Below are 57,000 nucleotides of genomic sequence, written 5' to 3'. Positions count from 1 at the left end.
GGTTCTGCACGGTCCGGTGGGACAGGCTCAGCCGGTCGGCGATCTGCTTGTAGGACAGCCCCTTGGCGACCAGACGCAGCACCTCGGTCTCCCGTTCGGTGAGCCGGGGTGCGTCGTCGTGCGGGGCGGGCGGCTCCGCGGCCAGCCGCCGGTACTCCCCCAGCACCAGCCCGGCCAGGCCGGGCGTGAACACCGGCTCACCGGCCGCCGTGCGGCGCACCGCGTCCAGGAACTCCGCCGGTGCGGCCGACTTGATCAGGTAGCCGGTGGCGCCGGCCTTGACCGCGTCCAGCACGCCCTGCGGCTCGCCGCTGGCCGAGAGCATGAGCACCCGCACGTCGGGCAGCGCGGCGCGCAGGCCCCGGATCACCTCGACGCCGGAGATGTCCGGCAGCTGGAGGTCGAGCACGACCAGGTCGGGACGGGCCGCGGCGGCCACCCGTACCGCCTGCCGCCCCTCACCGCTGGTCGCCACCACCTGGTGGCCCGCCTCGGTGAGGTCACGTGCCACACCCTCGCGCCACATCGGGTGGTCGTCGACCACCATCACCCGGATGCTCACCCGCGGCTCCTCGGCACGACCAGCTCGATCTCGGTGCCGGCGCCGGGCGCGGAGACGATCCGCACCTCGCCGCCCAGGTCGGCCACCCGGCCCCGGATGGACTGCGCCACCCCGAGCCGCCCCTGCGCGGCGGCCTCCGCCAGCCGCCCCTCCGGGATGCCCGGTCCCTCGTCGCGTACCGAGACGGTCACCGTCTCCTCCTCGTCCTCGATCAGCACCCAGGCCCGCCCGCCGGCGTGCCGGGCCACGTTGTCGAGCGCCGCGCCGACCGCGGCGCCCAGCTCACCGGCGGCCCGCGCCGGCAACGGCACCGGTGTGGCGGGCGCGGACACCACGACGGTGGCCGAGGCGTACCTGTCGATCAGGTCGCGCAGATCCTGCTCGTCCCCGCCCGGGTCCGGCGGCGCGCCCGCCCGGCCGATCAGCGCCCGCAGCGCCGCCTCCTGCTCGCCGGCCAGCCGGGCCAGCTCGGCCGCCTCGCCGTCCAGGTCCGCGCCGCGCCGCCGGACCAGCGCGAGCACCTGGAGCACCGAGTCGTGGATGTCGCGGGCCAGCCGTTCCCGCTCGCGGGTGGCCGCCTCCAGCTCCACCGCCCGCTGCAACCGCTCCTCCGCCTGCACCGCCAGCCGGGCCACGTGCCCGACCACCACGCCGGCGAGCAGCATGAGGATCGCCCCGGTCAGCGCGGACGGGCTGATCCGGTCGCGGGTGGCGAGGTCGGCGCCGCCGAGCACGATCGCGGCCACCGCGCCGCGCCGCCGCCCGCCGGAGACCGCCCAGGCGAGCACCGGCCCGGCCAGCCAGGCGGCGGTCAGCATCGGCACCCCGGCGGCGAGCGCCGCGCGGCCCACCACCCAGGGCGTGACCAGGATGATCGCCAGCACCACGCCGAGGTCGGCCAGGAGCAGCGGCCAGCGCCGCCCGGCCGGACGGCCGTAACCGGCCGCCGTCACGCCGCTCCACGCCAGCATCGCCAGCAGGACGCCACCCGCGGCGACCGGGTGCGCGTAGCGGTCCGCGTCGCGCAGCACGACCAGTCCGACGTACGCGAGCGCGGCGAAGCGGAACACCGCTATCGATCGCCAGAAGGGGCCCTCGAGGCCGGAGGACGACGGCATGTGCGACACCCTGTCACAGCCGGTCCAGGGCACCCCGGGCGGTGCGGCCTGAGAAACCCTGACGTACGGTGGAAATGCCGCGAAAGTCGTCGAGAACCATCGTCGGGACGGGGTCATGACAGACGCAGAACTCCCCGCACCGCGTACGGTTGTGCCCATCGAACCTTCCCTGCTTCTCGCCACGGCCTTCGACCAGGCGCAGGTGACCGGGCTGCGGCACTCGGTCACCTCCTGTGCGCACGGCTCGGGCCTGTCCGGCCAGCGGCTGGACGACTTCGTGCTGGCGGTCAACGAGCTGATCACCAACGCGGTCCGGCACGGCGGCGGGCAGGGCTGGCTGCGGCTCTGGGAGCGGAACGGCGAACTGGTCTGCGAGGTCGCCGACCACGGGCCCGGGATCAGCGAACGGCGGCTGCGCGACCGCGAGCGGCCCGCGCCGGACACCGCCGGCGGCTGGGGCCTCTGGCTGGCCCGGGAGCTGAGCGACGCGATGGAGGTGGAGACCGGCGACGCCGGCACCGTCGTCCGGATCACCGCCGCGCTCGCCACCCGCCAGCCCGCCACCGGCCCGCTGGACGGCTGACCCCGCCGCCGGCGTCAGGCGAACAGGGCGCTCACCGACTCCCCGTTGTGGATCCGCCGCATCGCCTCGGCCAGCGCCGGCGCCACCGACAGCACCTCCAGCTTCGGCACCCGCTTCTCGGCCGGGATCGGCACCGTGTTGGTGCAGACGATCTCCAGGACGCCCTCCTGCCCGCCCAGCCGCTCCAGCGCCCCGCTGGAGAACAGGCCGTGCGTACAGGCCAGCCGGATCGAGCGGACCCGCCGCTCCCGCAGATGCGAGATCAGCTCGATCACCGTGCTGCCCTTGGCGATCTCGTCGTCCAGCACGATCACGTCCCGGTCCGCCACGTCACCGATGATCGTGCTGATCTGCACCCGGTCGTCGCTGAAACGCTGCTTCGCGCCGGCCGCCACGGGCGTACCCAGCATCCGGGCGAACGCCGCGGCCTCCTTGGCGTTGCCCAGGTCCGGCGAGACCACCACCGCGTTGCTCAGGTCGTACCCCTTGAAGTGGGCGGCCAGTTCGCGCAGCGCGTGCAGGTGGTCCACCGGGACGCTGAAGAAGCCGTGCACCTGCGGCGAGTGCAGCGTCATGGCCAGCACCCGGTCCGCGCCCGCGGAGGTGAGCAGGTCGGCGACGAGCCGGCCACCGATGGAGATGCGCGGCGCGTCCTTCTTGTCCGAACGCGCGTACGCGTAGTGCGGCAGCACCACTGTGATCCGCGCGGCCGACGCGCCGCGGGCCGCGTCGATCATGAGCAGCAGCTCGACCAGGTGCTCCTGCACCGGCGGCACCAGCGGCTGGATGAGGAAGACGTCGCGCTCCCGGCAGTTCGCCTGCAACTGCACCTCCAGGCAGTCGTTGGCGAACCGGGACACCCGTACCGGGTGCAGCGGGACGTGGAGGTGGGCGCAGATCTCGGCGGCGAGGTCGGGATGGGCTGATCCGCTGAACACGGCAATGTCACGCACGTCTGATGATCGTACGGGCCGCCGGAGGGAGACGGTGGACGCTCGCGGCGGGTACGGTGCTGCCGTGACCGCAGAGTTCGTCGCCGCCATCGACCAGGGCACCACGTCCTCGCGCTGCATCGTCTTCGACCGGGCCGGCGAGATCGTCGCCGTGGCCCAGCGCGAGCACCGGCAGATCTTCCCCCGGCCCGGCTGGGTGGAGCACGACGCCGAGGAGATCTGGACGAACGTCGAGCACGTGGTGCGCGAGGCGCTGGCCAGCGCCGACATCGGCACCGAGTCGCTGGCCGCGGTGGGCATCACCAACCAGCGCGAGACCACTGTGGTGTGGGACCGGGAGACCGGCCGTCCGGTGGCGAACGCCATCGTCTGGCAGGACACCCGCACCGGCCCGCTGCTGCGGGAGCTGACCGAGGCGTACGACGAGGAGCGGCTGCGGGCCCGCACCGGCCTGACCCCGGCCACCTACTTCGCCGGCCCGAAGCTGCGCTGGCTGCTCGACAACGTCGACGGGCTGCGCGAGCGGGCCGAGCGCGGCGAGGTGCTGTTCGGCACCATGGACAGCTGGCTGATCTGGAAGCTGACCGGCCGGCACGTCACCGACGTGACGAACGCCAGCCGCACCATGCTGATGGACCTGGAGACGCTCGACTGGGCCCCGGAGCTGCTCGACGCGCTGCGCGTCCCGGCCGCCGTGCTGCCGGAGATCCGCAGCTCGGCCGAGGTGTACGGCACCGCCCAGGGGGTGCTGGCCGGGGTGCCGGTGGCGAGCGCGCTCGGCGACCAGCAGGCGGCCCTGTTCGGGCAGACCTGTTTCCAGCCCGGCGAGGCCAAGTGCACCTACGGCACCGGCAGCTTCTTGCTGCTCAACACCGGCGCCAGCCCGGTGCCGTCGCGGCACGGCCTGCTCACCACCGTGGCGTACCGGATCGAGGGCCAGCCCGCCGTGTACGCGCTGGAGGGTGCCATCGCGGTCACCGGCTCGCTCGTGCAGTGGCTGCGCGACAACCTCGGCCTGATCTCCTCCGCCCCGCAGGTCGAGGAGCTGGCCCGCACCGTCGACGACAATGGCGGCTGCTACGTGGTGCCGGCCTTCTCCGGCCTGTTCGCCCCGCACTGGCGCAGCGACGCCCGGGGCGTGATCGCCGGGCTGACCGGCTACATCACCAAGGGGCACCTGGCCCGCGCGGTGCTGGAGGCGTCGGCCTTCCAGACCCGGGAGGTGGTGGACGCGATGAACGCCGACTCCGACGTGGCGCTGCGCCGGCTGCGGGTCGACGGCGGGATGACCGGCAACGAGCTGCTGATGCAGTTCCTCGCCGATGTGCTCGACGTGCCGGTCGTGCGGTCCCGGATCACCGAGACGACCTGCCTCGGCGCCGCGTACGCCGCCGGCCTGGCCGTCGGGTTCTGGCCGGACCTGGCCACGCTGCGCGAGAAGTGGCGATCGGACGCGCAGTGGGAGTCGACCATGGACCCGGCGCACCGGGAGCAGGAGATGCGCCAGTGGCGCAAGGCGGTGCGGCGCACGCTCGACTGGGTCGACTGAGCGTCAGTCCCAGCGGTTGCCGGTCAGCTTCTCGTACACCTCGACGTAGCGGGTCCGGGTCGCCTCGATGACCTCGGCCGGCACCTCGGGGGCGGGCGGCTGCTTGTCCCAGCCGCTCGACGTGGCCCAGTCCCGCACGTACTGCTTGTCGTAGGAGAACTGGGCGCGGCCCGGCTGGTACGACTCGGCGGGCCAGAACCGGGACGAGTCGGAGGTGAGCACCTCGTCGCCGAGAACCAGCGTGCCGTCCGGCGCCCAGCCCAGCTCCAGCTTCGTATCGGCGATCAGGATGCCCCGCTCGGCGGCGATCTCCGCGCCGCGCCGGTAGACGTCGACGGTGATCTGCCGCAGCCGCTCGGCGACCTCCGGCCCGACCTTGTCCACCACCTGCTCGTACGTGATCGGCTCGTCGTGCTCGCCCTTCGGCGCCTTGGTCGACGGCGTGAAGATCGGCTCGGGCAGGATCGACGCCTCGACCAGGCCGCGGGGCAGCGGCACCCCGGAGACCGAGCCGGTGCGCTGGTATTCGGCGAAGCCGCCGCCGGTCAGGTAGCCCCGGGCCACGCACTCGACCGGCACCATGTCCAGCCGCCGGCAGCGGATCGCCCGGCCGGCGAACTCCGCCGGCACGTCCGTCGCGGAGATCACATGGTTCGGCACCAGGTCGGACAGCTGCTCGAACCACCACAGCGACAGCGCGGTGAGCAGGCGGCCCTTGTCCGGGATCGGCGTCGGCAGCACCACGTCGTAGATGGAGACGCGGTCCGTGGCGACCAGGATCAGGTCCTCGCCGTCGGCGTAGACGTCCCTGACCTTGCCCGAGTGCAGAAGTTCCACGGCGCTAGTACACCATGCCGCCGGGGCCCGCCCGGCGCGCCCACCGGGCCCGCCCGGCGTTGACACCCCGCCGGGGGGCCGGTGAAATGATCCGTCCACCCCACCTTCGGAGAGACCTTTGCGCGCTCCGCAGTCCGTACCCCGTCCCGGGCTCGACCGGCGACGGTTCCTCGGCGCGCTCACCGGGCTGCCGATCGCCGGCGGGCTGCCGCTGCTCACCGGGTGCAGCCCGGAGGAGGTGGCCGCCGACGACGGTCCGATCGAGCTGTCCGTGTTCTGGTGGGGCGGCGCCCGCCGGGCCGCGGCCACGGAACAGGCGCTGCGGCTGTACTCGCAGCAGAACCCGCGGGTCAGCTTCCGGGTGACCTGGCAGGGGCTGGGCGGCTACTACGACCGGCTCGCCACCCAGGCCACCGGCGGGAACGCGCCGGACCTGTTCCAGATCGACGACACGTTGCTCGCCGAGTACGCGGGCCGGGACATCCTGCTCGACCTGACCCGGTACGTCGCCGACGATCGGCTCGACCTGCGCGAGGTGCCGGAGCAGCTGGCCCGCTACGGCCGGGTGGACGAGCGCACGGTGGGCGTACCGGCCGCGCAGACGAGCGCGGCGCTGGTGTTCAACCGCCGGCTGCTGCGCCGGCTGGGCCAGCCCGAGCCGCGTACCGGCATGTCCTGGAAGGAGTACGTGAGCTGGGCCGCGCGCGTCACGCGCGCCTCCGGCAACCGGGTGGCCGGCACCATGGACGCCTCCGGCGACTACCGGGCGTTCTGGCTCTGGCTGCGCGGCCAGGGCAGCGAGCTGTACCAGGGGCGGCAGCTCGGCTTCAGCTCCGCCGAACTGCTCGCCTGGTTCGAGTTCTGGGAGGTGGCGCGGTTCGACCGGGCCACACCGAGCGCCGCGCTGGTCGAGCAGGCCGACAGCGGCGAGCTGGCCCGCCAGCTCGTGGTCACCGGGCACACCGCGGCCTCCTTCGCCTGGTCGCACCAGCTGCCCGAGTTGCAGAGCCTGACCGACGACGAGCTGGGCGCTGTCGCCTTCCCGGGTACGCCCGCCGCCCAGTGGCCGCGCGCATCGATGTACTGGGCCGGTTTCCGGGGCACCCGCCACCCGGAGGCGGTGGTCGACGTGCTCGACTTCCTGACCACGAACGTGGCCGCCGGCCGGCTCCTCGGCGTCGAGCGCGGCCTGAACACCAGCAAGCAGGTGCGCTCGTTCGTCGCCGCGGAGGTGACCGGCCGGGCCGAGAAGCGCATGGCCGCGCTCGGCGCCGAGCTGGACGACCTGGCCGGCCCGTCACCCGCGCCGCCGCCGAAGGGGCACGCCGAGGTGCGCGAGCTGCTGATCGACGCGGCCGAGAGCATCCGCGGCAAGCGGGCCGGCGCCCGCACCGCCACCTCCCGCTTCATGGCCCAGGCGAACGCCGCCCTCGCCGAGTGACCCGCCCTGCCCCGCCCGGCGTGGGCGGGGCGGGCAGGGGTGTCAGCGCGGGGGGCGGTTGCGGCGGCCGCGGGTGAGCAGCACCACCAGCAGCACGATGCCGCCGACCACCACGAGGCAGCAGAGCAGGCCGATGATGCCGAACCCGCCACGGGACCGCCGGCGCGCCGCCTCCACCACGATCTCGCCGGTGCCGGACGACGCCCAGGCCGCGACCGGTACGAAGACCGAGAGCACGACCGTACCGAGGACCGCGCCCAGGCGGCCCCACCACTTGTTCCATGCAGACATGTCCCCATCCTCGCCGAGGCCTGCAACCGGGGCACGGCGGACAGGGCGGATGTCTCCGGACACGTCGCGTCGTCGCCGCAGGCCGGGTGGCTTTACTCACGATTAGCCGTCCATTTGGACTGTTACGGTTTCCTGGTGACCTCCTCCCCGCCCTCGGTCCCCGCACCGGCCCTCGCCGGGAAGCGGGAATGGGCTGCCCTCGTGGTACTCGTCCTCGTGGTCCTTCTCCTGGCCGTCGACGGAACGGTCCTCTACCTCGCGGTCCCGTCACTGACCGAGGACATCGGGCCCACCGCCACGCAGATCCTGTGGATCGGGGACATCTACGCCTTCGTGCTCGCCGGGCTCCTGATCACGATGGGCAACCTGGCCGACCGGATCGGCCGCAAGCGCCTGCTGATGATCGGCACTGTGGGGTTCGGCTCGGCGTCCGTGCTGGCGGCCTTCGCCTCCACCCCGGAGGTGCTGATCGCGGCCCGTGCGCTTCTCGGCCTGGCCGGCGCCACGTTGATGCCGTCGACGCTCTCCATCGTCCGGTCGATGTTCGCCGATCGCGCTCAGCGGGCCCGGGCCATCGCGCTCTGGTCGGCCGGGGCGACCGCCGGGGCCGCGCTCGGCCCGCTGGTGGGCGGCGCGCTGCTGGAGCGCTTCTGGTGGGGATCGGTCTTCCTGATCAACGTGCCGGTCATGGTGCTGGCGCTGGTGGCGGGACGGCTGCTGCTGCCGGAGTCGAAGGGCGAGGCGCCGGCGCGGATCGACGTGGGTTCCTCGGCGCTGTCCATCGTCACGATCGTCCCGCTGGTCTTCGCCCTCAAGCGGCTGTTCAGTGACGGCGTCGACGCCCTCACCGTGGCGGCCACCGCTGTCGGGCTGCTGGCCGGATGGTGGTTCGTGCGGCGGCAGAACCGGCTGGCGGTGCCGCTGCTCGACGTCTCGCTGTTCAAGGTGCCGGCGTTCTCGGGCGCGCTTGCAGCCAACGTGCTGGCCATCTTCGGGTTCCTGGGTCTGCTGTTCTTCTTCTCCCAGTACCTCCAGCTGGTTCGCGGCTTCGGCCCCCTGAAGGCAGGCGCCGCCGAGCTGCCCGGGACACTCGCCGCGGTGCTCGTCGTGGCACTGATCGGCGTCCTGCTGTCGCGGCTGGGGGCGGGCCGCGCGATCGGGCTGGGACTGCTGGTCGCCGCCGTCGGGCTCGCCGTCATGGGGACGAGCGTCGACTTCCGGAGCTACTGGGGCCTGGGCATCGGCCTCGCCGTCATCGGGCTCGGCATCGGTGTCGCCATGACGCTCTCGACGGACGCCGTCGTCGGCGCCGTCCCGGAGCGGCGCGCGGGCGCCGCGTCGGCGGTGGCCGAGACGGCGTACGAGCTGGGCGGCGCGCTCGGCATCGCCGTCCTCGGCTCGTTGCACGGGCTGCTCTACCGTTCGTCGCTGACGCTCCCCGCCGGGACCACCGCCGCCGATCGGGCGCTGGCGGAGGACTCCCTGGCCGCGGCCGTGTACGGGTCACCGGCGCCCGGCGTCGTGGCCGCTGCGCAGGACGCCTTCGCCCAGGCGATGCAGTCCGCCACCTTCGTCGCCGCCGTGATCCTGGTCGGCGCCTCGGTGGTGGCCTGGAAGGTCATCCCCTCCGAGCCCGTGTCTGCTGGAGGTGCTCGTGCCGGCCACTGACCGTCGTCCGATCCGCGATCGCGCACGCACCCGGCGGGCCGTGCTGGACGCCGCCGAACGGGTGGTCACCCGGCACGGCGCCAACGTCAGCCTGGCCGCCATCGCCCGGGAGGCGGGTGTCACCAAGAGCGGCCTGATGCACCACTTCCCCTCCCGTGAGGATCTGTTCGCCGCACTGGTCGAGCAGGTGATCACCCGATTCTGGGAGGAGGTGAACGCCCACGTCGACCCCGGCGACGACCGGCCCGGCGCCTTCACCCGTGGTTACGTGCGCGCCCTCACCGGGGACAGCGCGTACCTGGCGGAACTGAACAGCGCCACCGGCCTGCTCGCGCAACTCGGGATCGACAGCATGGAGCACGTGCTCGCGGTGGATCCCGAGGACCCGGCGCGCTGGAACCGCGCCTTCGAGGCCGACGGCCTGCCGCCGGGCCGCGTCTGGGCCGTCCGGTACGCCGCGGAGGGACTCGCCATCGGCATCGGCACCGCCTATGTCACTGACGAGCAGCTCCGGCTGGCCCGCGCGGAACTGCTCGCCCTCACCGAGACGGCCCCGGAATGAGTTCAGGCCCGGAATCCATGGATTCCGGGCCTGAACCTTGGTAGCGGGGACAGGATTTGAACCTGCGACCTCTGGGTTATGAGCCCAGCGAGCTACCGAGCTGCTCCACCCCGCGTCGGCTCACAAAGCTTATCGCACCCCGATCCTGGAGATCAGCCGGGTACCCGGATCCGCTGCCGACCGTTCCCGGGACGCCTCGGGCAGGAACGGCGAAGGGCCCCGGAGAGAACTCCGGGGCCCTTCGTCACGAGTAGCGGGGACAGGATTTGAACCTGCGACCTCTGGGTTATGAGCCCAGCGAGCTACCGAGCTGCTCCACCCCGCGTCGGCTCAACAACCGTAGCGCACCGACCCGGGCAGGCGCAAAACGGGTACTCAGTCCAGCCACCGCCGGATCGCCTCGACCGCCCGGCGGCTGTCCGCGTCGAACTGGGCGCGCTGGGTCGAGGTGCTCTCCCAGCCCTGTTCCCACAGCACCGTCACCACGTCGCCGGAGCGCACCGCGCGTACCAGGTGCACCTCGTCGCCGCCGCTCGGATCGCCGTTGGCGTCCCGGTACGGCGTCCGCGTCTCGAACAGCACCGACTCGTCGCCGTACCCGCTGTCGGGCAGCAGACGCTGCCGCACCGTCACCGGCGGCGTGCCCCGGGCGGGCTGCTCGGGGCACGCCCGTACCGCCCCGCGCAGCTCGGCCAGCGCCGCGCCGGCGCCGCCGGACCGGTAGATCGTGATGCTGTGCCGGTAGTTGCCGGACGGCACCTCGTCGGCCGGTGCGCCGGCCCGCCGGTACGGCAGCGACCGGGCCCGCTGCGCGACCACCCGCTCGTCGCCGGGCGTCGCGCCGCACAGCACCGGCAGGACCGGTCCCGGGCCGAAGTAGTTGCCGGTGCCGGCGTCGTTCGCGGCGGGCAGCACGAAGAACGCCCGGTCCGGGATCGTGGTCGGGGTCGCCGCGGCCGGAGGCGTGGTGGTCACGATCGGACTGCGCGAGCCGGAGGTACGGCCGACGGCCGGCGGCGGCGTGGTGGGCGACGGCGCGACCGAGGGCGCGGCGGCCGACGGCCGCGGGGTGGGCGTACCCGCGGGGGGTGGAACCGGGACGGGCCCCGGCCCGGCGGCGAGCACCAGCCGGCTTCCGGCCACCGTGCCGGCGACCAGCCCGGCGGCGGCCAGGACGGTGATCGCGGCGCGGCGCCGGGCCCAGCGGTCGGCGCTGCGGCGCAGCCGGTCCGGTGCCGGCAGCACCCGCTCGTCGGTGTCGGCGGCGAGGGACCGGTAGTAGCGGTGCAGTTCACGCGACATCGTTGACCTCCAGCTCCTCGGCGGCGACGCCGGGCAACAGCTCGGCCAGCCGGGCCCGTCCCCGGGACAGCCAGGACTTCACCGTGCCGGTGGGCACGCCGGCCTCCCGGGCGATCTCCTCCACCGGCAGGTCGAACAGGTAGTGCAGGGCGAGCGCCTGCCGGTGCCGGGGCGGGAGCTGCCGCAGCGCCGCGACCAGCAGCACGGTGTCCTCGCCGGGCGGTCCGACATCGGGTGGCGGGCCGGTGCGGCTGGCCGCGAGGCGCCACCCGCGCAGCCGCCGGAACCGGTCGGTCGCCAGCCGGCTGATCACCAGCCGCAGCCACGCCTCCGGCGCGGGATGGCCGGCGAGCTTCGCCCACTGCCGCCAGGCCCGGGCGTACGCCTCCTGCACGAGATCCTGGGCCTCGGCCGGGTCGCCGGCCACCGCGTAGCCGTACCGTACGGCCCGTCCCGACGTGCTGCGGTAGAAGTCGTCGAAGCTGTCCGCGTCACGCATGTGCCCTCCCGCCCCCACACGTTCACCTGCACTGTTGACGGCACGGCGGGGTGCGGGGTTGCGGCCGGGGAGTCCGCTTCACGACACGAGCCCGTGGCCCGGGTGACCGTTGCGGTCCCGGACCACGGGCTCGTGGTGTCAGCTCGGCGTCAGCCGCCCGGTGTCGGCGCGGGGGACGTCGGCGCCGGTGGCGAGACACTGCCCGACGGCGCCGGGTTGCCCGAGCCGTTCGCCGCGGCCTGGGCCTGCTGGAACGCGCTCATCGCCTCGTCCAGCGCCTTCAGCGCACGCCCGTACCGCTCGAAGTCGCCGGACGTCTGCGCGGCCTTGACCTCGGCGATCGCGGTCTGCACCCGGGCGGCCGCCTGGGCCAGCTCCCCGCTCATCGGCGGCGGCGTGTTGTTGTTGTCGCCCCCGGTGGGCGGCGGCGTGGGGTTGTCGTCGGTGCTGGGCGGCGGGTTGTTGTTCGGCGCCCGCTTGCCCTGCTCGACGAGCTGTTTGATGCCGTCGCTGAGGTTGTTGGCGAGCACCACGTACGAGCCGCCGTCACCGTAGGAGAGCAGCACCTTCTGCAACAGCGGGTACGCGTCCTGGCTGCTGCTCTTCACGTACACCGGCTCGACGTAGAGCATGCCGTCGGCGAACGGCAGCGAGAGCAGGTTGCCGTACTGCACCTGCGCCTGGTTGGACGAGAGCAGGTTGAGCTGCTGCCGGATGTCGCCGTTGTTGGTCATCTGCTGGTGCACCTGCGTCGGCCCGGAGATCCGGGTCTGGTCCGGCAGCTCCAGCACCTCCAGCTTCGGCTGCCCGTCGACGTACGACCCGGAGACCAGCGCGGCGAGGTTCTGCCGCCCGTTCGGGGTGACCGCCGAGGTCAGCTGGAAGCGTGGACCGTCCTGCCCGGGGAACTGGGTGAACAGGTAGTACGGCGGCTGCTTCTGCCCGCTGTCCGGCGCGTCCGGCACGTTCGGCACCTGCCAGAAGTCCTGGCCGGAGTAGAAGTCGCCGGGGTCGGTGACGTGGAACTTGGTCAGCAGGTTGCGCTGCACCTTGAACAGGTCGGCCGGGTAGCGGAAGTGCTCGGCCAGCTCGGCCGGGATGTCGCCCTTGGGCAGCACCAGGTCGCCGCCGAACGCCTTGTTCCACGCCTTGAGCACCGGGTCGGTGTCGTCGTACGAGTAGAGCTTGACCGTGCCGTCGTACGCGTCGACAGTCGCCTTCACCGAGTTGCGGATGTAGTTGACGTTCTCCCGGGCGAGCTGGAACGTGCCCCGGCCGGTCAGCTCGTCGGCGGTCTCGGCCTGGAGGTTGACCCGCTCGGCGTACGGGTAGGTCGCGGCCGTGGTGTAGCCGTCGATGATCCACAGGACGCGCCCGTCGACCACCGCCGGGTACGGGTCGCCGTCGAGCGTGAGGAACGGCGCGACCTTCTCCACCCGGTCGCGCGGGTTACGCACGTACAGCAGCTTCGAGTTCTCGTTGACCGCCTCGGAGAGCAGGAAGTTCGACTCCTGCTCCTTGATCGCGTAGAGCAGCCGGCGCGGGAACGAGCCGATCTTGACGCCGCCCTCACCGGTGTAGGTGTAGTACTGCTCGCCGCCGGTGGAGGTGGGCCGGTCGAACTCGACGTTGCGCTCGCCGGTCTGCCCGACGATCGCGTAGTCGTCCGGCTCCATCCGCTCGCCGTAGTAGATCCGCGGCTGCTGGGCCGGGATCTCCTCGGCCGGCGCGGAGCACGCCTCCTGTGCCTTGTCGCCGAGGAAGCCGGAGACGAAGTACGGCTGGCCGCCGCAGACCACCTGGTTCGCCGGGGCGGCCACCAGGCCGTACCCGTGGGTGTAGACGGTGTGGCGGTTGATCCAGTTGCTCTGCTGGTCGGTCAGCTCGCCGTAGTTGATCTCACGGACGCCGACCACGTAGTCGGAGGTCTTGTCCTTGACCGAGTACCTGTCGATGTCCAGCTTCGAGCCGAAGTCGTAGAAGCCGCGGACCTGCTGGAGCTGCGTGTACGTCTCGGAGACCAGCTGCGGGTCGAGCAGCCGGATGTTCGACACCACTGACGTGTCGGTGGCCAGGCTGGCGGGTGGAACGAGGTTGCTGGCCGCGTACGGTGTGGTCTTCGTGCCGTCGAGGCTGAACGCGGTGCGGGTGGCCTTGATGCTGCGTTCGATGTACGGCGCCTCCTTGTCCCGGGCGCTCGGCTTGACCTCGAACGTCTGCACGGCCCACGGGTAGATGCCGCCGATCGCCACCGCGGAGACGCCCAGCAGGGCCAGCGAGATGCCCGGCCAGACCAGGTTCCGCATGACGGCGTTGGAGAACACGATGATCGCCAGCGCCACCAGGACGGAGATCCAGGCGAGGATCTCCTTCGCCGGGAGCAGCGCGTTCACGTCGGCGTAGCCGGCGCCGTAGAGCTTGGCGCCCTCGTTGTACTCCAGCAGCATGGCCCGCCGGTCCAGCACGTAGGCGACGGCCTTGAGCAGCACGAACACGGCTACCAGCGTGCTGAGGTGGGCGCGGGCGGCGTTCGTCATCCGGTCGCCGACGCCCTGGAGGCGCACGCCGCCGAAGATGTAGTGCACCGCCAGCGCGCCGAGCAGCGACAGCACCACGACTGTGAAGCCGACGCCGAGCAGGTAGCGCCAGAACGGGAGCTGGAAGACGTAGAAGCCGACGTCGACGCCGAACTCCGGGTCCTTCACGCCGAAGTCGCCGCCGTTGCGGAACAGCAGCCACTGACCCCAGCGGCTCTGCGCGGAGAGGCCGGCGAACAGCCCGACGACGGCGGCGGCGAGCGCGATCCAGGTGCCGAGCCGCGGGCTCAGCAGCATCCGGTAGCGCTCCAGCGTGGCCTGCTCGGCCGAGTGCGGGCGCATCTTGGGCCGCAGCCGGTGGGCCAGCCAGAGGTTGCCGCCGACGAGCAGCGCCATGCCGACGCCGACAACGAGGAACAGCAGCAGGCGGGTGGCGAGCACGCCGGTGAAGACCTGGGTGTAGCGGACCTCGTCGAACCAGAGCCAGTCGGTCCAGGCGTTGACGCCCCACCCGAGGAGGGTGAACAAGATGAACACCCCGATCAGGACACCGATGGTGACGCGTCCGCGCCGGCTCATCCTCGGTAAGGGACTGCTACGCATGACCACTGTTGGCTCCGCACGCTCGATGTGATCGGCTCCGACCAGGCACCAAGAGTACGGGGTGTTCCTGAGCACGTCGGGTCAAGGTCACGTCACGATCCGCCCGCCGGCCGCCGCCCGGCCCGCCTCAGCAGCGCGTCGGCTGTCCCCCGGCGCGCAGCGTCTCGAGTGCCTTCAATGCCTCACCCAGCGTGGCGACCCTCAGCAGCGGCAGTCCCGGCTGCGGGTTGCGGACCGCCTCGGCGCAGTTGTCGGCGGGCACCAGGAACGCCTTCGCGCCCGCGTCCTTGGCGCCGACCAGCTTCTGCGCGATGCCGCCGATCGGACCGACGCGACCCTCGTCGTCGATGGTGCCGGTACCGGCGATGATCTTCCCGCCGGTGAGGTCGGCCGGCTCCAGCTTGTCGATGATGCCGAGCGAGAACATCAGCCCGGCGCTCGGCCCGCCGATGTCACCCAGGTCGATCTTCAGGGTGAACGGGTGCGGCTGCTGCTGGTCGATCTCCACACCGATGCGCGGCCGGCCGTCCTGCTCCCGGCTGGTCACCGTCGCCGTACCCGGGGTGTCACCCCGGGTGTAGCCGATCGTCAGCGCGGTGCCCGCGGGCTTCGCCCGGATCAGCTCGGTGAGCTTGGCCGCGCTCGTCACCGGCACCCCGTCGACCGACGTGACCACGTCGTCGGGGCGCAGCACGTCGACCGACGGGCCGCCCGGCGTGACCGCCTTGACCAGCACCTTGATCGGGTAACCCAGCTCGCGCAGCGCCGCCGTCTCGGCGCTGGTCTGCGAGTTCTGGAAGTCCTCCGCGTTGCGCTTCTCGACCTCTTCCTGCGACTCCCCCGGCGGGTAGACCAGCTCCCGCGGCACCACCGCCTCGTCCGAGGAGAACCATCCGGCCAGCGCCGACCGCAGCCGCACGGTCGGCTGCACACCGACAGTGGTGAGCCGGAGCTGACCGGCGGAGGTGGACGTCGCGCGGCCGGTCACCTGGATGACCTCCTTGCCGTCCTCACTGCCCAGCGTGTTCACCGTCGGACCGGGGCCGAGCACCACGTACGGCAGCGGCACGCTCAGCACGCCGACGCTGAGCAGGGCGGTGAGCAGGGCACCGAGGAGGACGGTCACGCCGCGACGTCTCATGGGCCAGAGCGTACCGATCCGTACCGTGCCATCCGGCGCGGTGACCGGCGGACTTCGCCCTCAGCGCAACGCCGAGTGGCACGACCTGCGGCGGGCCCCGCGTACCGTAGACGTCGTGCCTGATATTCCGTTCGGCTTCGCGCTCCCGGGTGGTCAACCACCGGACCCCAACGATCCCGCGGCGATGCAGCAGTTCATGTCGCAGTTGCAGCACCTGCTCTCGGCGCCGGGCAGCGGGCCGGTCAACTGGGACCTCGCCCGGCAGGTAGCCGCCAGCCAGCTCGCCGCCGCCGGCGACCCGGCGGTGTCGCCGTTCGAACGCAACGCGGTCGAGGAGGCGCTGCGCATCGCCGACCTCTGGCTGGAGCCGGCGACCTCGTGGCCCTCCGGCATCCGCACCTCGGTCGCCTGGAACCGCAACGAGTGGATCTTCAAGACGCTCGACGTGTGGCGCAAGCTCTGCGACCCGGTGGCCAGCCGGATGGTCGGCGCGATGGGCGACCTGGTGCCGCCGGAGGCCCGCGCCCAGCTCGGCCCGATGCAGTCGATGGTCGCCACGCTCGGCGGCGCCCTCTTCGGCGGCCAGCTCGGCCAGGCGCTCGGCTCGCTCGCCGCCGAGGTGCTCTCCGCCGGTGACATCGGCCTGCCGCTCGGCCCCGCCGGCACCGCCGCGCTCGTCCCCGCCAACATCAAGGTGTACGGCGAGGGCCTGGAGCTGCCCGAGGACGAGGTACGCCTCTACGTGGCCCTGCGCGAGGCCGCCCACCAGCGGCTGTTCCAGCACGTGCCGTGGCTGCGCGGGCACGTGCTGACCGCGGTGGAGAACTACGCCGCGGGCATCCGGGTCAACCGGGAGGCGATCGAGGAGGCGATGGGCCGGGTCGACCCGACCGACCCGGAGTCGATGCAGGCGATCGCCCTGGAGGGCATCTTCACGCCGGAGGACACGCCCGCGCAGAAGGCGTCGCTGGCCCGGCTGGAGACCGTGCTCGCCCTGGTCGAGGGCTGGGTCTGCCACGTCGTCGACAGCGCCGCCGGTGACCGCCTCCCCAACGTCGTACGCCTCGGCGAGGCGTTCCGCCGCCGCCGCGCCGCGGGTGGCCCGGCCGAGCAGACGTTCGCCGCGCTGGTCGGTCTCGAACTGCGGCCCCGCCGCCTGCGTGAGGCGACGGTGCTGTGGGCGGCGCTGACCGAGCACCGCGGCATCGCCGGCCGGGACGCGGTCTGGGGCCACCCGGACCTGCTGCCCTCCGACGACGACTTCGCCGCCCCGGAGGCGTTCGCCACGACGAGCACCGATCTCGACGACGAGCTGGCGAACTTCGACTTCTCCGCCCCCGGCGCCCCGGAGGAGAAGTCCCCCGGCGAGGACGACGACAAGCACTGACACCGCCCACCCCGTCGATCTTGCAGTTGTGGCCCTCGGAATGTCCTGAAAGCGGCTTCTGTCGGGTACCAAACTGCAAGATCGGCGGGCCGGGAACGGAGGGTGGGGGTCAGACGGGGCGGCCGGACAGCAGGGCGCGCGTCGCCTCCCAGCCCTCGACGGCCGGATCGAGTGCGGCCAGGTCAGCCGGGCCGCGCATCCGGTGCCAGCCGGCGGTGACCGCCACGTCGCCCGGGCTCGGTGCCGCCCGTCGCACCTCGGCCGGCGCGGTGGTGTCCAGGTCCAGCGCCGGCAGCCACGCCGGTACGGGCAGTCGCGCCGCCACTCCCAGCAGCCCGGTTCCGCTCCCCTCGACCGGGGCCACCGCCACCGGCCGGGTGGTGAGCGGCCGGAGCAGCTTGCCGAGCGTCAGACCGGGCACGTCCGGCGCGTCCGCCGCCACCACCGCCACCTGGTCGTATCCGCCCGCCCCGCCATCGCGGGCCGCCCGGTCACCGGCCAGCGCCGCGAACACCGCGTTCGGCGTGGGCTCGGGCACCTCGTACACCTGGGTGCCGGGCCAGACCACGGCGTCGGCCAGCCATCGGTCCCGGCTGGTGACCGCGACGGCGGTCTCCACCTCGTTCAGCGTGGCGAGCAGGTCCACCACGTCCTCGGCGAGCGCGGTAAGCCATCGCGCCGGATCGATTCCGGGCGGCGTCCAGGTCACCGGGCCGAGCAGCGCCACCACCACACGTCGCGACATTCGCCGACCTTAACCCCCGCCCCACCCGCGTCCGTTCACGATCATGAGGTTGGCGGTGACGAAGCGGACGAAACGCCAGGCCAACTTCATGATCGACCGCGATGGGCGGCGGTCAGGGGATGGCGGCGGTGGCGGCCACGCCCTCCAGGTAGCCGCGGGCGCGCTCCGACCTCGGGTAGCGGGCGACCAGCGCCCAGAAGTCGGCGTTGTGGCTGGGCACGATGAGATGCGCCAGCTCGTGCAGCAGCACGTAGTCGATCACCCAGTCGGGCATGTCCTGGACCCGGTGCGAGATCCGGATGGTGCGGTCGGCGGGCGTACAGGAGCCCCAGCGGCCGTTCTGGTTCGTCACCCAGCGGACGCTGGCCGGCGCGGCAGCCGACCCGTGTTCGGGCAGGTAGAGGTCGATCAGGCGGGTGGCGCGGGCGAGCAGTTCAGCATCCGAGCGGGCCAGCCGGCCCTCGCGGGCGGCGAGCCGGGCGAGCATCCGGTCGACCCACTCGCTCTCCTCGGCCCGGGAGAACTGGTCGGGGATCAGCACGACGACGCGCTCACCGTCCCGGTACGCGGACACCGTGCGCCGCCGACGCTGGCTGCGCCGCACCTCGACGACGGGCTTCCGCGTCACGGCCATTACCGGTCCGCGCAGCCTCGGTTGACTGTCACGATGGAAAGCTAATGCGTACTGACCAGGACTCCGCAAGAGTCAACACGACGACACGCGCCCGGAAAGTGGCGGTTGATTGTCAGGAGTCCGGAAAAAATTCTTTGCGACGGTAGCTGACCATCACCTGACCGACCCTGTTCACGTTAAGTGATCTACGACGGGTGACTGTCGGGGGGCCTCGCGAAGCGGATCTGGGTGCATTCATCCGGCGTGTCCGCGCGAAACTGACTTATCCGACGTTACTCGGCATGCACACTCTCGACGTCGACTTGCTCACAGAGTCGGCGTACAGCTGACATGGAACCGCCCAGACCTGGGTAGGGTCCGCCAACCACGGTCAGGTGACTGACCGCGGAGAACCCCCGGCGCCGGTGCCACGCGTGGGCCGCCGCAGGGAGACCCGCCGGGACACCTCCGGCGGACGAGACGAGGAGGCTACCGTGGCCGACCAGGCCCAGACCTACAACGGTTACTGCGTGAAGTGCAAGGAGAAGCGGGACTTCGAGGGGCACGTGGAGGTCTCGAAGACCGGCATGAACATGGCCAAGGGCAGGTGCCCGGTGTGCGGCACAACAGTGAACCGCATCCTGGGCAAGGCCAAGGTCTGACCCGTACGGCAGAAACGGAGGAGGACGGCCGTCGGCCGTCCTCCTCCGTCGTGTAGCCGACACAGTTACCGGCTGGTTGTGGAAAACCGGCGAGATCCTGTGGACAACGCTGGCCACGGCTCGCCGCACCTGTGGACAACGAGCGACGGAGCGCGTGGAGACGGTCACGATCAGTGGCGTGACCGATCCGACACCGCTCGTCCGTCCCGTCCTGCTGCCCGGCCTGACCCGGCTCTGGCGCGACCGGCACACGCTCCAGCTGGGCGAGCCGCCCGGCCGCGCGGTGCTGCTGGAGATGTCCTCGCCGGGAACGGCCCGCCTGCTCGACCTGCTCGACGGCACCCGCAGCGAACGCGCCGTGCTGGCCGGGGCGGGCGCCGCGCGAGTCCCGCCCGAGGAGGCACGCGCCCTGCTCGACACGCTCCGGGACGCCGGGCTGGTGGTGCCGGCACAGGCACTGCTCCCCCGCGAGCTGGCCGGAGCGGCCCGGGACCGGCTGGCCGCCGAGGCTGCCGCACTGGCGCTCGCGTCGCCCGACCTGCCCGGCACACCGGCCCGGCTGCTGCGCCGCCGCCGTGCCGCCCGGGTGCTGGTCACCGGTACGGGACGCCTCGGCGCAGCGGTCGCCGTCGCGCTGGCCCAGGCCGGGGTCGGGCACGTCGTACCCGATCTGGCCGGCCCGGTCGGCGCGGGTGACCTGGTCGGGACCGGCCTGACCGCCACGGAGCTGGGCCGTCCGCTGGCCCCGGCGGTACGCGCGGCGCTGGAACGGTGCGCGCCCGGAACTGTCACCGGCCCGTCCCGGGCGGCCCGGCCGGACCTGGTGGTGCAGCTCGGCGTCGACCGTCCGGCCGAGCTGCTGGCCACCGGGTACGCCCGCCGGCGTCAGCCCCATCTGCTGCTCGACCTGCGCGGCGGCGTACCGGTGGTCGGTCCGCTGGTCCGCCCGCCCGCCGGTCCCTGCCTGCGCTGCCTCGACCTGCACCGCGGCGACCGGGATCCGGACTGGCCCGCGCTCGCCGCCCAGCTCGCCGCCGACCGGGGCGCGCGCGCCTGCGCCGCCGCCACCGGGCTCGCCGCGGCGGCCTTCGCCACGGCCGAGGTGCTGGCCCAGCTCGACGGCGCCCAGCCGGAGACGCTCGGCGGCGCGGTGGAGGTCCGGGGTCCGGGTCGCGTCCGCTACCGACGGTGGCCCCCACACCCCTCCTGCGGTTGCTGCCGGCGTCGCCCGATCCGGTCGGCCCCGGCCACTACCCGCCGCACGGCAGCAGCGGAGGCCCCGCGTCGGTAACAATGGCCGGGTGACCGACATCCCGCGCCGGGCCGTGTCCCGCACCGCCAAACTCGCCGCCCTGCCGCTCGGGTTCGCCGGTCGAACCGTCCTCGGCATGGGCAAGCGGGTGACCGGCCTCGCGTCCGACGTCATCTCCGCCGAGATCCAGCAGCGCACCGCCGAGCAGTTGTTCAGCGTGCTCGGGCAGCTCAAGGGCGGGGCGATGAAGTTCGGCCAGGCCCTGTCGGTGTTCGAGGCGGCGCTGCCCGAGGAGGTCGCCGCGCCCTACCGGCAGGCGCTGACCAAGCTCCAGGAGGCTGCGCCGCCGCTGCCTGCGGCGACAGTGCACAAGGTGCTCGCCGAGCAGCTCGGCCCGGACTGGCGCGACCGGTTCGTCGAGTTCGACGACACCCCGGCCGCCGCGGCGAGCATCGGCCAGGTGCACCGCGCGGTCTGGCGCGACCCGGGGTACGGGCCGAACGGCGGCCCCCAGCACCGGGACGTGGCCGTGAAGATCCAGTACCCGGGGGCGGGTGACGCCCTGCTCGCCGACCTCAAGCAGCTCTCCCGGCTCGGCGGCATGTTCCGGGCCATCCAGCCGGGGCTGGACGTGAAGCCGCTCCTGGCCGAGCTGCGCGAGCGCATCACCGAGGAGCTGGACTACGAACTGGAGGCGGAGTCGCAGCGGGCGTTCGCCGCCGCGTACGCCGACGACCCGGACATCTTCATCCCGGAGGTGCTCGACGCCGCGCCGCGGGTGCTGATCACCGAGTGGGTGGAAGGCATTCCGCTGTCCCAGATCATCCGGGAGGGCACCGAGGAGCAGCGGAACGAGGCCGGCCGGCTGATGGCCGAGCTGCACCTGTCCGCGCCGGAGCGGGCCGGGCTGCTGCACGCCGACCCGCACCCGGGCAACTTCCGTCTGCTCCCGGACGGCCGGCTCGGCGTGATCGACTTCGGAGCGGTGGCCCGGATGCCGCAGGGCACGCCCGAGCCGATCGGCCGGATCGCAGCACTGGCGCTGCGCGGGGACGCCGACGCGGTGGTGGAAGGGCTGCGCGCCGAGGGCTTCGTCAGCCGCACCGAGTCGATCGACGCCCCGGCGGTGCTCGACTTCCTGCGTCCGATGCTGGAGCCGATCGCCGCGGAGGAGTTCCGCTTCACCCGGGCCTGGCTGCGCGGCGAGGCGACCCGGCTGGCCAGCCCTCGCTCCCCCGCCTACCAGCTCAGCCGGCAGCTCAACCTGCCCCCGTCGTACCTGATGATCCACCGGGTCACGCTGGGTTCGATCGGGGTGCTCTGCCAGTTGGAGGCGAAGGCGTCCTACCGGTCGATCCTGGAACGCTGGCTACCAGGCTTCGCGCCGGTGGTCTGAGCAAGCCGACCAGAGGCGGGCCAGCGAGCGCGCGGTCGGCGAGCGGGCACGGCGAAGGGGCGGTGACCTGTCGGTCACCGCCCCTTCCTCACGCGATCGTTCTACAGAACGCCCAGGTCGCGGGCCGACTGGCTGCGACCCCGCATGGCGACGGTACGGGCGGAACGGGTTGCCTCAGTGCTCGTGGTGGTGCGACCGGCCTGAGGCCGGCGCATTCGGGCCCTGGACAACGCTTCGTGGAGTAGTTGCATCTCGAATCCGTTCGGCAGGTTCATCATCAGGGTTTCTCTCTCAGGTCGGCCGGTGGAGGGACACCGGCATCGGTCGGTTTCGGAACGTAGGTTTGTCAGGCTGCCAGCCGGACGGAGCTACGCGACTCGGACAGCCCGCTGGCCGCCAGTCGCGCCTCCGCCTCGACCCGGAGCTGCGCGTCACGGGCGAGGTCCTCCTTGCGCGGACGGCCACGGGGCCGCTTGCGCGGGACGACCGCGCCACGCTCGAAGATCTCGCCGCCCCAGACGCCCCAGGGCTCGGCTCGCTCCACCGCCCCGGCCAGGCACTCGACGCGCAGCGGGCAGTCCCCGCAGAGCGACTTGGCCAGCTCGAGCTCGGCGGGCGAGTCGGAGAACCACAGGTCGGGGTCGAACTTCCGGCAGGGCAGGTTCGCCTCCACGTCGACGCTCACGTCGAGGGGGGCCAACGCCAGACTCATCCTCCGGTCACCTCTCTCTCACTTCGATCTCGTGGATCGCATTCCGACGTACTTCGGCGGGACAAAAAACTGAGGCCGCGGATCCCGGTATGCGGGTTCCGCGGCCTCGAGGTGAGCCGGTGGTCTGATGGATCAGACCGGTCTACCTCGAGGTGGAACACCGCGGACATCCGTGCGCTTCTTGGCGCCATCGATGCCCTTGCCCGCGAAGCCACTGGTCCCCTCGACTCCGGCGATCGGCGCAACGGTCAGGTTCAGCTCGGCCTGAACCGGGACCTGGTGCACCTGCGGAGCCGACGGTCGAGCGGCGAGGGCCACCCGGACAGCCGACAGCGGAGCGACGGCAGACGGCATCGCCGCAAGACGCTCATAGGTGAAGATCTTCATTGGTGCCACCTCCCTACTCTCCTCGTGCCGACCGTGGACTCATCCCCTTTGAGCAGCCAGAACGGCGCCGCTCGCGAGGTGTGTCATGAGGCTATTCCTAGCCCTCGGGGGAGGGCAAACGATTTACGGCTAGTTTTCAGAAGTTTTCTGTGGGCAGACCTCGTCCACCGTGGCGCCCGCCACCAGGGCGAGCACCGTATCCCCGTAAAGCCCGACTTTTCGGGGCCCGATCCCGGCGATCGCCACCAGTTCCTCGGTGCGGCCGGGCTTCCGCTCGGCCAGCGCGGTGAGCGTGGCGTCGGTGAAGACCACGTACGCCGGCACCTTCTGCGCGCCCGCCACCCGCTGCCGCCACTCGCGCAGCCGCTCGTACAGCTCCTCGTCGATGTCCGACGGGCAGGTCGGGCAGCGGCCCAGTTTGCGGTCCGCGCCGGCGAGCAGCGTGGCGCCGCAGATCCGGCACGAGACCACCTGCGGCCGGCGCCGCTCGGCCCGCCGCGCCGGCCCGCCGCCGCCGGCCCGCTCCCCGCCGCCGGACCGGTCGAGCTGCGGCAGGAACCGCGAGGGCCGCCGGGCCCGCCCACCCGGCGAGCGCGCGGTGGCGTACGACAGCCAGAGCCACTCCCGGGCCCGGGTGATCCCGACGTAGAGCAGCCGCCGTTCCTCCTCGACCTGCTCCATGGTCTTCGCGTACGTGGTGGGCAGCGTTCCCTCGGCCAGCCCGACCAGGAACACCGCGTCCCACTCCAGCCCTTTCGCCGAGTGCAGCGACGCGAGCGTCAGCCCCTCGACTGTGGGCACGTGCTGCTGGGCGGCCCGCCGGGCGAGTTCCTCGGTGAACCCGGTCAGGCCCGGTTCCTCCTCGGCCTGCGCCGCGTACTCCTCGGCGAGCTGGACCAGCGCGGCGAGCGCCTCCCACCGCTCCCGCGCGGCGCCGCCGGGCGGGGGCGCGTCGGGCGCCCAGCCGACGGCGGTGAGCGCCTCGACCACGGCGGCCGGCAGCGGGGTTCCCGCGTCGGCCGACCGGGTGGCGGCGCGCAACGCGATCATCGCCTGGCGCACCTCGGGCCGCTCGAAGAACCGCTCCGCACCCTGGAGCACGTACGGCACCCCGGCCTCGGAGAGCGCCTTCTCGTACGCCTCGGACTGCGCGTTGGTGCGGAACAGCACCGCGATCTCCCGCGCCGGGGTGCCGCCCGCCACGAGCGCCCGGCAGCGGGCCGCGACCGCGTTCGCCTCGGCCGGCTCGTCGGTGAAAATCCGCAGTTCCGGTTCCGGGCCGGGCCGGCGCTGGCCGTGCAGCTCCAGCCGTAGCCGCGCCTCGGTGCCCCGGGCCTGCGAGATCACCGCGTTGGCGAGCCCGACCACCTGCGGTGTGGAGCGGTAGTCGCGGACCAGCCGGACGACTGTCGCGCCGCGGTGCAGGCGGGGGAAGTCGACCAGGTACGACGAGGTGGCGCCGGTGAACGAGTAGATCGTCTGGCTGGCGTCGCCGACCACCGTGAGGTCGTCCCGGCCGCCCAGCCACGCCTCCAGCAGCCGCTGCTGGAGCGGGTTGACGTCCTGGTACTCGTCGACCACGAAGTGCCGGTACTGGTTGCGCACCTGCTCGGCCACGTCCGGGTGCTCCTCGATGCCCCAGACCGCGGCGCGCAGCATGTCCTCGAAGTCGATCACCCCGTTGCCGCGCTTGAGCCGCTCGTACGCGTCGAACACGTCGGCCACCCGGGCCGGCTCGTACGGCGTCTCGCGCAGCGCCTTGGCCGCGGCGACGACGTACTCCCCGGGCTCGACCAGCGACGACTTGGCCCACTCGATCTCGGCGGACAGGTCCCGCGCGGCGGCCCGGTCGGCGCGCAGGCCGACCTTGGCGGCGGCGAGCGTGACCACCCGCACCTTGCTGTCCAGCAGCTCCGGCATGGCCCGCCCGGCCAGCAGCCGGGGCGCGAAGTAGCGGACCTGCCGCAGCGCCGCGGCGTGGAACGTGCGCGCCTGCACACCCTGCACCCCGAGCACTGTGAGACGGCTGCGCATCTCGGCGGCGGCGCGGGCGGTGAACGTGACCGCCAGCACATGCCGGCCGGCGATGTCGCCGGTCAGCGCCCGGTACGCGATTCGCGAGGTCACCGCCCGGGTCTTGCCGGTGCCGGCGCCGGCCAGGATGCAGACCGGACCGGCCGGAGCGGTCACCGCGGACCGCTGCTCCGGATCCAGCCCGGCCAGCACCCGTTCCGCCGCTGAGTGAACGCCCACAGCAGGGAATCATCCCAGCATCGTGTGACGTTGCAGCGGTTAGCCTGGCCTGATCGGACCGGGCGCGAGCCACCCCTTGGAGGACCAGACCATGCTGACGATGTATTCCACCCCGTGGTGCGGCTACTGCCACCGGCTGAAGTCGCAGCTCGACCGGGAGGGCATCGCGTACGAGGTGGTCGACATCGAGCAGGACCCGACGGCCGCGGACTTCGTGATGGGCGTCAACGGCGGTAACCAGACCGTCCCGACGCTGCGCTTCGCCGACGGCAGCGCCCTGACCAACCCTTCGATCACCCAGGTCAAGCAGCACCTGGCCGCGCTGCCCGGCTGATCCGCCCGCGACGCCACGAGCGGCCGCACCCGATCCGGGTGCGGCCGCTCGCCGTCGTTCAGGAACCACCGCGGCTGAGCACCCCGTCGTCGGCCGGCTTCCGGGGCGCCGGGATCCGCACCGGTCCGGCGACCGGCATGGTCAGCCCGCGCCCCCGCCACAGGTAGAGGCCGGCCGCCGTGGTGACCGCACCGACGAGGGCGAACAGCAGCCGGTAGTCGAACACGCCGACGAGCAGCGCGCCGGTGCCGATGGAGAGCGCCTGCGGGCCGCTGACCAGCGCCTCGGACGCGGCGGTGACCCGGCCCAGCAGCCGCGGCGGCGTCCGCCGCTGGATCAGCGTGTTCAACCCCACCATGGTCAGCGGCAGCGAGAGGCCGGCCAGCAGCAGCGCCACCACCCCGAGCCACAACCGGGGGTACGCGAGCGCCAGCGCGGCCGGCCCGAAGAACGTCACGCCCGCGGCGAGCGTGCCGACCTCGCCGAACCGGCGGACCACGGCGGCCGAGAACAGGCCGCCGACCAGCCCGCCGACGCCCTGCACCATGACCAGCACGCCGACGAACGCGGCGTCGCGGTGCAGGCCCAGATCGACGTACGCGAAGATCAGCGACTCGGTGAAGCCCATCACCAGCGAGCCGAGCCCGTACCCGAGCAGCGCCCGGCGCAGCGCCGGCTCGCCGGTCAGGTGCCGCAGCCCCGCGCCCAGCTCGGACGGCCCGCGCCGACCCGGCCGTGACGGCGTGCTCTCCTCCACGCGCAGCCGCCCGACCACCGCCGCCGCGACGAGGAAGCCGGTCATGGCCAGCAGGACCAGCAGCCAGCCGCCGACTGCGGCGTAGACACCGGCCCCGGCCAGCGGCCCGATCAGCCGCAGACCCTGCCGGACGGTCTGGAGCAGTCCGTTCGCGTCGGCGAGCAGATCGGGCGGAACCAGATGCCGGATCAGTCCGTTGAGCACGGCGGTGAGCGTGATGTACGAGAGTCCGTAGAGCGCGGCGACCACGTAGATCACCCAGACGTCGGACCGGTCCCGGACCGTGAGCAGCGGACCGAGCAGCACTGCCGCGACCAGGTTGGCGGCGATGAAGAACTGTCGCCTCCGGTAGCGGTCGACCACCCAGCCGACCAGCGGGGCGAGCGTCATCGGCGCGATGACCGCGAAGATGGTCGCCCCGGCCATGCTGTCCGAACCGGTCAGATCCTTGACCCAGACGGCCAGGGCGAGCAGCAGGACCGACTCCGCCGCCATGCTCGCGACGAGCGCGGCGAACAGGAGACGGAAGTCGGGGCGGCGCAGGACGGTGCGCATCGGTTCCCTCCGGCAGGGGTGCGCCACCAGGGCGCGTCGGGGGCGGGCGCTGGTGAAGACACCCTCCACGGTCCTCTTTTTGTCTCGTGACACGCCCTTGCCGGAACCTCCGACGCCGGTCGCGCCGTCCATACTGACCGTGGGGGGCGAATTTCATACAGTTACCGTCGCGTCAAGCGACGGTCGACGGGAAAGAGGACGCCGTGCCTCCTGCCGTACCAGGCCCGATTCTGCGCCGTCGTCGACTCGGCATCGAGCTGCGTCGGCTCCGCGAACAGGCCGGTCTGACCGGTGACCAGGTCATCGAGCGGATCGGCTGGGCCTCCGCATCCAAGTTGTCCCGTCTGGAGAACGGCCGCAGCCGTCCCGACCCGGACGACGTGGACGTGTTGCTGACGCTCTACGGCGCCGACGAGGAGCAGCGCGCGGAACTGACCGGGATCACCCACGAGGCCGGTGACATGCGCGGCTGGCTGCGCAACTTCCCGGTGATGACCCAGCAGCAGCGCGCCTTCGCCGAGCTGGAGGCCGGTTGCGCGGAGATCTCCGAGTACAACCCGGTGCTGGTGCCGGGGCTGCTGCAGACGCCCGGGTACGCCCGGCACCGGATCATGTCCGCCGCGCAGGTCGCCGCCGAGGCCGGCGACCCGGAGACCGAGGATCCCGAGACCGAGGTACGCGCGCGGCAGGCCCGCCAGTCGCTGCTGACCCGCTCCCCCGACGTGCCCCGCTACACGGCGGTGCTGGAGGAGGCGGCGCTCGGCCGCCGTGCCGGGCCACCGGAGGTGCTGCACGAGCAGCTCGTCCACCTGTGCGAGATGGCGCTGCTGCCGAACGTGACGCTGCGCCTGCTGCTGCGGGACACCCGGGTCGGTGACTGGTACCTTCCGCCGACCGCGTTCTCGGTCTACCGGTTCGCCGACCCCCTCGATCCGGAGACACTCGCCATCGAAGGTGGGTTCACCGACGTCATGTCGACCGAGGTAAACACCCTAAATCGCTATAAAGTGGTGTTCGAGTGGCTATGCTCGTCGGCGCTCTCCGCATCGGACACCCTCTCCTGGTTGATCGAGGCGACGGGACGGCTGACCGGCACGGCAGTCGAGTCCACGGTGGCGTACGGGCCGGCAACGGCGCCGGCCCAGCGACGCCGGGACTCGGGGCGCCTCACCACGGAACGGTGATCCGGCACGGACACCGCCCGCGCTCCGGCGTCGCTCGGACCCATCGGAGCACCTCACCAGGAGCAAGCACCATGAACGAGATCCACACCAGCACGACCGCCCGCTCGGGACGGCTCGCCGGCGCCGCCTGGCGCAAGAGCACCCGCAGCCAGACCTCCAACTGCGTGGAGGTCGCGCCGCTTGACTCCGGGCCGGCCACAGTGGCGCTGCGGGACAGCAAGGACCCGAGCGGACCGGTCCTGCTGTTCGACCGGGCCGGATGGCTCGGCTTCCTCGCCGGAACGAAGAGCGGTCAGTTCGATCTGGACTGATCCGGCGATCCCCGGAGGGCCGTCGGCGTGCGCCGGCGGCCCTTCGCGCGTCCACCCCCGACAACGGTGCTGACCTGGGATCCCCCGATCGGTCGAGCTGGCGCGTTCCCCTTGCCGGGCTGTCACATCGGCGTAACATGACGCGGGAGTGACGTGGAAGTTCCAGCGTGTAACCGCCGATTGTCCGGGGGACACCATGCGGTTCCTGATCGTCCGCACCGAGATCCGTACCGCCGCCGACGCCGACATCGCCGCCGCCTGGGCCGGCGGGGGCCGCCTGCGGGACGAGACGAGCACGCCGGAGCCCCGCCGCCAGGTCGTCCACGCCGAGGACCGGGACGCCGCGCTCCTGCTCGCCCGCGCACTGTCCGCCGTCGGTGCGGTACGCACAGGCCGACACCGGGTCAAAGTGCTGCCGATCGAGGAATCTGCTCCCGGGCACCCGTACCGCTGGGACGGTGGATGACCGGACGCTGACGTCCGTCGTGGCCGGACCGGCCTCCCCCGCCGTTTACCCGCCTCACCCGGCCTCGACGGCACGTGTTCCCGGCCCGCGACCGTCGCGGCAACGACGGTCCGGGTCGGGGCCGCGCCCCACCCCCGTTCCACCCGGCCGAGGTCCGCCCGGCCCAGGTCCGCCCGGCCTCGCCAGTTCGGGGAGGTGGCTGTATCCCACCGCCCTCGACCACACCACTTCCCCGAACTGGTGCCACCCACCAGCCCGAAACCCGCCAACCCGACCGCGAGTCCCGCCGCACTCACCCGGCGGTGGCACGACCACCGAAACCCGGCCGACCCACCAGCTCGGCGAAGTGGCGGCATCCCACCCACCCCCACCCCGCCAGCTCGGCGAAGTGGCGGTAATGGACCGGCCTCGACCACGCCACTTCCCCGAACCGGCGCCGCCGCACCGACCGAAACACGGCAACCCGACGAGGGCCGGGCCGGGTCAGCAGTGGCCGTCGAGCCAGCGGTGCACCAGGAACAACGCGATCGACGACGGCGGCGGCAGGACCAGCCGGTCTCCCCCGCCCACCGGCACCGGCTCGCCCGCCAGCGCCGCGCCGATCTCCCGGCGGGTGAACCACCGCGCGTGCGCGATCTCGGCCAGGTCGACCCGGATCGGCGCGTCCGCGTCGGCACGTGCCAGGAAGCCGAGCATCAGCGAGCCGGGGAACGGCCAGGACTGGCTGCCCACGTACGCGATCTCCTCGACCGGGACGCCCACCTCCTCGCGGACCTCGCGCAGCACGGCGGCCTCGGCCGACTCGCCGGGCTCGACGTATCCGGCCAGGCAGGAGTAGCGGCGCTGTCCCGGGGTGCGCGGCCAGGTCGCGTTGTTGCCGAGCAGGCAACGGCCGTCCGGGCCGTCCACACCGTCGTGCACCAGCACGATCATGGCCGGATCGGTACGCGGCCAGACCCGGCCGCCGTCCGGGTCGATCCGCGACCAGCCGGCCTCGTCGGCGCTCGTCGCCTTGCCGGTCGTCGACGAGTAGCCGTGCCGCAGGTGCCAGTTGAGCAGCGCCAGCGCGGTGGTGAACAGGCCCGCGTCCCGGTCGGTCATCAGGTGGCCGACCTCGCGCAGGTGAGCCGGGCGGGTGTCCGGCAGCGCCGGCAGCGGCCCGTCCACCGCGAACACGGGTACGCCGTCCGGCTCGACGCCGAGGAACATCGGCACCGACCGGGGCACCTCGGGCAGCTCACCGGGGCCGACCAGGACCAGCTCCGGCGGGGTAGACGCGCCCCGGACCAGCGCCCGCCCCTCGGCGGTGGAATCCAGCACCAGCACCCGGGCCCGTTCCCACGCCTCGGTCAGCCAGGCGGGATCGGTACGCCGGTGCGCGGCCCGGTCGAGCGTCGACCGGGCCAGCGGCGGGTCGGATTCGCCGCTCATGCCGATTCCGTACGCACCGGTGTCAGCGCGGCGAGCGAGTCGGCCACCCGTTCGGCGTCGCCGAGCACGACTGTGACCGCGCGGGCCGGGGCCAGGTAGCGGGCGGCCACCTCGGCCACGTCGTCCACTGTCGCGGCGGCCAGCCGGGCGGCGTGCTCGGCGAGGAAGTCCAGCCGCAGCCCGTTGCCGGCGTACGCGCTGGTCAGCGACGCGAGACCGGCCTGGGTGGACATGCCGAGCTGGAGCGTGCCGAGCGCGTACTGGCGGGCCTGCTCCAGCTCGTCGGCCTTCGGCGGCACCGTCGCCAGGCGGCCCAGCTCGTAGTTCGTCTCCACCAGGGCCGCCGCTGTCACCTCGGTGGCCACCTCGGCGCCGGCGACGAGCAGCGAGCCGGCCACCGAGTGCTCCACGAGCGAGTGCGGCCCGTACGTGTAGCCCTTGTCCTCGCGGATGTTCTCCACCCAGCGGGAGGAGAAGTAGCCGCCGAAGATCAGGTTGGCGAGCTGCAACGCGGCGTGGTCCGGGTGGGTGCGGGGCACGGCCGGCAGCGCGAGTCGTACCGAGGACTGCACCGATCCGGGCCGGTCGACGAGCAGCAGCGGCCCGGGTTCCAGCGGCGGCGCGGGAGGCAGTTCGGCGACGTGGCCGTCACCGCGCCACCCGGACAACGCCTGCTCGGCCGCGTCCAGCGCCCGGTCCGGCGCCACGTCGCCGACGAGCACCAGCACCGCGCCGGCCGGATGCACCCGCTCGGCGTGCAGCCGCCGCAACGCGGCCGGGCGGACCGCCCGCACCTGGTCCGGGTCGGGCGTCTGCACCGCGTACGGGTGCCGGCCGTACACCCGCTTGAGCAGCGCGGTCCGGGCCAGGTGCGACGGCTGGCTCTGGGCGACCTGGATGCGGTCGACCAGCCGGTCCCGCTCGGTCTCCACCCAGTCCGCGGGGTAGGTCGCATCGGTGAGCACCTCGGCGAGCAGCTCCAGCATCCGGTCCAGGCCGGTGACCAGGCCCGCGCCGGAGAGCATCAGCCGGTCCGGGTCGAGACCGGCGGTCAGCCCGCCGCCGACCTTCTGCAACTCGGCCGCCAGCTCGGTGGCGCTGTGCGCCTCGGTGCCGGAGAGCATGGTCTGCGCCAGCATCGCGCCGCGGGCCAGGTGGGTGCGCCCGAACGGCATCCACAGTCGCAGCTCGACGAGCGGTACGGAGGAGCGGCGTACCGCGATCACGGTGAGGCCGTTGCGGAGCGTGCGCTCGGCCTGCTTGGGCACCTTGAGGCGGCGGTTCGGGCGCAGCGCCGGCAGCGGCCGGACGGTGGTGGTGGTCATCGGGCACCTCCGGGAACGACCTCGACTGCCGCGCGGCGCTCGGGCCGCAGGGTGGCGGCGGCGGCGCGGACCTGTTCCTCGGTCACCTCGCCGACCAGCCGGGGCAGGTCGTTGAGCAGGCCGGGTTCGCCGCGCTGCTGTTCCAGCACCGCCATCCGCAACGCGCGGCCGAGCACCGCATCCGTGTCGCGCAGCAGGTGGGTGGCCATCCGGGCCTGGGTACGCGCCAGCTCCCCGTCGGTCAGCCCGTCGGCCGCCAGCCGGTCCAGTTCCTCGTCGACGGTGCGCAGCACCTTGTCCACGTCGCCGCCGGGCGGCAGGTGGGCCTGGAGCAGCAGCGCGGTGGGGTCGCGCACGTCGAACGGGTCGCCCATGAAGCCGAGGTACCCGCCGAGGCCGGTGACCGACCGGTCGCGCTGCACCAGCCGCTCGACCAGCCGGGAGGCGTCGCCGTCGGTGAGCACCTCGGCCAGCACCACGTAGGGCAGGTAGCCGGCGAAGTCGCTGATCGGGTCGGGCACCCGCCACGCGCCGGCCACCGCCGGGAGCGGGGCCAGCGCGTCGGTGTACGTGCTGCGCCGCTCGGCGGTCAGGTCGGGCTCGGCGAAGTCGGGCCGCTGCGGGGCGGGCCGGGCCGGCACGTCCCCGAAGTGCCGCTCGATGAGCGTGGTCGCCTCGGCCACGTCGATGTCGCCGCTGACCGCGAGTACCGCGTTGCCGCTGGCGTAGTAGCGGCGGAAGAAGTCGGCGGCGTCGGCCACGGTGGCCGACTCCAGGTCGACGAAGGAGCCGTAGCCGTCGTGCGCGTTGGGGAAGGTATCGAACATCACCGGGGGCAGCGTCAGCCAGGGGAACCCGCCGTACGGCCGGTTCAGCACGTTGACCCGGATCTCCTCCTTCACCACGTCCACCTGGTTGCGCAGGTTCTCCTCGGTCAGCCGGGGGCCGCGCATCCGGTCGGCCTCCAGGAACAGCGCCCGTTCCAGTGCGTTGGCGGGCAGCGTCTCGAAGTAGTCGGTGTAGTCCAGGTGGGTGGAGCCGTTGAACGTCCCGCCCGCGCCCTGGACGTGCCGGAAGTGGGCCAGCTTCTCCAGGTTCTCCGAGCCCTGGAACATCAGGTGCTCGAAGAGGTGGGCGAACCCGGTGCGCCCCTCGGGCTCGGAGCGGATGCCGACGTCGTAGACCACAGCCACCCCGATGACCGGGGCGCTGCGGTCCGGCGTGAGCACCACGCGCAGGCCGTTGTCGAGGGTGAACCGTTCGACCGGGTACTTCGTCGCTGGGATCTTCGCTCTCCGCGTCGGCACGAGATCGACACTAGCGCCTCGGTACCGGCTCTACCGCCGGTGTGCCCTGGCCGAACGGTGGACTGTCGCGGGACGGGACTTGACGCCGGCGGCCGCTTGCCCCACTCTTCCTACCAACTAAATAGGAATACTGCGGATTGGACATTCGATGAGAGGGCTTCCCCTGCGCCGCCTGGTCACCCTGGCGACCCTGGCCGCCGTCGGCGCGGCCACGCTCGGCACCACCGCCGCCTGCGGCGAGGACAGCGACGCCGCCGCCGGATCCGGCCCGGTGACGCTGCGCCTCGGCTACTTCCCCAACATCACGCACGCCCCGGCCGTGGTCGGCGTCGAAAAGGGGATCTTCAAGGAGAAGCTCGGCAGCGACGTCGAGCTGGACACCAAGACGTTCAACGCCGGCCCGGCCGCCATCGAGGCCGTCTTCTCCGGCGCGCTCGACGCCACGTACATCGGCCCGAACCCGACAGTGAACGCCTTCTCCAAGTCCAAGGGCGAGGCGGTCCGGGTCATCTCCGGCGCCGCGTCCGGCGGCGTCGCGCTCGTGGTCAAGCCCGGCATCACCTCGGTGGAGCAGCTGCGCGGCAAGAAGATCGCCACCCCGCAGCTCGGCAACACCCAGGACGTGGCGCTGCGCTTCTGGCTCAAGGAGAAGGGCCTGGAGACCACCAAGGAGGGCGGCGGCGACGTCAAGATCGTGCCGCAGGAGAACGCGCAGACGGTCGAGACGTTCGGCAGCGGCGCCATCGACGGCGCCTGGGTGCCCGAGCCGTTCGTCTCCCGGCTGGTGAACGCCGGCGGCAAGGTGCTCGTCGACGAGCGTGACCTCTGGCCGGACAAGAAGTTCGTCATCACCAACCTGCTGGTCAGCACCAAGTTCCTCAAGGCGCACCCGGACGTGGTGAAGAAGCTGGTCGAGGGCCAGGTCGCGGCGAACGAGTTCGTCAACACCAAGCCGGACGAGGCGCAGCAGGCCATCTCCGACCACATCGGCAAGATCACCGGCAAGCCGCTGGACCTCAAGCTGATCAAGCAGGCCTGGCCGACGCTGGAGTTCACCAACGACCCGATCCCGTCGTCGCTGAAGACCGGCCTGGACCACGCGGTCGCGGTCGGGCTCACCCAGCCGGTCGACCTGAACGGCCTCTACGACCTGAAGTACCTCAACGAGGTGCTCAAGACGCAGGGCAAGGCCGAGGTCAGCCAGCCGTGACGTCGACGAGCACGACCCCGCGCAGCGCGACCGGCTCGGTCGCGCTGCGCGGCGTGACCAAGGTGTACGGCCAGGGCGAGCAGGCGGTCCTGGCGCTGGACGGGCTGTCGCTGGACATCGCGCCGGGCGAGTTCGTCTGCATGGTCGGCGCGTCCGGCTGCGGCAAGAGCACGCTGCTCAACCTGGTCGCCGGACTGGACCGGGCCAGCGGCGGCGCGATCGAGCTGGGCGAGGGCGTCAACCCGGGACTGATGTTCCAGGAGCCGGCGCTGTTCCCGTGGCTGACCGTCGAGGGCAACATCGAGGTGCCGCTGAAGCTGCGCGGACTCCCCCGCGACCAGCGCAAGGAGCGGGTGGCCGAGCTGCTGCGCACGGTCCACCTGTCCGAGTTCGGCCGCAAGCGGCCGCACCAGCTCTCCGGCGGCATGCGGCAGCGGGTCGCGCTGGCCCGCACGCTCGCGCTGGAGACGCCGGTGCTGCTGATGGACGAGCCGTTCGGCGCGCTGGACGCGATGACCCGCGACATCCTGCACGACGAGCTGGAGCGGATCTGGACCGAGCGCAAGCTCACCGTCCTGTTCGTCACGCACAACGTGCGCGAGGCGGCCCGGCTCGCCGACCGCATCGTGCTGCTCTCCAGCCGGCCCGGCCGGATCATCTACTCCACCGAGGTCGCCGTGCCGCGCCCCCGGCGGATCGACTCGCCGGAGGTCTCGGCCATCGCCGCCGAGGTCACCGACCGGCTGCGCAAGGAGGTGGGCCGGCATGGCCAGTGACACCCTCACCGGGTCGGCGCGTACGGACGCGGAGATCTCCGGACTCGACGCGCTGGAGATCGCCGGCCGGGAGAAGGGCCCGTCCCGGGTACGCCGCCTGTGGTCGGCCACCTGGCCCAAGTTCGCCGCGCTCGCGCTGGCCGTCGCCATCTGGCAGGCGGTGGTCTGGTCCGGATGGAAGGAGCCGTGGGCGCTGCCCGGCCCGGCGGTGGTCTTCGGCGACCTCGGGGACTACCTGCTCAGCTCGGCGCTCTGGGAGGGCCTCGCCACCACCGCCCGGCGCGCGGCGGTCGGGTTCGCCGCCGCGGTCGCGGTCGGCCTGCTGCTCGGCCTGGGCGTGGCCCGGGTCAAGGTGCTCAGGGCCGCGCTCGGCTCGATGATCACCGCGTTGCAGACCATGCCGTCGATCGCCTGGTTTCCGCTGGCCATCCTGCTGTTCCAGCTCAGCGAGCAGGCGATCTTCTTCGTGGTGGTGCTCGGCGCCGCGCCGTCGGTCGCCAACGGCGTCATCCACGGCGTGGACTACGTGCCGCCGCTGCTGGTCCGGGCCGGCCGCAACCTCGGCGCCCGTGGGCTCAACCTCTACCGGTACGTGATCGCGCCGGCCGCGCTCCCCGCCATCGTGGCCGGGCTCAAGCAGGGCTGGGCGTTCGCCTGGCGCAGCCTGATGGCCGGTGAGCTGCTGGTGGTCATCGCCACCCGCACCTCGATCGGCGCGCAGCTCACGTACGCACGCGAGCTGAGCGAGGCACCCCGCCTGATGGCCATCATGATCGTCATCCTGGTCGTGGGCCTGCTCGTGGACACCGCGTTCGGGGCCGCCGACAAGGCGATCCGCCGCCGCTGGGGCGTGCTGGACCAGGCCGGCAACTGACGTCGTGTACATCTCCGCGCGCGCCGACTACGCGCTCCGGGCCATGCTCGCCGTCGCCGACGCCGCCGTCACCACAGGCGACCCGGCGGCCGGCGGCGGCGAGCTGGTCAAGGCGGCGAGCCTGGCCGAGAGCCAGGGCATCCCGCTCAGCTTCCTCCAGGGGATCCTGCTCGACCTGCGGCGGGCCGGACTGCTGCACAGCCACCGCGGCACCGAGGGCGGGTACGCGCTGACCCGCCCGCCGGACGAGATCAGTGTGGGCGACGTGCTGCGCGCGGTCGGCGGCGCGATCACCAGCGTCCGGGGCATTCCCGCCGACCGGGCCGGCTACCACGGTGTGGCCACCGGCCTGCGGGACGTGTGGCTGGCGGTGGACGGCGCGATCGCCCTGGTCGTGGACCGGACCACGCTCGCCGATCTGCTGAGCGACCGGGCCACGGCGCCCTGACGCGCGTCCGTCACGGGGCCGGCGGCGGGACCGCATGATCGCTGTGCGGAAGCCCAGGGCGACGCGCCCGGCCGGTCGTCGGCCGCAGAGGCATGACTCCCGGCCGATATGACTCTGGGGCATATTTATGCCTGAGGGTCATATCGGTATCTCGGCATCGTCCGCCCTGGGCGGCTACTGAGTGTGCGGGGCGCGCATCCCGGGCGTGAAGCTGCGGGCGGCGCCGCGATCCGGCGAGCCGCCGTCGGACGGCTGCCACGGCCCGAACGCGGCCACCGCGGCGAGCGCCAGGCCGGCCCCCGCCACCGCGAGCACCAGCACCACTTCCCGCGCTCCGCCCGATCCGGCTTCCCCCGCCATGAACCGCTCCCTCCGCGTCCGGCCGACCCCCCGACCGGTCCCCCGCGCAGCAGCATCACCGTCGGGTTCCGGTCGCACAGTCGGGCAGCCGACCGAACATCGACTGATTCCCGACTCAGGAGCGAACTCTCCGCCCGATCGGAAGCGGCCCGCTCGGAAGCGGCCCGCTCGGAAGCGGCCCGCTCGGAAGCGGCCCGCTCGGAAGCGAGCCGGTCAGGCGCAGGCCGCGGTCAGCGGCGGCGCGGGCGCCGGCGAGGACGGGTTCCCGGGGCGGGATGCGCGGCGGCGGGCGCGGTGATGGTCACCGGCACGCCGGACGGCTCCCGGGCGCCGGTGAGCCGGCTCAGCTCGCTGTCGCCGGCGCGTACCCGCGTGGTCTTGGGGTTGATGCCCGCGGTGGTCATCAGCCGGGCGACGTCGCGGCGCTGGTCCGGCAGCACGAGCGTCACCACAGTGCCCGACTCGCCAGCCCGGGCGGTCCGGCCGCCCCGGTGCAGGTAGTCCTTGGCCTCGGTGGGCGGGTCGGCGTTGACGACCAGGTCCAGCCCGTCGACGTGGATGCCCCGGGCCGCCACGTCGGTGGCCACCAGCGCGGTGACCTGGCCGGTGCGGAACTGCTCCAGGATGCGGGTGCGCTGCGGCTGCGACTTGCCACCGTGCAGCGCCGCCGCGCGTACGCCCTTGGCGAGCAACTGGCGGGCCACCCGGTCGGCGCGGTGCTTGGTGGCGATGAAGACGATGGTGCGGCCCTCGCGGGCGGCGATGTGCGCCAGCGCGGCCGGCTTGTCCTCCGCGTCCAGGTGCAGCACGTGGTGCGTCATCGCGGTGACGGTGGCGGTGCCCGGGTCGACGGAGTGCGTCACCGGGTCGGTCAGGAAGCGGCGGACCAGCCGGTCCACGCCGCGGTCCAGCGTGGCCGAGAACAGCATCCGCTGCCCGCCCGGCGCGACCTGCTCCAGCAGCTTCGTCACCTGCGGCAGGAAGCCCATGTCGGCCATCTGGTCCGCCTCGTCCAGCACGGTGATGGCCACCTGGTCCAGCCGGGCGTCCCCGCGGTCGATCAGGTCGTGCAGCCGGCCCGGCGTGGCCACCAGCACCTCGGCGCCGGCACGCAGCGCGGCCGCCTGCCGGGTCAGCGAAAGCCCGCCGACCACTGTGGCGCAGCGCAGGCCGAGCGTGGCGGCGTACGGGGCGAGCGCTTCGGTGACCTGCGCGGCCAGTTCACGGGTGGGTACGAGCACCAGCGCGAGCGGGCGGCCCGGTCGGGCCCGGCGGCCGGCCGTACGGTGCAGCAGCGGCAGCCCGAACGCGAGCGTCTTGCCGGAGCCGGTACGGCCCCGGCCGAGCACGTCGCGGCCGGCCAGCGAGTCCGGGATCGTCGCCGCCTGGATCGGGAACGGCGCGGAGATGCCCTGCGCGGCCAGCTCGGAGACGAGCGCCGGGGCCAGGCCGGTGGCGGCGAACGTGGGCAGGGTCGTGGTCATGCGGAAAGCCTTCCTCGACGCGGCACGTGTCGAGGAAGGGCGCCGGACAGCGGCGCGTCACCGGCGTCGCCGGTGGTCACAAGCACGAACCGAAAGGGACGGGCCGGCCCGGCAGAGGCGGGCCGGCCCGTGCACCACGCCCGAGAGGGCGCGATGGTGGTGCCGGTTGATCCGAAGATCAGAGCGGGCGGATGTTCTCCGCCTGCGGGCCCTTCTGGCCCTGGGTCACCTCGAACTCGACCCGCTGGTTCTCGTCCAGGCTCCGGTAGCCGGAGGTCTGGATCGCCGAGAAGTGGGCGAAGACGTCGGCGCCGCCGTCGTCCGGGGTGATGAAGCCGAAGCCCTTGTCAGCGTTGAACCACTTGACGGTGCCAATTGCCATGTGTTTCGTCTCCTTGACGGAACGGTCGGCCCGCACGTGTTGCGGGCCGGAGAGGAGCACCCCGCGCGTGGAATACGCGGCGTGCCTGTCGCTGCTGGTCGCCCCGCCCGGAGAACTCCGGACACAACAAAGAGCGCCTGGGGCCACAATCCGCCAGGCGCACACAGAGTCTCTGGAAACCAAAACTGCAACCCAGCCAACGTATCACGGATTCGCGCGCTCCGGGAGATCCCCCGGGATTTCCGGCACGGCGGCCACCAAGGCGGCCAGTCCCTCCGCGTCGAGCAGATCGGCCGGGCGGACGGTGGCGGAGTCCCGCACGTAGTGGAACGCGGCGCCGACCCGGTCCACCGGCACCCCGGCCAGTTCCGCCCAGGCCAGCCGGTAGACAGCCAGCTGCACCGCCGCCGCGTCGGCCTCCCGGCCGGCCGGCTGCCGCCCGGTCTTCCAGTCGACCACGTCGTAGCGCCCACCCGGGCGGGCGAACACGGCGTCCATCCGCCCCCTGATCACCACCCCGGCGATGACAGTGGCGAACGGCACCTCCACCTCCACCGGCACCCGGTCGGCCCACTCGCCGGCCAGGAAGCGCTCCTGCAACTCGGCCAGCGCCTCGTCCGGGGCCGCGTCCTCGTCCGCCGCGCCGGGCAGCTCGTCCACGTCGAGCAGCCGGTCGGTGCCGAAGCGCTGCTCCAGCCAGGCGTGGAACGCGGTGCCGCGCCGGGCGTACGGGTTCGGTTCGGTCGGCATCGGGCGGCGCAGCGTACGGGCCAGCGCCTCCGGGTCGCGGCGCAACGCCACGAGCTGGGTCACCGAGAGCTGGCCGGGTAGTTCGACCTCGACCGCCTCGGCCTGCCGGGCCAGCTCCGCCCGCTCGGCGAGCAGGAGATCAGCCTCGCGCCGCCAGCGGGCCACCTCGGCGTCGTCCGCCGCTCCCGTGGTGGCGAGCACTGCCGCCTCGCGACGGGCCGTCTCCGGGTCGGCCAGGTGGCGGCGGACCAGCGCCGCCGCCTCGGTCAGCGCCGGGCGGCGGGTGCCCAGCGGGTCGGCCGGCCACTCGGCCCGCAGCACCGTCTCGGTGGTCGGGTTAACCGCGTCCCCGGCCGGCTCCGGCGTCCACGCGTCCACCACGTGCCCGTCCGCGCCCGCCAGGCAGGCGTCGTGCACCTCCCGCAGGAACACCGACGGGCCGCGGAACCGCTTGGTCCCCTCCCCCCACCAGTAGCCGGAGCAGAGCAGCAGCCGGCGCGGGCGGGTCACCGCCACGTACGCCAGCCGGCGCTCCTCCCGCTCGTCGTGCGCGCGCCAGGCGTCGGTGAAGTCGGTCAGCGCCCGGGCCACGCCGCGCTGGTCCTCCGCCTCCGGCAGGGCCAGCTCGGGCAGCCCGTCCGCGTCGCCGCGCAACGGGAACGGCAACACGCCCAGCCCGCCCAGCCAGTGGTCGGAGTTGCGGACCGGTCCCGGCCAGACGCCCCGGGTCATCCCCGCCACCGCCACCACGTCCCACTCCAGGCCCTTCGCGGCGTGCGCGGTGAGCACCTGCACCGCGCCGGCCACCACCTCGACCTCGCCCGGCGCCAGCCCGCGCTCCTCGTCCTCGGCGGCGGCCAGGTACGCGAGGAAACCGGCCAGCGTGGCGCCGGGCGTCTCGCCGCTGAACCGCGCCGCCACGTCGCCGAGCGCGTCCAGGTGCGCGCGGGCCAGCCCGGCGTCGCCCGCGCCGTCCCGGCCGGCCCGGACCGCCACCTCGACGTCGAGCCCGATGGTCCGCTCGATGTCCGCGATCAGCTCCGGCAGGGACTGGTCCAGCCGGTAGCGCAGCAGCGCCAGCTCCATTCCGTACGAGCGCAGCCGCGCGTAGCCCTCGGCCGAGTACGCCTGCGCCGGCCCCAGGTCCGCCAGCGCCTCCACGAGCGTCGCCTCGTCCAGCGCGTCCACGGTGATCTCCGGGCCCTCGTCACCGGTGAGCTCCCGGCGGCTGCGGGCGATGGCGCGGGCCCGGCGGTGCAGGGCGACCAGATCACGCGGGCCGATCCGCCAGCGCGCGCCGGTGAGCAGCCGCAGCAGCGCCGCCCCGTCGGTCGGGTCGGCGAGCACGCGCAGCGTGCACACCACGTCCCGTACCTCAGGGGTGTCCAGCAGCCCACCCAGGCCGACCACGTCGACCGGCAGTCCGCGGGCACGCAACGCCGCCTCGATCGCCGGGATCTGGCTGCGCAGCCGCACCAGCACCGCAGTGGTCGGGCGGCGGTCGGCGGGGATGTGCTCGGGCAGCGCGCCGGGCATCCCGGCCGCGCCCCGCCAGGCCGCCAGCACGCTGTCCGCGATCCAGTCGGCCTCGTCGGCGTACGTCTCCAGCAGCGCGCAGTGCACGGTGCCGCCGGCCTGCCCGCCCGGCGTGCGGTGCGGGATCGGGTCGCGGACGCTGAGCGCGGCGTGCAGCTCCGGCACCCGCGCGCCGGCCGCCCGCAGCGGCACCGACAGCGTGTTGGCGACGCCGAGGATCTCCGGACGGTTACGCCAGCTCGTGGTCAGGCTGAGCACGTCGGCGGGGCTGCCGTCGGTGCGGGCGAACTCGGCCGGGAACCGGTCGAGCGTGCCGGCGCTGGCCCCGCGCCAGCCGTAGATGGACTGGCAGGGGTCGCCGACCGCGGTGACCGGGTGGCCGCCGCCGAACAGCGCGTTGAGCAGCACCACCTGGGCGTGGCTGGTGTCCTGGTACTCGTCGAGCAGCACCACCCGGAACCGGTCCCGCTCGATCACCCCGACGCCGGGATGGTCGCGGGCCACCCGGGCCGCGCGGGCGAGCTGGTCGGCGAAGTCCATCGCCTCGAAGTCGTCCTTGCGCCGGGCGTACGCGCGCACGAGCGGCAGCAGCTTCAGCCGGGTCCGCTGGAGCTGGAGCGCCTTGCGGACGTCGGCGTAGACCCGGCCCGGCCGGGACTGCACGTCGGCGAAGAACCGGCCGGTCCAGGCGGCCAGCTCGTCCGGGTCGACCAGGTGCTCGTCCAGCTCACCGGCGAGCGCCAGCACGGCGTCGGTGATGGTCGACGGCATCCGGTCCACCTCGGACATGTCGCCGTCGTAGTTGCGCACCAGCAGGTCGACCAACTGCCAGCGGGACGCCTCGGTGAGCAGCCGGGTGGTCGGCTCGTACCCGGCGCGCAACCCGTGCTCGGTGACGATCCGCCCGGCGTACGAGTGGTACGTGGACACGGTCGGCTCGCCCGCCAGCGGGTCGTCGTGCGGATCCCGCCCCTGCCGGCCGAGCCGCCGGATGAGCTGGTCGAGCCGGGTGCGGACCCGGTGCGCCAGCTCACCGGCCGCCTTGCGGGTGAAGGTGAGGCCGAGGATGTGCTCGGGGCGTACGTAGGAGTTGGCGACCAGCCACATCACCCGCGCGGCCATCGTCTCGGTCTTGCCCGAGCCGGCGCCCGCGACCACCAGCAGCGGCTCCACCGGCGCGGCGATGATCGCGGCCTGCTCCCGGGTGGGCGCCGGCAGCCGCAGCAGCCGGGCCAGCTCGACGGGCGTGTAGCGGGGCCCCGCGTCGGCGGTGCGCGGCGCGGGCGTGGCGGAGGCGCCGAACAGCGCCGGCTGAACAGTCATGGTCCAGTCTTTGTTCGCGACTGCGGGGCTCGCAAAACCGGCTCACTCCTCGCGCTCACGGCTGGTTCTCCGGTGGCGGCTCGACCACCTGGCGGCCCTGGCCGGAGACCGGGCAGCTGGTGCGTACCGGGCAGACCCGGCACTTGGAGTTGGCCACTGCGGCGAACGTCGAGGCGGCCATCGTGTCTGCGGTACGGCGCACCAGCGCGGTGGCCCACCCGGCCTCCGGCCCCTCCCCGGCCGCGGCCTGGGTCTGCTCCTTGGCGTCCCGCGCGCCGGTGCCGAGCTGCACCAGCGCGGCCCCGCCCGGTTCCTCGCCGAACTCGGCGAACCCGCCCGCCTCCACCGCTGCCTGGTACGCACCGAGCTGCGGATGCTCGGCCACCTCCCGCTCGGTGACAGCCGTCGACTTGCCGGTCTTCAGGTCGATCACCACGAGCCGCCCCTCGTCGTCGACCTCCAGCCGGTCGACCCGGCCGGTCAGCTCGACCGGGCGGGACGGATCGTCGAGTCGGACCGCGAACTCGTGCTCGATCGCGAGCAGCCGGCGCGGGTTGCCGGCCAGCCAGCGCAGCAGCTTGTCCACCATCGCCTCGGCGCGCTGCCGCTCCGGGCCGGCCATCCACCGGGCGGCCAGCTCGATCGCGTCGAACCGGGCGGCCACGTACTCCAGCAGCGCCTCCCGGTCGACGCTGGCATCCTCGGCCAGCATCGCGGCGGCGTGCACCAGGTTGCCCACGCCCTGCGCGGCGCTGGCCGGGCCGCTGCCGCCGTGCCGTTCCAGCAGCCAGCGCAGGCTGCACCGCAACGCGCTCTCCATCGCCGACGGGGTGACCCGTACCGGCTCGCCCTCGTCGACGAGCGGCCGGTCGTCGGACAGGCCGCGCAGCCCCCACCAGTCGTCCGGGTGCGCGCCGGGCACGCCGGCGGCGGCCAGCCGCGCCAGCTCACCCGCCGCCGCGTGCCGCCGGGTGATCGGCGTCGCCGGGTCGGTGACTGCGGTACGCAGCTCCGCCACCAGCGCGGACAGGGTGAGCCCACGCGGCGGCAGGGTGACCGGGAGCGCCGCGGGCGGCCCGTCCTGCGGATGCTCGTCCCCGTGCGGCACCGGCCCGTCCACGATGCCCCCGCGCGTGGCCGTACGTGTCGGGCCGTTCCCGGTCGGGTTCGGGCCGTTCGGGTTCGGGCCGTTCGGAGCCGGGCCGGTCGGGGCGGTGCCGCCTCCGCCGGTGGCGGGTGGGTCGGCGGCGGCCAGTTCGTGCAGGAAGCGGCTCGGCTGCTCCTCGTGGTCGTCCCCGCCGACCGCGGCGGACGCCACGGCGGTGACCAGCAGCCGCCGCCGCGCCCGGCTGATCGCCACGTGGAACAGCCGCCGCTCCTCGTCCAGCAACGCCGACGTCTGTCCGACCAGGCTGGCCCGCAGCCCGGCGCCGTCGGCGCGACCGGCGAGCACGTCGACGAGCCGCTCCGAGCCGAGCAGGCTGCCGCGCAGGCGCAGGTCCGGCCAGACGCCCTCCTGCACCCCGGCCACCGCGACCAGATCCCACTCCAGACCCTTGGCGGCGTGCGCGGTGAGCAGGCGTACCGCGTCGCCCCGGTCGGCGGCGGCGGCGAGCGTGTCGGCGGGCAGCTCCTGCCCGAGGACGTGGTCGAGGAACACCTCGGTACGCGCGCCGGGCAACCGGTCGGTGAACCGGGCCGCCGCGTCGAAGAGGACGAGTACGGCGTCCAGGTCACGGTCGGCGGCCTCGGCCCGCCAGCGCTGGGCGGTCTCGTGCTCGCCGGTGGCCGCCCGCCCCCGGGTGATCGCCCCGGCCCAGCGTTCGGCCAGCCCGCTCTCCCGCCACACCGCCCAGAGCACGTCCTCGACTGTGGCGCCGGGCCGGCCGGCCGTCTCCCGGGCGGTCGCGAGCAGGTGCGCCACGGCCTGCGCGGGGGCCGCCCAGCGACGCTCGATGGTGGCCAGTTCGGCCGGGTCGCGAAGTGCCTCCACCAGCAGCTCGCCGGAGGGACGGCGGTCGCCGGCGGCCAGCGCCAGCGCCCGCAACCCCTGGCGCAGCCGCCGTTCGGCCAGCGGGTCGGCCCCGCCCAGCGGGGAGTGCAGCAGCGCGACCGCCGCCTCCTCGTCCAGCCGGTCGGGTTCGAGCGCGCAGCGCAGCAGGAGCAGCAGCGGGGCGACCGCCGGCTGGAGGTGCAGCGGCAGGTCCTCGCCGTGCACGACGGTCGGCACACCGGCCGTGTGCAGGGCGCGCCGCAGCGACGGCAGTTGCCGGCCGGTGGAGCGGACCAGCACCGCCATCCGGGACCACGGCACGCCATCGAGCAGGTGCGCCTCGCGCAGGGCGTGCGCCAGCCACGCCGACTCGCTGGTGGCGGACCGGAACGTCAGTACCTCCACCGTTCCGGCGGGCACGCCGGGAAGCGGGTGCAGCCGCCGGTGCCCCGCCGGGCCGCGCAGCCGCCGGGCCAGCCGGGCGGTCGCCGCCAGCAGTTCCGGCCCGGCCCGGTACGAGGTGGTCAGCGTGACCTGCGCCGCCGGAGCACCGGAGGCGGTGCGGAAGCGGTGCGGGAACGTGGTGACGCCCGCCGGGTCGGCGCCGCGGAACGCGTACGTGGACGAGTCCGGGTCGGCGAACGCGACGAGGGACCGGCCGCCTCCGGCCACCACGGCGAGCAGGTCGAGCTGGGCCGGGTCGGTGTCGGCCAGCTCGTCGACGTACACGTGGGTCAGGCGACGACGCTCGGCGGCGAGCAGCTCGGGGTCGTCGAGCAACATGCCGGTGGCGGCGCGCACCAGTTCCGCCGGGTCGTACGCCACCGAGCCCCGGTTGCTCACGTCGCGCAGGGCGAGTACGGCGACGTACTCCCGCAGGAAGCGCGCGGCGGCCGGCCAGTCGGCGCGGCCCAGCTTCTCGCCCAGCCGGGCCAGCTCGACCGGGCCGACGCCGCGCTCCGCGGCACGCATCAGCAGGTCGCGGAGCTGCTGGGCGAACGCCCGGGTACGCAGCGCGGGGCGCAGGTCCTCCGGCCAGCCGACCGGGTCGTCGCCGGGTTCCTCCCCCACCACGTCGAGCAGCTCACGAATGATCAGGTCCTGCTCGGGGCCGGTGAGCAGCCGGGGCGAGGGCTCACCGCGTTCGGCAGCCGCGCGGCGCAGCAGCCCGAAGGCGTACGCCGGGAACGTGCGCACCAGCGGCTCACGGATCACCCGGTGCCCGCCCTCGGCGATGCGCGCCTCGATCCGGTGGCGCAGTTCGGTGGCGCCACGCCGGCCGAAGGTGAGCACGAGGATCCGCTCCGGGTCGACACCCTCGGCCACGCGGGCCGCGACCGCCTCGACGAGCGTCGTCGTCTTGCCGGTGCCAGGGCCGCCCACGACGAGCATCGGCCCGTCGGTGTGCGCGATCACCTCGGCCTGCACCGGGTCCACCGCACGCACACGGCTCAGGCCCTGCCCGGCCCCGGTCTCCCGGGTCTCGTCGCCAGTCCGCGCTTCTTCGCCCCCCGCATCCGGCGTGGTGGCGGGTGAGGCAGCTCCGCGTGTGCCGGTGCCGGGTGTCGCGGGAGTCGTGGCGTCGGCGGGCGGCGTGATGGTCTCCGGGTGTGCGGCATCGCCCGCCGACCCCCCGGATCGCGGCTCCGCATCAGCCGGCCCACCGGGCCGACCCACCCCCTGCCCCGCCCCGGCGTCGTGGGTGACCCCCGCCTCCGCGCCGCCGGGCCGGCGCACCAACCGGTACGCCTGCATCACCGACATCCCACCACGCCGGTACGACACCCGGAAACCGACCGCCGTCCCGTCCGTCACCAGCTCACCTGCCCGCAGCGTGCACCACTGCCCGGCTCTGCCACACACCCCTAGATCAACATCACCTCGGGGAAATGGCCACATCACACACGCCCGGACACCACCACCTCCCCGAAGTGGTGTCGATCAAGCCCGCCGAAACGGTGGTGAACAAGGACGGGCCGACCGGGCGGGCGGGGTCAGGTCAGGCGGGTGTCTATCAGGTCCAGGGCGGCGGGGACGCTGTCTGCGACCAGCAGCAGGTCCAGCGCGGCCGGCTTGAGGAACCGCTGCTCACCGAGCCCGCGGATCCAGTCGAGCAGCGGCCGGTAGAAGCCGTCCACGTCGACGATCACCATCGGCTTGGCGTGCAGGGCCAGGGTGGCTGTGGTCCAGACCTCGAACAGCTCGTCGAGCGTGCCGAGCCCGCCGGGCAGCGCCACGAACGCGTCGGACTTCTCGTCCATCAGCGTCTTGCGGCTGGCCAGGCTGTCGGTGACCAGCAGCTCGTCGGAGTCCAGGTCGGCGACCTCCAGGTCGACCAGGGACTGCGGGATGACGCCGACGGTGCGACCGCCGGCCGCCCGCGCGCCCTGCACCACGGCGCCCATCATCCCGACGCAGCCGCCGCCGCTGACCAGCGTGTGGCCGCGCCGGGCCAGTTCCTCACCGGTCTCGGTGGCGAGCGCCAGCCAGCGGGCGTCGAGGGTACGGGAGGACGCGCAGAAGACACAGACGTTGGCCACGGGTCAGCTCCGTCCCGCCGGGCCCTCGGGGGCGGCCTCGGCGGCCGCGCGCTGGTCGGCGGCCACCCGGGCGACCGCCTCCTCGCGGACGGCTTCCTGCTCGGCGGAGAGCACGGCCTCGGCCTCCACGATGTGCCGGACCGCCTCGTTGACGTCGTCGGTGAGGCGGATCAGGTCGAGGTCGGCCGGGCCGATCTTGCCCTCGGTGGCCATGGTGCCGCGCAGCCAGTCGAGCAGGCCCTGCCAGTAGTCGGTGCCCATCAGCACGACCGGGAAGCGGGTCACCTTGCCGGTCTGCACCAGGGTGAGTGCCTCGAACAGCTCGTCCAGGGTGCCGAAGCCGCCGGGCAGCACCACGAACGCCTGGGCGTACTTGACGAACATGGTCTTGCGGGCGAAGAAGTAGCGGAAGTCGATGGCCAGGTCGACCCAGTCGTTGAGGCCCTGTTCGAACGGCAGCTCGATGCCGAGCCCGACGGAGAGGCCACCGGCCTCACCGGCGCCCCGGTTGGCGGCCTCCATCACGCCGGGACCGCCGCCGGTGATCACCGCGTACCCGGCCCGGGCCAGCGCGCCGCCCAGTTCCTCGGCCATCCGGCACTCGGGGCTGTCCGGCTTGCTGCGGGCGGAGCCGAACACGCTCACCGCCGGGGGCAGGTCGGCGAGGGTGTCGAAGCCCTCGACGAACTCGGACAGGATCCGCAGCGCGCGCCAGGCGTCCTTGGTCTTCCAGTCGCTGCGTCCCCGGGAGTCGAGCAGCCGCTGGTCGGCCGTACTCGTCGGAATCGCCCGGTTGCGCAGCGTCACCGCGCCGCGGTGCCGTTCTCCCCGGTGCCGCTCCCCCCGCTGGCCGCGCCCGGCCGACATTCCGCTGCTCTCGCCCATGGGGTCACCGTAGTAGAGCGGCTCCGGCGGGGCGCGCAGGCCCGGGAGCCGAAGAAATCTTTGGGATCCGGGCAACTAATTCGGTCGCACGTACGTCTTACTATTCACATACCCGGTATACCCCGGGCGACGCGCCTTCGGGGGAGGAGCCAGCGTTGATCAGTAACAGCGAGATGATCCGGATCCGCCGTCAGATGCAGCGGCGGATCCGTGACGTGGTGGCCGAGCGCCGCCGCGCCCGGATGATGGAGACCCACCGGTCCGACCTGACCGGCGAGACCGGCGAGGCGGAAGCACCCCTGGCGACGACCGTCTGACGGTCCCGGGGTCCGCGAGGCGGGCGCGGACCCCGGGATCGCAGCGCGTCAGGCCGGGGCCAGCCAGCGGTGCAGCGTCGCCGCGCCGTCCCGGATCTTGGTCAGTTCGACGTGCTCGTCCTTGTGGTGCGCCAGGTTCGGGTCGCCGGGGCCGAAGTTCAGCGCCGGAATGCCCATGGCCGCGAACCGCGCCACGTCCGTCCAGCCCAGCTTGCCGATCGGCGCCGCACCGACCGCCGCCAGGAACTCCTGCGCCGCCGGGCTCTCCAGTCCGGGCGGCGCACCGGCCGCCGCGTCGGTGACCTCCAGCTCGAAGCCGGCGAAGACCTCGCGCAGGTGCGCCTCGGCGCCCGCCGGGTCGCGGTCCGGGGCGTACCGGTAGTTGATCTCGATCTCGCAGCGGTCCGGGATGACGTTGCCGGCCACCCCGCCGGTGATCCGCACCGCGTTGAGACCCTCGCGGTAGTCGCAGCCCTCGATCGTCACCCGGCGGGCCTCGTACGTGGTCAGCCGCCGCAGCACCTCGCTCGCGCCGTGGATGGCGTTGACGCCGTGCCAGGAGCGCGCCGCGTGGGCCCGCTCGCCGTGCGTGGTGACCACCGCCCGCATGGTGCCCTGGCAGCCCGCCTCGACGATCCCGTACGTCGGCTCCAGCAGCACCGCGAAGTCGGCCTCCAGCCACTCGGGGTGGCTCTGCGCGACCAGGGTGAGGCCGTTGTACTTCGACTCGATCTCCTCCGCCTCGTAGAAGAAGTACGTGACGTCGTAGCGCGGGTCGGGCAGCGTCACCGCCAGGTGCAGCGCGAAGGCGACCCCGGACTTCATGTCGGAGGTGCCGCAGCCGTACATCAGGTCGCCACGCATGGTCGAGGGGAAGTTGCCGTTGAGCGGAACGGTGTCCAGATGGCCGGCGAGCACCACGCGCTGCGCCCGACCCAGGTCGGTCCGGGCCATGACGGTGTTCGAGTGCCGGTAGGTGGTCAGGTGCGGCACACCGCGCAGCACCTCCTCGACGCAGTCGGCGATGGCCTTCTCGTTGAGGGATACCGACTCGATGTCGACCAGGGCGCGGGTCAGCGCCACCGGATCGGCCAGGACCTCGGGGGTCAACGGGTTCTGCATGTCTCGCACGGTACCGTCATCCTCGGTGGGCGCGAGGGACACGTGCCGCGCCCCCGGCCGCGAGCAGCGGCGGACGCCGCCGCCGGAACGAGAGGTGACACAGTGACGTCCGCACCATCCGCCTGGGGCATCGGCCTGGCCACCGTCACCGCGCAGGACCAGGTGCTCGACACCTGGTACCCGACCGGCAAGCTGGGTCTGGGCGAGCTGCCTCTGGTGCCCGGCGAGGACCGGGCCGACGTGCTCGACCTGCCTCCGGGCGCGATCGGGGAGCGGGCGCTGCCCGGGTTGCGCACTGTCGAGGTGACCACTGTGATCGGCTCGCTGGACGACCCGATCAAGGACGCCGCCGACGCGTACCTGCGGTTGCACCTGCTCTCCCACCGCCTGGTGCGGCCAAACGAGCTGAACCTCGACGGCATCTTCGGCAAGCTGGCGAACGTGGCCTGGACGTCGGCCGGGCCGTGCCCGCCGGAGCGGGTGGACGAGCTGCGTGTCATCGAGCGGGCCGCCGGCCGCCACCTGTCCGTGTACGGGGTGGACAAGTTCCCCCGGATGACCGACTACGTGGTGCCGTCGGGGGTGCGGATCGCGGACGCGGACCGGGTCCGGCTGGGCGCGTACCTGTCGTCCGGCACCACCGTGATGCACGAGGGCTTCGTCAACTTCAACGCCGGCACGCTCGGCACCTCGATGGTCGAGGGCCGCATCGTGCAGGGTGTGGTTGTCGGCGACGGTTCCGACATCGGCGGCGGCGCCTCGATCATGGGCACGCTCTCCGGCGGCGGGACCGAGAAGGTGCGCATCGGTGAGCGGAGCCTGGTCGGCGCGAACGCCGGTGTCGGCATCACGCTCGGCGACGACTGCGTGGTGGAGGCGGGCTGCTACATCACCGCCGCCTCGAAGATCACCCTGCCGGACGGCCGGACGGTCAAGGCCCGCGAGCTGTCCGGCGTCGACGGGCTGCTGTTCTGGCGCAACTCGGTGACCGGCGCGCTGGAGGCGAAGCCCCGCACCGGCCAGGGCATCGCGCTCAACGCCGCGCTGCACGCCAACGACTGAGCCGTACCCCCGTCCGGGTCCGCGACGGCGACCGCCGCGCGGACCCGGACGGCCGGCTCACCGCAGGCGGTACGCCTGGATGATCCGCTGGGTCACGGTGTTTCCGGCGTCGTCACGGGCGGTGGCCCGCAGCGACGCGTACCCCGGGCCGGCCGGGTGCCGGACGGTGGCCGTCCACGCCCCGCCCTGCTTCTTCAGCGCCGCCTTCTGCCAGGTCTTGCCACCGTCGTAGGAGACGTCGACGGTGAGCGCCACGACCCGGCCGGACGGCGCGCCGGGCTGACGCTGCACCGTCACCGGCACGGTGAACGTCCGGCCCGCCGGGGCCGAGCTGTCCGCCGCCAGCGGCGGGGTGAACCGGACCGCCATGGCCGGCAGCCGGGCCGGCACGTCGCCCGGTACCCGCTTGGAGCGGAACGTCCAGCTCGCCGTGACCTCGGTGCTCAGGTCGGTGAAGCCGCGCGTCGCACTGGTCTCCAGCCGGTAGTTCGCCGTTCCCGGCGGCACTGTGAACTCGCCGTAACCCGGGTAGGGCGACTCGTCGACCAGCTTGCCGTTGCGGTAGAGCCGGGTGTGCTCGGTGTCGTTGAGCGAGCCGCCCGGGTGCCCGGCCGCGTCGCTGTGCACCGGCAGCGAGACGATGACGGTGTCGCCGGTACGCGTGATGCCCTGCTCCGGCCACTGCGGCTGCGGGAACGACGGGCCGAACGGGGCCTTGTTCCACTCGTCGCGGTAGCTGTGCCCGGCCCGGTAGCGGGTCGGCACTCGTTCCAGCGCCGCCCGCGGCTCCAGCCAGCCCTCCTCGGCCCGCTCACCGAAGGCCAGCTCGGCGCTCCAGCGGGTCCGGGTGACGCTGAGGTGGTCGATCCGCTTGCCCGGCACCTGGACGGACAGGACGATCGCCGAGCCGCCCATGTTGTAGTCGCGCTCCGCGTAGACGACCAGTTCGTTGTCCATCCCGGCGTAGCCGGCGGCGAACCGGTTCGTGACGGTGGCCAGGTCGGCCGGCCGGTAGTGCCGGACGAAGCCGGTCGGGAACCGGCCCGGGAACAGGTCGTTCAGGCCGTAGAAGTACGGGCTGCGCTCGGGCGCTGTCGGCTCGACCCACTGGCTGGCGAGCGCGCCGACGAAGACCTTGTCGGAGACGGTACGGCCGATCTGGGCCGAGTAGAGGCCCTCGAACCTGTCGGTCCACAGCCCGAAGCTGTTGTAGTAGTCGCCGAATCCCCAGGCCGCTGTGAGGTCGATCAGCAGTGGCGCCGCGCCGCGCTGCGGCACCGTGGTGCGGATCGGCTTCGCCCGCCGGGCGTCCAGCGCGAGCCGCTGGTTCCCGGCCACCACCAGTTCCGGCTGGGCGAGGAAGGAGACCTCCGACCAGCCCTGGTCACCGTCGACGAAGATCAGGCTCTGTACGCCGTACCGGCCCTTCGGCACCCGGATCCGGGTCTCGCCGCCGGCGCCGTAGACGTCCCGGTAGGTGCCGTCGTCGAGTCCGAGCAGGACGGTGTAGTAGCCGTCGGTCAGGGCGCCGGAGCGGTTGCGGTGGGTCACGGTCAGGTCGTAGCTCTCCACCTCGCGGTCGACAGCGAGCGGGGTCACCACCGCCGCGTCGCCGGCGCGGGCGAGCAGGCGGCCGGTCCAGTAGCCGTCGGCGCCGCCGAGCCGGGTGTCGATCACCACTGTCACCTGGGCGCTGCCGCCCGCCGGAACGGTGAGCCGCGAGGTGCTGAGGGTGAGCATGCCGGCCGGCGCGGTCCGCCCGCCCGGTCCGGTGAACTCGGTGCTCAGATCGAGCGTGAGCGGGGCGGTCCCGCCGTTGCGGTAGGTGACGGTCCGGCTGACCGGCTGGTCGTCGGTGTGCGGCCAGGCCGCCACGCCGAACGAGACGGACGCCGGTTCGCTCGTCACCTGCTGGGTGATCGCGCGGGCGACGTCGACCCGGCCCGCACCCTGCTGGAACGCGGTCTGCTCCGGGTGCGGCTTCGCCGAGGCCATCAGCGTCGCCTTGTAGCGCTCGGGCGTCCAGCCGGGGTGCTGCTGGGCGAGCAGCGCGACCGCGCCGGCCACGTGCGGGGCGGCCATCGACGTGCCGGACAGCGAGGCGTACCGGTCCCCCACCGGGTCGCCGATCTGGCCGTGCGCGGCCCGCGCGGCCACGATCTCCACACCCGGCGCGGTGATGTCCGGCTTGATCGCCCCGTCGCCGACCCGGGGCCCGCGGCTGGAGAAGTCGGCGAGCACGTCGTCCCGGTCCACAGCGCCGACCGCGAGCGCGGCGTCGGCGGTGGCCGGCGAGCCGACCGAACCGTCGGCGCCGTCGTTGCCGGCGGAGATCACGAACAGCGTCCCGTGCTGCTCGGTGAGCGTACCGACCGCCTCCTCCAGCGGGTCCACCTCCGGGGTGTCACCGCCGCTGAGGCTCATGTTGACCACAGTGGCGTGCTGCTCGGCCGCGGCCCACTGCATGCCGGCCAGGATGGCCGACTCGGTGCAGCCGTAGACCTCACAGACCTTCCCGGACAGCAGCGTGGCGTCCGGCGCCACGCCCCGGTACTTCCCGCCCGAGGCGGCGCCGCTGCCCGCGATGGTGGAGGCCACGTGCGTGCCGTGCCCGACGATGTCGTCCGGGTCCGCCTCCTCGGTGAAGTTGCGCGACTCGGCGACCTTGCCGGCCAGGTCCGGGTGGCTGAGGTCGACGCCGGTGTCGAGCACCGCGACCCGCACGCCCTTACCGGTCCAGCCGGCGGCCCAGGCGGTCGGCGCGCCGATCTGCGGCACGCTGTGGTCGAGAGTCAGCCGCCGCCGGCCGTCGAGCCAGATCCGGTCGACACCCCCCGCCGCGTCGAGCCGGGCGCCGGAGCGGTCGGCGCTCACCGCCTTCCAGAGCGCGCCGGTGTCGCCCTTGTCGGCGACGACGGCCGCGCCGGCGATCGCCGGCAGGTCGCGGGTCACCCGCGCGCCGGCGAGCGGGGCCGCCGTCCGCCGGGCCACCCCCGGCCGGTACGTCACGAGCAGCGGTACGCTGCCGCGCCGCGCGTCGTCGTACCCGGCCTCGATCAGCCCGCTCACGTCGAACAGGCGCCGGTCGAGCTTGCCGGCGCGGACCAGCGGGAGCGCGTCCTGCGGCATCACGGTGAGCCGGTCGCGCTCCCGCCCGACCAGGAACTGGATGCCGGCGCGGCCGGCGCCGGGGCGTACCGCGGCACGGCCGCCCGAGGCGACTGTGACCCGGTCGCCGGTGATCAGGGTGACGGTGACCGGGCCGGCGCCGGGCTGGGCGGACGGGCCGGCAGGGGCGGACGGGCCGGTCGGCGCGGCGGCCAGCGCGGGCACCGGCAGGCCGAGCGCCAGCGCCAGGCCGAGGCCGAGCGCCGTCATCTTTCTGCGGTTCCGGAGCAACCTTCCTCCTTCGTCGGACGTTTCATCGATGAGAGACACATCGACGCGGGTATCAGGATTGCATACCGCGTATGCATCGGGAAGTCGCCGATCCGACGGAACCGCCGACCCGGTCCCGGGCGGGCCGGGACGATCGAGCAATGACCTCCATGAAGGACCGGATGCTGGCCGGCGAGCAGTACATCGCCGACGACCCCGCGATCATCGCCGATCTGGAGCGCGCGGCCCGGCTCGGCGAACGCTTCAACCGCAGCTCCGCCGACGACCCGGCGGGCCGCCTCGCCGCGCTGCGCGAACTGCTCGGCTCACTCGGCGACGACGCCTGGGTCCGGCCGCCGCTGTACTGCGACTACGGCTTCCAGACGCACATCGGCCCGCGCACCTTCGTCAACTTCAACGCGGTCCTCCTCGACGTCGCCCGCATCACCATCGGCGCGGACGTCCAGATCGGACCGAACGTGCAGCTGCTCACCGCCACCCACCCGGTGGAGCCGGAAGCGCGCCGGGCCAAGTGGGAGTCGGCCCAGCCCATCACCATCGGTGACAACGTCTGGCTCGGCGGGGGCGTGATCGTGCTGGCCGGGGTGACCATCGGCGAGAACACGGTGGTCGGCGCCGGCGCGGTGGTCACCCGCGACCTACCGGCCAACGTGGTGGCGGTGGGTAACCCCGCTCGCCCGATCAGGAACCTGGGTCAACCGTCCTGAGCTGCGGGAACAACCGTTCCAGCGGATGCGGATTCCCGTCCGGTCACGCACTCTGGGTAGTAGTGCGTTTACCGGGAGGCACAATGGAACGGGTCCTCGAACTGCGGGTGCACGGGGTCTCCAACACCCCGCCGGATCAGCTGCTCGGCCTGACCGCCGGTGTCAACGGTGACGGTGCGCAACCAACACTGGTCGCCGGCGGTCAGACCACCGGCTTCTACCGGTCCAGCACCGCCGGCCGGGACGACCCGATCACGGTCGAGGCGTACAGCTGGGGGCAGTTGACCTCCGGCGCGCGGACCCGGCGGGACGTGGAACGGGCGCTGTGGACGCTGATGCTCCCTTTCGCGCTGGCGAACGTCGCGCTGCACGCCCGCGCCGGCATCCCGCCCGACCCGGACCAGGAACGCTGGGCCAGCCGGTCCGGCATCACCGCCTGGTTGATCCGCCTGTTCTGCCTGAGCCTGACCTGCACGCTCGTCGTCACAGTGACCGGCGTCGGAGTGGACCTGGTCGGCTGGCAGTGCGTGGACGCGGCCTGCCTCGGCCGGCTCCCCGGCCCGTGGGAGTTCCTCGGCGACTCCTGGTGGCGCGAGGGCACCCGGGCGCTCGCGCTGGGGCTGCTGCTGCCGCTGCTCGTGCTGGCCGCGATCGGGCTCGTCGCCTTCCGCACCTACCAGTACGAGGCGCAGATGCCCGCCGACCCGCACCACCACGCGCCGGCCCGGGAGAATGGTGAGCCGGTCGAACGACCGAACCCGCGCGAGCCCCCGCAGAACCCGCTCCAGGACCCGACGTTCTGGAACGGGGAAGGGCAACTGCGCCGGGCCGCCGTGCTGCACCTGTGCACCGGCGCCGTCAGCGCCGCAGCCGTACCGGTCGCCGCGGTGCTGATCATGGATCCGCCGCGCGGCGTACGGGCCGCCGTCGCCTGGCCCACTGTGGCGCTGCTCGCCGCCGTGGTGGTGATCGCCGTGGTAGCGGTCGCCCGGCCCTGGCTGAGCCGACGGCAGGGCGCCACGCCGCTCGGCCGGTGGAGCGCGGCGGTCGCGACGCTCACCGCGCTCGGACTGGTCGGGGCGTTCGTCCTGCTGCTGCTCCCCGACGGGGCGGCCGGGCAGCCGCTGTCGGCGTACCGGCCGCCGGACGGGTGCGCGGCGCAACCGGACACCGCCGGCTGTCGCGCCGACCGGTCACTGCCCGGGTACGACACCGCGATCGCCTGGCTCGTCGCGTACCAGGTGCTGTTGCTGCTCGCCATCGCCGCGGCGAACCGCTCCGGCCGCCGGGCGCTGATCGGACCCGCCACCGGGATGCTGCTGCTGCCGCTCGGCGCGGCCTGGATCGAACGCGGCCTGCCCGTGCTGCCCGCCGCACCGGACGAGCTGCACACCTGGATGCTCGTCGGCCCGGCCGTCGCGCTGGCCGCCGCCGGACTGTTCCTGCCACGTCTGCGGCCGGCGGTGCCGACCCAGCCGCTCGGCGCGTACACCGATCTCGCCTGGCACGGCTGCGCCCCGGCGGTCATCGCCGGGTTCGGCTGGATGATGGCGGTGGCGTACTGCGCCGGGCTGCTCTACTGGGTCAGCGACCGGCTCGACGCGTCCGCCGAGCCGAGCGGCCCGAGCCGGGTCGTGCCGCCACTGGCCGTCTTCTGGGCCGGGCTGGCCTGCGCAATCGGCCTGGCCGCGCTGATCGCGCTGCTCATCCGGGCCGTCGTCCTGCTGCACCGGCTGCGCCGGGTCGAGTACGCCGGGCTGGCCGCCACGCCCGGGCTGTCCGCACACGACCTGCGGCGCTGCCGCGACGTCAGCACCTACCGGGCACTGCACCGGCTGGTCGGCGAGCACGCCGTGCGGCTCGTGGGCTGCTACGCCGCGTTCTGCGCGATCCTGGTCACCCTCTGCTGCGCCGCCGCGCTGTCCGGCGAACGGCCCAGCCCGCTGTCCCCGTCCGGCTGGCAGACCGCCATCCACTGGACCGCCGAGCGCGGCGACACGCTCCTCGGCTGGCTGCCGGTGGTGATGGCGGCGCTCGGGCTGCTCGTCTACCGCACCGACTCGGTACGCCGCTCGGTCGGCGTGATCTGGGACGTGTGCACGTTCTGGCCCCGGGCCGCGCATCCGCTCGCGCCGCCCAGCTACGCCGAACGCGCCGTACCGGAACTCCAGACCCGGGTGGCGGGGCTGCTGGCGCTGGCGCCGCACCACGGCGACCGGATGGACGGCGTCATCCTCTCCGGGCACAGCCAGGGCACCGTCATCTGCGCCGCGGTGCTGCTGCAACTGCCCCGCCGGTGGCGGCGACGGACCTGGTTCTTCTCCTACGGCTGTCAGCTCACCCGGCTCTACGGGCGGGTCTTCCCGTCCTACTTCGGGCCGGAACGGCTGCGGGCGCTGGCCGGCGCGCTCACCTGGCCCGGCGGGCACGTGGCCTGGACGAACTTCTGGCGGGACACCGACCCGCTGGGCTGGCAGGTCAGCGCCGGTCAGCGGGACGTGCCGGTGGCCGACCCGGAGGCGCTGCACCCGTCCGGGGGCGAGGTGGCCGACCCGCCCATCCGCAGCCACAGCGGCTACCCGGAGGCGGTGGAGTTCACCCGCGAGCGGGCGGTGGTGTCCCGGCTGCTGCGCCGCACCGTGCCGTCACCCCGGCAGCGGACCGGCTGACCTCGCCCGGCCTCCCGCCCGCGACGGACCGGCGCCCCGGCCCGGCGTCACGCCTGCGGCGGGTCGGCCAGGCGTACCACCAGGTCGGCGTGTCCGGCCGTGCCGGTGACCCGCCGGGCGTTCTCCTCGTCGCTGCCCCGCGCCCACGCGCGGGCCTGCTCCGGCGACTTCCCGTACGCCTCGTGGCGCGCGGTGAGCCGGCGCAGCCGCAGCTCCGCGTCCAGGTCCAGGAACCAGATCTGGTGTACGAGCGTGCGCACCTCCTCCCACGGGTCGTCCCGCAGCAGCAGGTAGTTGCCCTCGGTGACCACCAGGCGCACCTCGGGCGGCACCTCGATCGCCCCGGCGACCGGTTCCTCCAGGTCGCGGCGGAACTCCGGCGCCCACACCGACGTCGGTTCCACCCGGCGCAACCGGCGTAGCGTGGAGACGAAGCCGTT

Annotated in this window: 49 protein-coding genes and 2 tRNA genes (2 of these 51 cut by a window edge); 21 read left to right on the top strand and 30 right to left on the bottom strand. The window is 73.4% G+C overall.

The genetic code is table 11. From position 1 onward, the window contains the following. Together ML5_RS15070 and macS are read right to left on the bottom strand one after the other, a co-directional pair. A protein-coding gene (locus ML5_RS15070; RefSeq protein WP_030275127.1) for a response regulator transcription factor crosses the window boundary here: on the bottom strand, nt 1-547 show its 5' portion. The gene continues 86 nt to the left of window position 1, outside the view; only the first 547 of its 633 coding nucleotides appear in the window; the start codon lies at nt 545-547; its stop codon lies beyond the left edge, outside the window. A gap of 11 nt (nt 548-558) precedes the next feature. Next, nucleotides 559-1,680, bottom strand: coding sequence for a MacS family sensor histidine kinase (gene macS, locus ML5_RS15065; RefSeq protein ID WP_013475260.1), 1,122 nt, complete (start codon nt 1,678-1,680; stop codon nt 559-561). 115 nt (nt 1,681-1,795) lie between these two features. Here macS and ML5_RS15060 point away from each other — a divergent pair, with 115 nt between their 5' ends. Beyond that, on the top strand, nt 1,796-2,263 hold the full coding sequence (locus ML5_RS15060; RefSeq protein WP_013475259.1) for an ATP-binding protein: 468 nt from the start codon (nt 1,796-1,798) through the stop codon (nt 2,261-2,263). Nucleotides 2,264-2,277: 14 nt separating this feature from the next. Here ML5_RS15060 and ML5_RS15055 read toward each other — a convergent pair whose 3' ends face one another. Continuing rightward, complete coding sequence (locus tag ML5_RS15055) at nt 2,278-3,216, bottom strand: ribose-phosphate pyrophosphokinase (protein ID WP_013475258.1); 939 nt, start codon at nt 3,214-3,216, stop codon at nt 2,278-2,280. 64 nt (nt 3,217-3,280) lie between these two features. On the opposite strand from ML5_RS15055, the gene glpK reads away from it, so the two are divergent. Then, nucleotides 3,281-4,765: a glycerol kinase GlpK gene (gene glpK / locus ML5_RS15050; RefSeq protein ID WP_041784190.1), complete on the top strand. Its 1,485-nt coding sequence runs from the start codon at nt 3,281-3,283 to the stop codon at nt 4,763-4,765. A gap of 3 nt (nt 4,766-4,768) precedes the next feature. Here glpK and ML5_RS15045 read toward each other — a convergent pair whose 3' ends face one another. Then, entirely contained in the window at nt 4,769-5,602 is an 834-nt protein-coding gene (locus ML5_RS15045) for a phosphoribosylaminoimidazolesuccinocarboxamide synthase (protein ID WP_013288390.1), read from the bottom strand. Between the two features lie 118 nt (nt 5,603-5,720). On the opposite strand from ML5_RS15045, the gene ML5_RS15040 reads away from it, so the two are divergent. Then, nucleotides 5,721-7,043 carry an ABC transporter substrate-binding protein gene (locus ML5_RS15040; RefSeq protein WP_013475256.1) on the top strand — a complete coding sequence of 441 codons (1,323 nt, stop codon included), beginning with the start codon at nt 5,721-5,723 and terminating at the stop codon, nt 7,041-7,043. A 42-nt stretch (nt 7,044-7,085) separates the two neighbouring features. Here the strand turns inward: ML5_RS15040 and ML5_RS15035 are convergent, their stop codons facing one another. Beyond that, complete coding sequence (locus ML5_RS15035) at nt 7,086-7,334, bottom strand: hypothetical protein (RefSeq protein WP_013475255.1); 249 nt, start codon at nt 7,332-7,334, stop codon at nt 7,086-7,088. A 135-nt stretch (nt 7,335-7,469) separates the two neighbouring features. Between ML5_RS15035 and ML5_RS15030 the strand changes: the two genes are divergently transcribed. After that, nucleotides 7,470-9,002 (top strand): MFS transporter, encoded by a 1,533-nt coding sequence (locus ML5_RS15030; RefSeq protein ID WP_013475254.1) that lies wholly within the window; start codon nt 7,470-7,472, stop codon nt 9,000-9,002. Beyond that, a complete protein-coding gene (locus tag ML5_RS15025) occupies nt 8,989-9,564 on the top strand; it encodes a TetR/AcrR family transcriptional regulator (RefSeq protein WP_013288394.1) in 576 nt (191 codons plus the stop codon). The genes ML5_RS15030 and ML5_RS15025 overlap by 14 nt, the downstream gene beginning before the upstream one ends. A 38-nt stretch (nt 9,565-9,602) precedes the next feature. Here the strand turns inward: ML5_RS15025 and ML5_RS15020 are convergent. The 6 genes from ML5_RS15020 to ML5_RS14995 form a co-directional block, all read right to left on the bottom strand. Next, nucleotides 9,603-9,679, bottom strand: a tRNA-Met gene (locus ML5_RS15020). A 136-nt stretch (nt 9,680-9,815) separates the two neighbouring features. After that, nucleotides 9,816-9,889 (bottom strand) — tRNA-Met (locus tag ML5_RS15015). Between the two features lie 50 nt (nt 9,890-9,939). Then, complete coding sequence (locus ML5_RS15010) at nt 9,940-10,866, bottom strand: hypothetical protein (protein WP_013475253.1); 927 nt, start codon at nt 10,864-10,866, stop codon at nt 9,940-9,942. Then, nucleotides 10,856-11,365, bottom strand: coding sequence for an RNA polymerase sigma factor (locus ML5_RS15005; RefSeq protein WP_013288396.1), 510 nt, complete (start codon nt 11,363-11,365; stop codon nt 10,856-10,858). The genes ML5_RS15010 and ML5_RS15005 overlap by 11 nt, the downstream gene beginning before the upstream one ends. A gap of 149 nt (nt 11,366-11,514) precedes the next feature. Continuing rightward, the gene (locus tag ML5_RS15000) at nt 11,515-14,505 is read right to left on the bottom strand and encodes a UPF0182 family protein (RefSeq protein WP_225319643.1); all 2,991 of its coding nucleotides are present in this window, start codon (nt 14,503-14,505) and stop codon (nt 11,515-11,517) included. 127 nt (nt 14,506-14,632) lie between these two features. Beyond that, on the bottom strand, nt 14,633-15,646 hold the full coding sequence (locus ML5_RS14995; RefSeq protein ID WP_030273878.1) for a PDZ domain-containing protein: 1,014 nt from the start codon (nt 15,644-15,646) through the stop codon (nt 14,633-14,635). A 115-nt stretch (nt 15,647-15,761) separates the two neighbouring features. On the opposite strand from ML5_RS14995, the gene ML5_RS14990 reads away from it, so the two are divergent. Then, nucleotides 15,762-17,033 (top strand): zinc-dependent metalloprotease, encoded by a 1,272-nt coding sequence (locus tag ML5_RS14990; protein ID WP_082171395.1) that lies wholly within the window; start codon nt 15,762-15,764, stop codon nt 17,031-17,033. 109 nt (nt 17,034-17,142) lie between these two features. Here the strand turns inward: ML5_RS14990 and ML5_RS14985 are convergent, their stop codons facing one another. Continuing rightward, the gene (locus ML5_RS14985) at nt 17,143-17,778 is read right to left on the bottom strand and encodes a hypothetical protein (RefSeq protein WP_013475252.1); all 636 of its coding nucleotides are present in this window, start codon (nt 17,776-17,778) and stop codon (nt 17,143-17,145) included. 112 nt (nt 17,779-17,890) lie between these two features. Continuing rightward, on the bottom strand, nt 17,891-18,412 hold the full coding sequence (locus ML5_RS14980; RefSeq protein ID WP_013288401.1) for a M48 family metallopeptidase: 522 nt from the start codon (nt 18,410-18,412) through the stop codon (nt 17,891-17,893). Nucleotides 18,413-18,885: 473 nt separating this feature from the next. On the opposite strand from ML5_RS14980, the gene ML5_RS32020 reads away from it, so the two are divergent. The 3 genes from ML5_RS32020 (at nt 18,886) to ML5_RS14970 (ending at nt 21,701) form a co-directional block, all read left to right on the top strand. After that, nucleotides 18,886-19,053, top strand: a complete 168-nt coding sequence (locus ML5_RS32020) for a DUF5679 domain-containing protein (RefSeq protein WP_013475251.1) — start codon at nt 18,886-18,888, stop codon at nt 19,051-19,053. A 178-nt stretch (nt 19,054-19,231) separates the two neighbouring features. Next, nucleotides 19,232-20,344: a hypothetical protein gene (locus tag ML5_RS14975; protein ID WP_143766939.1), complete on the top strand. Its 1,113-nt coding sequence runs from the start codon at nt 19,232-19,234 to the stop codon at nt 20,342-20,344. A 10-nt stretch (nt 20,345-20,354) separates the two neighbouring features. After that, nucleotides 20,355-21,701, top strand: a complete 1,347-nt coding sequence (locus tag ML5_RS14970) for an AarF/ABC1/UbiB kinase family protein (RefSeq protein ID WP_013288403.1) — start codon at nt 20,355-20,357, stop codon at nt 21,699-21,701. Between the two features lie 346 nt (nt 21,702-22,047). Here ML5_RS14970 and ML5_RS14965 read toward each other — a convergent pair whose 3' ends face one another. The 3 genes from ML5_RS14965 to ML5_RS14960 form a co-directional block, all read right to left on the bottom strand. After that, nucleotides 22,048-22,413, bottom strand: coding sequence for a WhiB family transcriptional regulator (locus ML5_RS14965; RefSeq protein WP_013288404.1), 366 nt, complete (start codon nt 22,411-22,413; stop codon nt 22,048-22,050). Nucleotides 22,414-22,545: 132 nt separating this feature from the next. Then, a complete protein-coding gene (locus tag ML5_RS31535; protein ID WP_013288405.1) occupies nt 22,546-22,800 on the bottom strand; it encodes a hypothetical protein in 255 nt (84 codons plus the stop codon). Nucleotides 22,801-22,929: 129 nt separating this feature from the next. Beyond that, nucleotides 22,930-25,053 (bottom strand): ATP-dependent DNA helicase UvrD2, encoded by a 2,124-nt coding sequence (locus ML5_RS14960; protein ID WP_013475249.1) that lies wholly within the window; start codon nt 25,051-25,053, stop codon nt 22,930-22,932. Between the two features lie 91 nt (nt 25,054-25,144). Here ML5_RS14960 and ML5_RS14955 point away from each other — a divergent pair, with 91 nt between their 5' ends. Beyond that, a complete protein-coding gene (locus tag ML5_RS14955) occupies nt 25,145-25,387 on the top strand; it encodes a mycoredoxin (protein WP_013288407.1) in 243 nt (80 codons plus the stop codon). Between the two features lie 58 nt (nt 25,388-25,445). Here ML5_RS14955 and ML5_RS14950 read toward each other — a convergent pair whose 3' ends face one another. Then, nucleotides 25,446-26,699, bottom strand: coding sequence for an MFS transporter (locus ML5_RS14950; protein WP_013475248.1), 1,254 nt, complete (start codon nt 26,697-26,699; stop codon nt 25,446-25,448). Nucleotides 26,700-26,902: 203 nt separating this feature from the next. Here ML5_RS14950 and ML5_RS14945 point away from each other — a divergent pair, with 203 nt between their 5' ends. From ML5_RS14945 to ML5_RS14935, 3 genes are all read left to right on the top strand, one after another. Next, entirely contained in the window at nt 26,903-27,883 is a 981-nt protein-coding gene (locus ML5_RS14945) for a helix-turn-helix transcriptional regulator (protein ID WP_013288409.1), read from the top strand. A gap of 71 nt (nt 27,884-27,954) precedes the next feature. Then, nucleotides 27,955-28,194, top strand: coding sequence for a DUF397 domain-containing protein (locus tag ML5_RS14940; protein WP_013475247.1), 240 nt, complete (start codon nt 27,955-27,957; stop codon nt 28,192-28,194). 196 nt (nt 28,195-28,390) lie between these two features. Then, on the top strand, nt 28,391-28,660 hold the full coding sequence (locus ML5_RS14935) for a hypothetical protein (protein WP_013288411.1): 270 nt from the start codon (nt 28,391-28,393) through the stop codon (nt 28,658-28,660). A 483-nt stretch (nt 28,661-29,143) separates the two neighbouring features. Here the strand turns inward: ML5_RS14935 and nudC are convergent, their stop codons facing one another. The 3 genes from nudC to ML5_RS14920 are packed head-to-tail and all read right to left on the bottom strand — an operon-like array spanning nt 29,144 to nt 32,723. Continuing rightward, entirely contained in the window at nt 29,144-30,091 is a 948-nt protein-coding gene (nudC, locus tag ML5_RS14930) for an NAD(+) diphosphatase (protein WP_013475246.1), read from the bottom strand. Further along, the gene (locus ML5_RS14925) at nt 30,088-31,416 is read right to left on the bottom strand and encodes a pitrilysin family protein (RefSeq protein WP_013475245.1); all 1,329 of its coding nucleotides are present in this window, start codon (nt 31,414-31,416) and stop codon (nt 30,088-30,090) included. The genes nudC and ML5_RS14925 overlap by 4 nt, the downstream gene beginning before the upstream one ends. Then, nucleotides 31,413-32,723: a pitrilysin family protein gene (locus ML5_RS14920; protein ID WP_013475244.1), complete on the bottom strand. Its 1,311-nt coding sequence runs from the start codon at nt 32,721-32,723 to the stop codon at nt 31,413-31,415. The genes ML5_RS14925 and ML5_RS14920 overlap by 4 nt, the downstream gene beginning before the upstream one ends. 148 nt (nt 32,724-32,871) lie before the next feature. On the opposite strand from ML5_RS14920, the gene ML5_RS14915 reads away from it, so the two are divergent. Genes ML5_RS14915 through ML5_RS14900 form a run of 4 tightly spaced genes read left to right on the top strand, consistent with a single transcriptional unit; the run spans nt 32,872 to nt 36,031 of the window. Continuing rightward, nucleotides 32,872-33,933 carry an ABC transporter substrate-binding protein gene (locus ML5_RS14915; RefSeq protein ID WP_013475243.1) on the top strand — a complete coding sequence of 354 codons (1,062 nt, stop codon included), beginning with the start codon at nt 32,872-32,874 and terminating at the stop codon, nt 33,931-33,933. Beyond that, on the top strand, nt 33,930-34,709 hold the full coding sequence (locus ML5_RS14910; protein WP_013288416.1) for an ABC transporter ATP-binding protein: 780 nt from the start codon (nt 33,930-33,932) through the stop codon (nt 34,707-34,709). Before ML5_RS14915 ends, ML5_RS14910 begins: the two co-directional genes overlap by 4 nt. Then, nucleotides 34,699-35,583 (top strand): ABC transporter permease, encoded by an 885-nt coding sequence (locus ML5_RS14905; RefSeq protein ID WP_013475242.1) that lies wholly within the window; start codon nt 34,699-34,701, stop codon nt 35,581-35,583. Before ML5_RS14910 ends, ML5_RS14905 begins: the two co-directional genes overlap by 11 nt. Nucleotides 35,584-35,587: 4 nt before the next feature. Beyond that, a complete protein-coding gene (locus ML5_RS14900) occupies nt 35,588-36,031 on the top strand; it encodes an Rrf2 family transcriptional regulator (RefSeq protein ID WP_013288418.1) in 444 nt (147 codons plus the stop codon). Nucleotides 36,032-36,205: 174 nt separating this feature from the next. Here ML5_RS14900 and ML5_RS14895 read toward each other — a convergent pair whose 3' ends face one another. From ML5_RS14895 to ML5_RS14865, 7 genes are all read right to left on the bottom strand, one after another. Further along, nucleotides 36,206-36,391, bottom strand: coding sequence for a hypothetical protein (locus ML5_RS14895; RefSeq protein ID WP_013288419.1), 186 nt, complete (start codon nt 36,389-36,391; stop codon nt 36,206-36,208). Nucleotides 36,392-36,621: 230 nt separating this feature from the next. Continuing rightward, complete coding sequence (locus ML5_RS14890; protein WP_013475241.1) at nt 36,622-37,875, bottom strand: DEAD/DEAH box helicase; 1,254 nt, start codon at nt 37,873-37,875, stop codon at nt 36,622-36,624. 178 nt (nt 37,876-38,053) lie between these two features. Further along, complete coding sequence (locus tag ML5_RS14885; RefSeq protein ID WP_013288421.1) at nt 38,054-38,257, bottom strand: cold-shock protein; 204 nt, start codon at nt 38,255-38,257, stop codon at nt 38,054-38,056. Between the two features lie 204 nt (nt 38,258-38,461). Next, nucleotides 38,462-41,866 carry an ATP-dependent DNA helicase gene (locus ML5_RS14880; RefSeq protein WP_013475240.1) on the bottom strand — a complete coding sequence of 1,135 codons (3,405 nt, stop codon included), beginning with the start codon at nt 41,864-41,866 and terminating at the stop codon, nt 38,462-38,464. 55 nt (nt 41,867-41,921) lie between these two features. Further along, entirely contained in the window at nt 41,922-45,614 is a 3,693-nt protein-coding gene (locus tag ML5_RS14875; protein WP_049800141.1) for an ATP-dependent DNA helicase, read from the bottom strand. Between the two features lie 239 nt (nt 45,615-45,853). Continuing rightward, nucleotides 45,854-46,399: a TIGR00730 family Rossman fold protein gene (locus ML5_RS14870; RefSeq protein ID WP_013288424.1), complete on the bottom strand. Its 546-nt coding sequence runs from the start codon at nt 46,397-46,399 to the stop codon at nt 45,854-45,856. A 3-nt stretch (nt 46,400-46,402) separates the two neighbouring features. Continuing rightward, nucleotides 46,403-47,266 carry a TIGR00730 family Rossman fold protein gene (locus ML5_RS14865; RefSeq protein ID WP_013475238.1) on the bottom strand — a complete coding sequence of 288 codons (864 nt, stop codon included), beginning with the start codon at nt 47,264-47,266 and terminating at the stop codon, nt 46,403-46,405. 173 nt (nt 47,267-47,439) lie between these two features. Here ML5_RS14865 and ML5_RS32350 point away from each other — a divergent pair, with 173 nt between their 5' ends. Next, the gene (locus tag ML5_RS32350) at nt 47,440-47,601 is read left to right on the top strand and encodes a hypothetical protein (protein WP_013475237.1); all 162 of its coding nucleotides are present in this window, start codon (nt 47,440-47,442) and stop codon (nt 47,599-47,601) included. Nucleotides 47,602-47,649: 48 nt separating this feature from the next. Here ML5_RS32350 and dapE read toward each other — a convergent pair whose 3' ends face one another. Further along, on the bottom strand, nt 47,650-48,723 hold the full coding sequence (gene dapE / locus ML5_RS14860; RefSeq protein WP_030273854.1) for a succinyl-diaminopimelate desuccinylase: 1,074 nt from the start codon (nt 48,721-48,723) through the stop codon (nt 47,650-47,652). A gap of 102 nt (nt 48,724-48,825) precedes the next feature. Here dapE and dapD point away from each other — a divergent pair, with 102 nt between their 5' ends. Next, nucleotides 48,826-49,785 carry a 2,3,4,5-tetrahydropyridine-2,6-dicarboxylate N-succinyltransferase gene (gene dapD / locus ML5_RS14855; RefSeq protein ID WP_013288428.1) on the top strand — a complete coding sequence of 320 codons (960 nt, stop codon included), beginning with the start codon at nt 48,826-48,828 and terminating at the stop codon, nt 49,783-49,785. Between the two features lie 57 nt (nt 49,786-49,842). On the opposite strand, the gene ML5_RS14850 is transcribed toward dapD, so the two are convergent. Further along, on the bottom strand, nt 49,843-53,184 hold the full coding sequence (locus ML5_RS14850) for a S8 family serine peptidase (RefSeq protein WP_013475236.1): 3,342 nt from the start codon (nt 53,182-53,184) through the stop codon (nt 49,843-49,845). 140 nt (nt 53,185-53,324) lie between these two features. Between ML5_RS14850 and ML5_RS14845 the strand changes: the two genes are divergently transcribed. Then, complete coding sequence (locus ML5_RS14845; protein ID WP_013288430.1) at nt 53,325-53,891, top strand: sugar O-acetyltransferase; 567 nt, start codon at nt 53,325-53,327, stop codon at nt 53,889-53,891. A gap of 83 nt (nt 53,892-53,974) precedes the next feature. Next, a complete protein-coding gene (locus tag ML5_RS14840) occupies nt 53,975-56,560 on the top strand; it encodes a hypothetical protein (RefSeq protein ID WP_013475235.1) in 2,586 nt (861 codons plus the stop codon). A 47-nt stretch (nt 56,561-56,607) separates the two neighbouring features. Here the strand turns inward: ML5_RS14840 and ML5_RS14835 are convergent, their stop codons facing one another. Beyond that, on the bottom strand, nt 56,608-57,000 hold the 3' portion of the coding sequence (locus ML5_RS14835) for a nucleoside/nucleotide kinase family protein (protein WP_013475234.1). The gene runs 255 nt beyond the window's last position; 393 of the gene's 648 nt are visible here — the last part of the coding sequence; the start codon falls outside the window, past its right edge — the gene reads right to left on this strand; the stop codon is at nt 56,608-56,610.

Source organism: Micromonospora sp. L5, assembly GCF_000177655.2.
GTDB classification, from domain to species: domain Bacteria; phylum Actinomycetota; class Actinomycetes; order Mycobacteriales; family Micromonosporaceae; genus Micromonospora; species Micromonospora aurantiaca.
The sequence above is the reverse complement of the archived record's forward strand: the minus strand, read 5'-3'. Positions and strand labels throughout refer to the sequence as shown.

What these genes read in the sequence shown, in the direction of transcription:
- ML5_RS15035 (WP_013475255.1), bottom strand. Translation starts at nt 7,334, where the DNA reads ATGTCTGCATGGAACAAGTGGTGGGGCCGCCTGGGCGCGGTCCTCGGT.
- ML5_RS14880 (WP_013475240.1), bottom strand. Translation starts at nt 41,866, where the DNA reads ATGACTGTTCAGCCGGCGCTGTTCGGCGCCTCCGCCACGCCCGCGCCG.
- ML5_RS14875 (WP_049800141.1), bottom strand. Translation starts at nt 45,614, where the DNA reads ATGCAGGCGTACCGGTTGGTGCGCCGGCCCGGCGGCGCGGAGGCGGGG.
- ML5_RS14905 (WP_013475242.1), top strand. Translation starts at nt 34,699, where the DNA reads ATGGCCAGTGACACCCTCACCGGGTCGGCGCGTACGGACGCGGAGATC.
- ML5_RS14980 (WP_013288401.1), bottom strand. Translation starts at nt 18,412, where the DNA reads ATGGCCGTGACGCGGAAGCCCGTCGTCGAGGTGCGGCGCAGCCAGCGT.
- ML5_RS14925 (WP_013475245.1), bottom strand. Translation starts at nt 31,416, where the DNA reads ATGACCACCACCACCGTCCGGCCGCTGCCGGCGCTGCGCCCGAACCGC.
- ML5_RS14840 (WP_013475235.1), top strand. Translation starts at nt 53,975, where the DNA reads ATGGAACGGGTCCTCGAACTGCGGGTGCACGGGGTCTCCAACACCCCG.
- ML5_RS14865 (WP_013475238.1), bottom strand. Translation starts at nt 47,266, where the DNA reads ATGTCGGCCGGGCGCGGCCAGCGGGGGGAGCGGCACCGGGGAGAACGG.
- ML5_RS14915 (WP_013475243.1), top strand. Translation starts at nt 32,872, where the DNA reads ATGAGAGGGCTTCCCCTGCGCCGCCTGGTCACCCTGGCGACCCTGGCC.
- dapE (WP_030273854.1), bottom strand. Translation starts at nt 48,723, where the DNA reads ATGCAGAACCCGTTGACCCCCGAGGTCCTGGCCGATCCGGTGGCGCTG.
- ML5_RS14985 (WP_013475252.1), bottom strand. Translation starts at nt 17,778, where the DNA reads ATGTCGCGACGTGTGGTGGTGGCGCTGCTCGGCCCGGTGACCTGGACG.
- nudC (WP_013475246.1), bottom strand. Translation starts at nt 30,091, where the DNA reads ATGAGCGGCGAATCCGACCCGCCGCTGGCCCGGTCGACGCTCGACCGG.
- ML5_RS15000 (WP_225319643.1), bottom strand. Translation starts at nt 14,505, where the DNA reads ATGCGTAGCAGTCCCTTACCGAGGATGAGCCGGCGCGGACGCGTCACC.
- ML5_RS15005 (WP_013288396.1), bottom strand. Translation starts at nt 11,365, where the DNA reads ATGCGTGACGCGGACAGCTTCGACGACTTCTACCGCAGCACGTCGGGA.
- ML5_RS15060 (WP_013475259.1), top strand. Translation starts at nt 1,796, where the DNA reads ATGACAGACGCAGAACTCCCCGCACCGCGTACGGTTGTGCCCATCGAA.
- ML5_RS14935 (WP_013288411.1), top strand. Translation starts at nt 28,391, where the DNA reads ATGCGGTTCCTGATCGTCCGCACCGAGATCCGTACCGCCGCCGACGCC.
- ML5_RS14845 (WP_013288430.1), top strand. Translation starts at nt 53,325, where the DNA reads ATGACCTCCATGAAGGACCGGATGCTGGCCGGCGAGCAGTACATCGCC.
- ML5_RS14890 (WP_013475241.1), bottom strand. Translation starts at nt 37,875, where the DNA reads ATGACCACGACCCTGCCCACGTTCGCCGCCACCGGCCTGGCCCCGGCG.
- ML5_RS14940 (WP_013475247.1), top strand. Translation starts at nt 27,955, where the DNA reads ATGAACGAGATCCACACCAGCACGACCGCCCGCTCGGGACGGCTCGCC.
- ML5_RS14955 (WP_013288407.1), top strand. Translation starts at nt 25,145, where the DNA reads ATGCTGACGATGTATTCCACCCCGTGGTGCGGCTACTGCCACCGGCTG.
- ML5_RS14950 (WP_013475248.1), bottom strand. Translation starts at nt 26,699, where the DNA reads ATGCGCACCGTCCTGCGCCGCCCCGACTTCCGTCTCCTGTTCGCCGCG.
- ML5_RS31535 (WP_013288405.1), bottom strand. Translation starts at nt 22,800, where the DNA reads ATGAAGATCTTCACCTATGAGCGTCTTGCGGCGATGCCGTCTGCCGTC.
- ML5_RS14895 (WP_013288419.1), bottom strand. Translation starts at nt 36,391, where the DNA reads ATGGCGGGGGAAGCCGGATCGGGCGGAGCGCGGGAAGTGGTGCTGGTG.
- ML5_RS14885 (WP_013288421.1), bottom strand. Translation starts at nt 38,257, where the DNA reads ATGGCAATTGGCACCGTCAAGTGGTTCAACGCTGACAAGGGCTTCGGC.
- ML5_RS14965 (WP_013288404.1), bottom strand. Translation starts at nt 22,413, where the DNA reads ATGAGTCTGGCGTTGGCCCCCCTCGACGTGAGCGTCGACGTGGAGGCG.
- macS (WP_013475260.1), bottom strand. Translation starts at nt 1,680, where the DNA reads ATGCCGTCGTCCTCCGGCCTCGAGGGCCCCTTCTGGCGATCGATAGCG.
- ML5_RS14995 (WP_030273878.1), bottom strand. Translation starts at nt 15,646, where the DNA reads ATGAGACGTCGCGGCGTGACCGTCCTCCTCGGTGCCCTGCTCACCGCC.
- ML5_RS15010 (WP_013475253.1), bottom strand. Translation starts at nt 10,866, where the DNA reads ATGTCGCGTGAACTGCACCGCTACTACCGGTCCCTCGCCGCCGACACC.